Source organism: Nucisporomicrobium flavum (assembly GCF_016464385.1).
Classification (GTDB): domain Bacteria; phylum Actinomycetota; class Actinomycetes; order Mycobacteriales; family Micromonosporaceae; genus Actinoplanes; species Actinoplanes flavus_A.
Map to the genome: position 1 here is coordinate 1 of NZ_JADMLH010000003.1, position 57,268 is coordinate 57,268.

General features: G+C 70.1%; 52 protein-coding genes and 3 pseudogenes (1 of these 55 cut by a window edge). 27 read left to right on the forward strand and 28 right to left on the reverse strand.

Annotated elements, in window-relative coordinates; all coding sequences use genetic code 11:
- From IT780_RS08105 to IT780_RS41690, 5 genes and pseudogenes are all read right to left on the reverse strand, one after another.
- Positions 1–231: pseudogene (locus tag IT780_RS08105) on the reverse strand (hypothetical protein); the annotation flags it as partial.
- 369 nt (positions 232–600) lie between these two features.
- Positions 601–1,590, reverse strand: coding sequence for a diacylglycerol/lipid kinase family protein (locus IT780_RS08110; RefSeq protein WP_199510833.1), 990 nt, complete (start codon positions 1,588–1,590; stop codon positions 601–603).
- 82 nt (positions 1,591–1,672) lie between these two features.
- Positions 1,673–1,975, reverse strand: coding sequence for a hypothetical protein (locus tag IT780_RS08115; protein WP_233412494.1), 303 nt, complete (start codon positions 1,973–1,975; stop codon positions 1,673–1,675).
- A 165-nt stretch (positions 1,976–2,140) separates the two neighbouring features.
- Positions 2,141–2,476 (reverse strand): STAS domain-containing protein, encoded by a 336-nt coding sequence (locus IT780_RS08120; RefSeq protein ID WP_199510835.1) that lies wholly within the window; start codon positions 2,474–2,476, stop codon positions 2,141–2,143.
- A 37-nt stretch (positions 2,477–2,513) separates the two neighbouring features.
- Positions 2,514–2,894: a sigma-70 family RNA polymerase sigma factor gene (locus IT780_RS41690; RefSeq protein ID WP_307831144.1), complete on the reverse strand. Its 381-nt coding sequence runs from the start codon at positions 2,892–2,894 to the stop codon at positions 2,514–2,516.
- Here IT780_RS41690 and IT780_RS08130 point away from each other — a divergent pair.
- Positions 2,799–3,404, forward strand: a pseudogene (locus IT780_RS08130) (fatty acid desaturase family protein); the annotation flags it as partial. The gene IT780_RS41690 and the pseudogene IT780_RS08130 sit on opposite strands and share 96 nt — an antisense overlap.
- A 368-nt stretch (positions 3,405–3,772) precedes the next feature.
- Here the strand turns inward: IT780_RS08130 and IT780_RS08135 are convergent.
- The 4 genes from IT780_RS08135 to IT780_RS08150 all read right to left on the reverse strand — a co-directional run bounded on the left by IT780_RS08135 (position 3,773) and on the right by IT780_RS08150 (position 7,865).
- Positions 3,773–4,498, reverse strand: a complete 726-nt coding sequence (locus IT780_RS08135) for a GAF and ANTAR domain-containing protein (protein WP_199510837.1) — start codon at positions 4,496–4,498, stop codon at positions 3,773–3,775.
- Positions 4,499–4,541: 43 nt separating this feature from the next.
- Positions 4,542–5,279 (reverse strand): GAF and ANTAR domain-containing protein, encoded by a 738-nt coding sequence (locus IT780_RS08140; RefSeq protein ID WP_307831088.1) that lies wholly within the window; start codon positions 5,277–5,279, stop codon positions 4,542–4,544.
- Positions 5,280–5,444: 165 nt separating this feature from the next.
- Entirely contained in the window at positions 5,445–7,655 is a 2,211-nt protein-coding gene (gene tkt / locus IT780_RS08145) for a transketolase (RefSeq protein ID WP_199510838.1), read from the reverse strand.
- Positions 7,656–7,700: 45 nt separating this feature from the next.
- Complete coding sequence (locus IT780_RS08150) at positions 7,701–7,865, reverse strand: hypothetical protein (RefSeq protein WP_199510839.1); 165 nt, start codon at positions 7,863–7,865, stop codon at positions 7,701–7,703.
- A gap of 74 nt (positions 7,866–7,939) precedes the next feature.
- On the opposite strand from IT780_RS08150, the gene IT780_RS08155 reads away from it, so the two are divergent.
- Positions 7,940–8,185 carry a PP2C family serine/threonine-protein phosphatase gene (locus IT780_RS08155; protein WP_199510840.1) on the forward strand — a complete coding sequence of 82 codons (246 nt, stop codon included), beginning with the start codon at positions 7,940–7,942 and terminating at the stop codon, positions 8,183–8,185.
- A gap of 25 nt (positions 8,186–8,210) precedes the next feature.
- Here the strand turns inward: IT780_RS08155 and IT780_RS08160 are convergent, their stop codons facing one another.
- Positions 8,211–8,471, reverse strand: coding sequence for an ATP-binding protein (locus tag IT780_RS08160; protein WP_199510841.1), 261 nt, complete (start codon positions 8,469–8,471; stop codon positions 8,211–8,213).
- Between the two features lie 114 nt (positions 8,472–8,585).
- On the opposite strand from IT780_RS08160, the gene IT780_RS08165 reads away from it, so the two are divergent.
- The 4 genes from IT780_RS08165 (at position 8,586) to IT780_RS43420 (ending at position 10,940) form a co-directional block, all read left to right on the forward strand.
- Entirely contained in the window at positions 8,586–8,777 is a 192-nt protein-coding gene (locus IT780_RS08165) for a hypothetical protein (RefSeq protein WP_199510842.1), read from the forward strand.
- 382 nt (positions 8,778–9,159) lie between these two features.
- Positions 9,160–9,855, forward strand: coding sequence for a DUF4389 domain-containing protein (locus IT780_RS08170; protein ID WP_199510843.1), 696 nt, complete (start codon positions 9,160–9,162; stop codon positions 9,853–9,855).
- 74 nt (positions 9,856–9,929) lie between these two features.
- A complete protein-coding gene (locus tag IT780_RS08175; protein ID WP_199510844.1) occupies positions 9,930–10,346 on the forward strand; it encodes a hypothetical protein in 417 nt (138 codons plus the stop codon).
- 135 nt (positions 10,347–10,481) lie between these two features.
- Positions 10,482–10,940 (forward strand): DUF5994 family protein, encoded by a 459-nt coding sequence (locus IT780_RS43420; protein WP_372443671.1) that lies wholly within the window; start codon positions 10,482–10,484, stop codon positions 10,938–10,940.
- Between the two features lie 239 nt (positions 10,941–11,179).
- Here the strand turns inward: IT780_RS43420 and IT780_RS08180 are convergent, their stop codons facing one another.
- Positions 11,180–11,911 carry a GAF and ANTAR domain-containing protein gene (locus IT780_RS08180; protein WP_199510845.1) on the reverse strand — a complete coding sequence of 244 codons (732 nt, stop codon included), beginning with the start codon at positions 11,909–11,911 and terminating at the stop codon, positions 11,180–11,182.
- A gap of 36 nt (positions 11,912–11,947) precedes the next feature.
- The gene (locus tag IT780_RS08185) at positions 11,948–12,679 is read right to left on the reverse strand and encodes a GAF and ANTAR domain-containing protein (protein WP_199510846.1); all 732 of its coding nucleotides are present in this window, start codon (positions 12,677–12,679) and stop codon (positions 11,948–11,950) included.
- Between the two features lie 517 nt (positions 12,680–13,196).
- On the opposite strand from IT780_RS08185, the gene IT780_RS08190 reads away from it, so the two are divergent.
- From IT780_RS08190 to amaP, 7 genes are read left to right on the forward strand one after another with little or no spacing between them, the layout of a single operon-like run.
- Positions 13,197–13,364 carry a hypothetical protein gene (locus tag IT780_RS08190; protein WP_199510847.1) on the forward strand — a complete coding sequence of 56 codons (168 nt, stop codon included), beginning with the start codon at positions 13,197–13,199 and terminating at the stop codon, positions 13,362–13,364.
- Positions 13,361–13,846 (forward strand): Asp23/Gls24 family envelope stress response protein, encoded by a 486-nt coding sequence (locus tag IT780_RS08195; RefSeq protein ID WP_199510848.1) that lies wholly within the window; start codon positions 13,361–13,363, stop codon positions 13,844–13,846. Before IT780_RS08190 ends, IT780_RS08195 begins: the two co-directional genes overlap by 4 nt.
- Positions 13,843–14,175 carry a hypothetical protein gene (locus tag IT780_RS08200; RefSeq protein WP_199510849.1) on the forward strand — a complete coding sequence of 111 codons (333 nt, stop codon included), beginning with the start codon at positions 13,843–13,845 and terminating at the stop codon, positions 14,173–14,175. Before IT780_RS08195 ends, IT780_RS08200 begins: the two co-directional genes overlap by 4 nt.
- On the forward strand, positions 14,172–14,384 hold the full coding sequence (locus tag IT780_RS08205) for a hypothetical protein (protein ID WP_199510850.1): 213 nt from the start codon (positions 14,172–14,174) through the stop codon (positions 14,382–14,384). Before IT780_RS08200 ends, IT780_RS08205 begins: the two co-directional genes overlap by 4 nt.
- Positions 14,381–14,815 carry an Asp23/Gls24 family envelope stress response protein gene (locus IT780_RS08210; protein ID WP_199510851.1) on the forward strand — a complete coding sequence of 145 codons (435 nt, stop codon included), beginning with the start codon at positions 14,381–14,383 and terminating at the stop codon, positions 14,813–14,815. Before IT780_RS08205 ends, IT780_RS08210 begins: the two co-directional genes overlap by 4 nt.
- Positions 14,812–15,348, forward strand: a complete 537-nt coding sequence (locus IT780_RS08215; protein WP_199510852.1) for a DUF6286 domain-containing protein — start codon at positions 14,812–14,814, stop codon at positions 15,346–15,348. The genes IT780_RS08210 and IT780_RS08215 overlap by 4 nt, the downstream gene beginning before the upstream one ends.
- Positions 15,348–15,923 (forward strand): alkaline shock response membrane anchor protein AmaP, encoded by a 576-nt coding sequence (amaP, locus tag IT780_RS08220; protein WP_267909965.1) that lies wholly within the window; start codon positions 15,348–15,350, stop codon positions 15,921–15,923. The genes IT780_RS08215 and amaP overlap by 1 nt, the downstream gene beginning before the upstream one ends.
- Positions 15,924–16,242: 319 nt before the next feature.
- On the opposite strand, the gene IT780_RS08225 is transcribed toward amaP, so the two are convergent.
- Positions 16,243–17,172, reverse strand: a complete 930-nt coding sequence (locus IT780_RS08225) for an ATP-binding protein (protein WP_199510854.1) — start codon at positions 17,170–17,172, stop codon at positions 16,243–16,245.
- A 329-nt stretch (positions 17,173–17,501) separates the two neighbouring features.
- Between IT780_RS08225 and IT780_RS08230 the strand changes: the two genes are divergently transcribed.
- The gene (locus IT780_RS08230) at positions 17,502–17,789 is read left to right on the forward strand and encodes a hypothetical protein (RefSeq protein WP_199510855.1); all 288 of its coding nucleotides are present in this window, start codon (positions 17,502–17,504) and stop codon (positions 17,787–17,789) included.
- Between the two features lie 84 nt (positions 17,790–17,873).
- Here the strand turns inward: IT780_RS08230 and IT780_RS42585 are convergent, their stop codons facing one another.
- Positions 17,874–18,002, reverse strand: coding sequence for a hypothetical protein (locus IT780_RS42585; protein WP_267909966.1), 129 nt, complete (start codon positions 18,000–18,002; stop codon positions 17,874–17,876).
- A 292-nt stretch (positions 18,003–18,294) separates the two neighbouring features.
- On the opposite strand from IT780_RS42585, the gene IT780_RS08235 reads away from it, so the two are divergent.
- The gene (locus tag IT780_RS08235; RefSeq protein ID WP_233412495.1) at positions 18,295–18,774 is read left to right on the forward strand and encodes a hypothetical protein; all 480 of its coding nucleotides are present in this window, start codon (positions 18,295–18,297) and stop codon (positions 18,772–18,774) included.
- 367 nt (positions 18,775–19,141) lie between these two features.
- On the opposite strand, the gene IT780_RS08240 is transcribed toward IT780_RS08235, so the two are convergent.
- From IT780_RS08240 to IT780_RS08270, 8 genes are all read right to left on the reverse strand, one after another.
- Positions 19,142–20,221 (reverse strand): glycosyltransferase, encoded by a 1,080-nt coding sequence (locus IT780_RS08240; protein ID WP_199510857.1) that lies wholly within the window; start codon positions 20,219–20,221, stop codon positions 19,142–19,144.
- Positions 20,218–21,357: a glycosyltransferase gene (locus IT780_RS08245; RefSeq protein ID WP_199510858.1), complete on the reverse strand. Its 1,140-nt coding sequence runs from the start codon at positions 21,355–21,357 to the stop codon at positions 20,218–20,220. Before IT780_RS08245 ends, IT780_RS08240 begins: the two co-directional genes overlap by 4 nt.
- Before the next feature lie 69 nt (positions 21,358–21,426).
- Complete coding sequence (locus IT780_RS42590; protein ID WP_267909967.1) at positions 21,427–21,555, reverse strand: hypothetical protein; 129 nt, start codon at positions 21,553–21,555, stop codon at positions 21,427–21,429.
- Between the two features lie 368 nt (positions 21,556–21,923).
- Positions 21,924–22,106: a hypothetical protein gene (locus IT780_RS08250; RefSeq protein ID WP_199510859.1), complete on the reverse strand. Its 183-nt coding sequence runs from the start codon at positions 22,104–22,106 to the stop codon at positions 21,924–21,926.
- A 407-nt stretch (positions 22,107–22,513) separates the two neighbouring features.
- Positions 22,514–22,738: a hypothetical protein gene (locus tag IT780_RS08255; protein ID WP_199510860.1), complete on the reverse strand. Its 225-nt coding sequence runs from the start codon at positions 22,736–22,738 to the stop codon at positions 22,514–22,516.
- Between the two features lie 162 nt (positions 22,739–22,900).
- The gene (locus IT780_RS08260; RefSeq protein ID WP_199510861.1) at positions 22,901–23,305 is read right to left on the reverse strand and encodes a PRC-barrel domain-containing protein; all 405 of its coding nucleotides are present in this window, start codon (positions 23,303–23,305) and stop codon (positions 22,901–22,903) included.
- Positions 23,306–23,338: 33 nt separating this feature from the next.
- The gene (locus IT780_RS08265; protein WP_199510862.1) at positions 23,339–24,349 is read right to left on the reverse strand and encodes a diacylglycerol/lipid kinase family protein; all 1,011 of its coding nucleotides are present in this window, start codon (positions 24,347–24,349) and stop codon (positions 23,339–23,341) included.
- Positions 24,350–24,667: 318 nt separating this feature from the next.
- Positions 24,668–25,120: a DUF5994 family protein gene (locus IT780_RS08270; protein WP_199510863.1), complete on the reverse strand. Its 453-nt coding sequence runs from the start codon at positions 25,118–25,120 to the stop codon at positions 24,668–24,670.
- A 117-nt stretch (positions 25,121–25,237) separates the two neighbouring features.
- On the opposite strand from IT780_RS08270, the gene IT780_RS42595 reads away from it, so the two are divergent.
- From IT780_RS42595 to IT780_RS08295, 5 genes and pseudogenes are all read left to right on the forward strand, one after another.
- Entirely contained in the window at positions 25,238–25,807 is a 570-nt protein-coding gene (locus tag IT780_RS42595) for a DUF5994 family protein (RefSeq protein WP_267909968.1), read from the forward strand.
- Between the two features lie 136 nt (positions 25,808–25,943).
- A pseudogene (locus tag IT780_RS08280) lies at positions 25,944–27,010 on the forward strand (fatty acid desaturase family protein).
- Between the two features lie 316 nt (positions 27,011–27,326).
- Positions 27,327–27,704: a hypothetical protein gene (locus tag IT780_RS08285; protein WP_199510865.1), complete on the forward strand. Its 378-nt coding sequence runs from the start codon at positions 27,327–27,329 to the stop codon at positions 27,702–27,704.
- A 1,510-nt stretch (positions 27,705–29,214) separates the two neighbouring features.
- Positions 29,215–30,120, forward strand: coding sequence for a hypothetical protein (locus tag IT780_RS08290; protein ID WP_233412496.1), 906 nt, complete (start codon positions 29,215–29,217; stop codon positions 30,118–30,120).
- 158 nt (positions 30,121–30,278) lie between these two features.
- A complete protein-coding gene (locus IT780_RS08295; RefSeq protein WP_199510867.1) occupies positions 30,279–30,539 on the forward strand; it encodes a hypothetical protein in 261 nt (86 codons plus the stop codon).
- On the opposite strand, the gene IT780_RS08300 is transcribed toward IT780_RS08295, so the two are convergent.
- Complete coding sequence (locus IT780_RS08300; protein ID WP_233412497.1) at positions 30,522–31,967, reverse strand: ricin-type beta-trefoil lectin domain protein; 1,446 nt, start codon at positions 31,965–31,967, stop codon at positions 30,522–30,524. The two genes, IT780_RS08295 and IT780_RS08300, sit on opposite strands and share 18 nt — an antisense overlap.
- A gap of 245 nt (positions 31,968–32,212) precedes the next feature.
- On the opposite strand from IT780_RS08300, the gene IT780_RS08305 reads away from it, so the two are divergent.
- The 5 genes from IT780_RS08305 to ligA all read left to right on the forward strand — a co-directional run bounded on the left by IT780_RS08305 (position 32,213) and on the right by ligA (position 41,497).
- A complete protein-coding gene (locus tag IT780_RS08305) occupies positions 32,213–35,044 on the forward strand; it encodes a PQQ-dependent sugar dehydrogenase (RefSeq protein WP_199510868.1) in 2,832 nt (943 codons plus the stop codon).
- A 14-nt stretch (positions 35,045–35,058) separates the two neighbouring features.
- Positions 35,059–36,756, forward strand: a complete 1,698-nt coding sequence (locus IT780_RS08310; protein ID WP_199510869.1) for a ThuA domain-containing protein — start codon at positions 35,059–35,061, stop codon at positions 36,754–36,756.
- Positions 36,757–37,013: 257 nt separating this feature from the next.
- Positions 37,014–37,253, forward strand: coding sequence for a CGNR zinc finger domain-containing protein (locus IT780_RS43425; protein WP_372443637.1), 240 nt, complete (start codon positions 37,014–37,016; stop codon positions 37,251–37,253).
- 660 nt (positions 37,254–37,913) lie between these two features.
- A complete protein-coding gene (locus IT780_RS08320) occupies positions 37,914–39,389 on the forward strand; it encodes a glycosyltransferase family 39 protein (RefSeq protein WP_199510871.1) in 1,476 nt (491 codons plus the stop codon).
- Positions 39,390–39,517: 128 nt separating this feature from the next.
- Positions 39,518–41,497: an NAD-dependent DNA ligase LigA gene (ligA, locus tag IT780_RS08325; protein ID WP_199510872.1), complete on the forward strand. Its 1,980-nt coding sequence runs from the start codon at positions 39,518–39,520 to the stop codon at positions 41,495–41,497.
- 285 nt (positions 41,498–41,782) lie between these two features.
- Here the strand turns inward: ligA and IT780_RS08330 are convergent, their stop codons facing one another.
- The 5 genes from IT780_RS08330 to IT780_RS08350 form a co-directional block, all read right to left on the reverse strand.
- Complete coding sequence (locus IT780_RS08330; protein WP_199510873.1) at positions 41,783–42,490, reverse strand: hypothetical protein; 708 nt, start codon at positions 42,488–42,490, stop codon at positions 41,783–41,785.
- Positions 42,491–42,601: 111 nt separating this feature from the next.
- On the reverse strand, positions 42,602–43,369 hold the full coding sequence (locus IT780_RS08335; protein WP_199510874.1) for an alpha/beta fold hydrolase: 768 nt from the start codon (positions 43,367–43,369) through the stop codon (positions 42,602–42,604).
- 152 nt (positions 43,370–43,521) lie between these two features.
- On the reverse strand, positions 43,522–44,754 hold the full coding sequence (locus IT780_RS08340; protein ID WP_199510875.1) for a hypothetical protein: 1,233 nt from the start codon (positions 44,752–44,754) through the stop codon (positions 43,522–43,524).
- Complete coding sequence (locus tag IT780_RS08345) at positions 44,751–45,881, reverse strand: caspase family protein (RefSeq protein ID WP_199510876.1); 1,131 nt, start codon at positions 45,879–45,881, stop codon at positions 44,751–44,753. Before IT780_RS08345 ends, IT780_RS08340 begins: the two co-directional genes overlap by 4 nt.
- Positions 45,878–47,683, reverse strand: a complete 1,806-nt coding sequence (locus IT780_RS08350) for a DUF4402 domain-containing protein (protein WP_199510877.1) — start codon at positions 47,681–47,683, stop codon at positions 45,878–45,880. The genes IT780_RS08345 and IT780_RS08350 overlap by 4 nt, the downstream gene beginning before the upstream one ends.
- A 214-nt stretch (positions 47,684–47,897) precedes the next feature.
- Here IT780_RS08350 and IT780_RS08355 point away from each other — a divergent pair, with 214 nt between their 5' ends.
- Together IT780_RS08355 and IT780_RS08360 are read left to right on the forward strand one after the other, a co-directional pair.
- Positions 47,898–53,489 carry an NIDO-like domain-containing protein gene (locus tag IT780_RS08355; protein WP_199510878.1) on the forward strand — a complete coding sequence of 1,864 codons (5,592 nt, stop codon included), beginning with the start codon at positions 47,898–47,900 and terminating at the stop codon, positions 53,487–53,489.
- A gap of 29 nt (positions 53,490–53,518) precedes the next feature.
- A protein-coding gene (locus tag IT780_RS08360; protein WP_199510879.1) for an RHS repeat domain-containing protein crosses the window boundary here: on the forward strand, positions 53,519–57,268 show its 5' portion. It continues 2,544 nt past the right edge of the window; only the first 3,750 of its 6,294 coding nucleotides appear in the window; the start codon lies at positions 53,519–53,521; its stop codon lies off the right edge, out of view.

The following is a 57,268-nucleotide window of genomic DNA, read 5'->3' on the forward strand; positions in this document are numbered from 1 at the left end:
CCGGTTGACGATGAGCAGACCCAGCCCTCCGGCCAGGTGCGCGGCGATCGCCGCGGCGGACACCGGGGCCCACCGGGCCCAGCCGCTGGAAGCGATCAGCGTACGTTCGCCGGCGTCGGCGACGTCCTGCGAGGCGCCGTTGAGGCCGACCGCACCCATGAGCGAACCGCCCATCCAGACTGCGGCGCCGACGTCGTGCAGAGTGCGGATCGTGGTGTGACGGTCGTTCATCTGATGCTCCTTCGTTTGTGGATCGTCGGTGAAGCGGGAGACGATCAGCGCCGTTGCCCGGGGGCGGAGTCGCCGTCGAAGTCGATGTGCTCCTTGCGGACGGCGCCGATGGGGTGCAGCCCGGTGGTGGCCGGTCCGTGTGACGTACAGGTGTGACTGCGCGGGTCAGCCGGCGACCAAAGCGCGCCCGGCGAAGCCGGGTCGAGGCGGGGAAGACCGCGGATCCGGCTGGAACGACCGCTCGTGGGTGCGGCGCTCATGCTGGGCCGCTGAGATCGGACGGTCGCCTCCGTTGCTGCCGGATGGCGGAAAGCTCTGACATTTCTGGGGTCCCCCCAGCCGGCCTGCGCGAACCCGGTGTCGCCGCTGCTACCGGGTGCGAACCTTGTCCGCTTCGCGGCGGACGGCGTCGGCGTCGTGGGCGAGGTCGGGGTCGATCGCCGGTTGCGGCACGCAGAGCAGGAGCGCTTTCGGCCGTACGGTGACGAGAAGGTGCGTGCCGGGGTCGATGAGGTCGCCGTCGAGCTGGCGGGGCTGAGCCCGGTTGCTGCGGATCTCCACGCGACCAGCGGTGAAGGTCTCCATCCGGGCGACGGTGTCCTTGCGGCGCAGGACGCCCCAGGCGAGGGCGGCCCAGTGCCGTAGCGTGCGGGGGCTCAGCACGGCGACGTCGAGGAGCCCGTCGTCGGGCTGGGCATCGTTGAGCAGTCGCATGCCACCCTGCAGGCGGCCGACGTTGCCGACGATGACGGTGCGGGGGCGGCGGGTGAACGCCGTGTGGTCGTCGAGTTTGATGCTGATCCGCATGGGCCTGTCGCGTAGGTGTCTGGCGGCTCCGGCGGCGTAGGCGAGCCAGCCGATGTGCTTTTTCGCGGTGGCGTTGGTCGCGTCGAGCATGTGGGCGTCGAAGCCCATGCCGGCCATCACGGCGAAGCTCTGCTCGCCGACGGCGCCGACGTCGATGCGCCGGCGGCCGCCCTGCAGGACGACCTCGACGGCCGTGGCAACGTCGTCGGTCAGTCCCAGATTGGCGGCCAGCGGGTTGCCGGTGCCGGCCGGCAGGACGGCCAGCGCGACGTCGGTTCCGGCGAGAGCGGTTACGCAGGCCATCACCGTGCCGTCGCCGCCGCAGGCGAACACGAGCTGGGCGCCGTCCCGGACCGCACGCTCGCATCGGCCGGCGCCAGGGTCGTCGGCGGTGGTCTCCAGCCACATCGGTTCGGGCCAGCCGGCGGCCGTCAGCGCCCGGGTGATGGTCCGGCGCAGCTCGCCGATGTCGGGCACTTTGGTCGGGTTGACGATGACGGCCGTCCGCAGCGCGCCGGGTTGCGCCGGCCGGGACGAGATCGGTGCACGCATGGCGGGATGTCCTCGCGGTCGGTGGAAGTGGCGGGAAACAGCGAACGCCGCCGCCCCGTAACTGGGGCGGCGGCCGGTGCGATCAGGAGTGATCGGTGCTGCGGGTGCCCGCCTTGGCCAGTCCGCGGCTGATCATGTAGCCGATGGTCAGCAGCGTGATGTACAGCCAGGCGCGGTCGGCGCGGAAGTAGTCGGCGCTGCTGCCGTTGTCGCCGTTGCCGTTGCCGTCGGCGACCAGCGAGGCGATGAGGATCGCGACCGTGATGACGACGTACGCGATGAACTCGGTGGTCTTGAAGGCGGCCTTTGTCTCGGCCGGTCGGCGTGCGGCCGAATTGACCGAGGCGACGTCGTGCCGGGAAGTTTCCACGTTGGAACTGGTCAAGAAGATCTCCAAAAGCCATGAAACCGCGTCCGGCACGTCGCTTTTCGACGGCATGCGGCTGGCGGAAGCAATGGGCGGACAATAGCCCGGGTGAACGGCAATTATTTGCCGTTGTCGATAGAGGAATGCCCGGTACGGCCCGGCCCAAACGGTTCAGGACGCTTTCTATGGGAGTGGTTCGTCACCGTGGACGACGAGGTCGTCGGTCCCGGTCACCGCCATCACATACCGCGCTTGCGGCGAGGTGTGCTGCATGAGGACGGACGCGCCGGGAGCGATCAAGTGCAGCCGGACGAGGAGGTGGCACAGCGCGGAGCCCGCGAAGGTGACCCCAGCGAAGTCCAGGACCACCCGGCGCGGCGCCAGCTCACCCAGGCGGGTGACCGCTGCGGTGAGGACCGGCTCGGCGTCGATGTCGAGCGCGCCGAGAAGACGCATCCAGACGGTACGGTCGTCGCGCGCGACGATGGTGACGACACACGCGCTGTTCTGTGGCACCACGGTGTCACCTCGGTGAGATTCGATCCCTGCGGTCGGTTCAGCGGTTGTCCGGTTCCATCGCGAGGCGGAGCTGTCGCAGCGCTCGGGTGATCAACCGGGATACGTGCATCTGCGAGATCCCGAGTTGGTCGGCGATCTCGGCCTGGGTGTGGTTGCCGTAGAAGCGCAGGATCAGGATCGCCCGGTCCCGCTGGCCGAGGAGGGGCATCGCACGCCCGAGCGCGGCCCGGCTCTCGACCATCTCGTATTCCTGGTCGTCAGCGCCCAGGGTGTCGCCCAGCTCGACCTGGCCGTCCTGGCCGACCGGCGTGGACAACGACGTCGCGGCGTCAGCCGGCATCAGGCGGGGCTCTTCTTCCCCCTGCTGACCCTGCTCAGCATCGACCTGCGGATCTCCAGTTTCAAGGCGCTGCGTCATCCGGGCATGAAACGCCGGGGCCTGGAAGCGGGCCTGATGGCCGGCCATCTGATCGCCTACGCGGCCGCGTTGCTGCTGGTCCTCTCCCCGTTGCAGGCCTTGGTGTTCTTCGCCGTGCATCACGCGGTGTTCGGGGTATACCTGGGGATGACGTTCGCACCGAACCACAAGGGCATGCCCCACCCGGCAGGCGGCGAGGACTACCTACGCAAGCAGGTGCTGACTTCCCGCAACGTCACCGGTGGCCGGTTGACCGACGTGGCCCTCGGCGGGCTCAACTATCAGATCGAGCATCACCTGTTCCCGGCGATGCCCACCCCCAACCTGCCCAAAGCGCAGCCCATAGTCCGGGCGTACTGCGAGCAGGCCGGCATCGCCTATGTGGAGACGAGTCTGCTCACCTCGTACCGGCAGGCCCTGTGTCATCTGCATGCGGTCGGAGCCCCGCTGCGGGCGGCTCGACGCGACCGGCGACTTGCCGTCGACAGTTTCACGCCGACGTCCCGCTGACGCCCATTTCCGCAGACAGCCGGAAGTCTCACACTTCACTCGGCAGTGGGGGTCCTGCGGGCCGCCGTCAAAGGGGACACTGGTCGGCCCGCAGGACTGAACCTGTCCGGGAGACAAATGGAGGCGGCTATCGCTTCGACCCGGCCCTCGGGCCTGTGTGCGGTCGCCCGGATCGCCGCGTGGCCCTGGCCGCGTCCGGCGAAGCCGTTCTTGCACCGCAACCCTGGCTCGAGTGCGTGGCCGGGCGCCTGGCCCGGGTGTCGGCGGTGACCATCGACGGCGCCGCTCACACCGTCGTCACGACGGCCGGTGTCGCATCCCATGGCGACACGGCATGGCCGTCAACGCGCCGACCGCCTGAAACGCCGTTACCGGCGGCCCAGGTCCGGCAGGCTCGGCAGCCCGGTGACGATGGTGTCAGCCACCTCGCTGAGGCGGCGGTTGTTCCGGCGGGCGAAGTCACGGATCAGCATGAACGCCTCGTCAGGATTCACACCGTGGGCCTGGGCGACGATGCCTTTCGCCTGCTCGATGACGATGCGGCTGTTCAGAGCCCCCTGCAACTGGCCGGTGAGCACCTCGCCGCGGCGGATGGCGCGTTCCTGCAGCAGGCCGATCACGGCGACGTCGGCCAGGGACTGCACGATGTGGGCGTCCGCCTCGTCCAGCTCGGTGGTGCTGCCGAACACGCCCATCGCGCCGATCACCTGCTTGCGCAGGCGCAGTGGGAAGGCGTGCACCGACTCGAAGCCGGCCTGAGCGGCTCGTGGCGCGAACGCGGGCCACTTCTCCGTCGCCGCAGCCAGATTCACATTGGTCACCGGCTTGGCTGTGCGGAAGGCGTCGAGGCACGGACCGTCGCCGTACTGCAGCTGGAACAACTCCATGAGCCGGGCGCTCTCGTCGGAGGCGGCCATGAAAGTCAACCGATCGCGGTGATCGGCGAGCATCAAACCGGCCTCACCGGTGTCGAACAGGCCGGCCACCCGTCGGGTGAGCATCTGCAGGAACTCCACCACGTCGAACTCGTCGACGAGCGTGTCGGCGACGTCAACGAACAGCGTCGCCAGCCGCTCGGAGGAAACGGTGGTCACAGCGGCGTACCGCCCCTTCTGGCGAATACCGGGTCGACGGCGGTCACGACTGGCCGCTGTCGAACGAAACCCTACGCGCGACCACGTCGCGCGCGACGTCTCCCAATGGCTTGTCCTCGGCGTATGCGTAAGCGCGCAATCGCGCCAGCGCATCCGCCAAGGAAATACCCAACTGCACCGCCACCATCCCTTGCGCCTGGAACAGCTCCGCCCGGTGCCCCACCACCTCGTCGTCCAGGCCGTCGGCGGCTGTTCCGGGTGCCGCCCGCGCCTGACCGTCGAGCAGCGCCGTCACCGCCACGTCGGCGAAGGTCAACGCGTCGCGGAACTCCCCGGCCGTCAAGGCGCCCACCTCGTTGCGGAAGACATCGAGTGCTCCGAGCCGGGCCGCGCCGATCTGCAACGGGAACGCGAACACCGCCCGTACACCGTTGTCGTGCAGTGCCGGCGCGTACCCCGGCCATCGCCCCATCGCCCCCTCCGAGAGATCAGGTACGAGCACCGGCTGACGACTGGCGAACGCGTCCAGGCACGGACCCTCACCCAGCGAGAACTGCAGCTCCTCGAGTGGTTCGAAGGCCGGCTCGGATACCGCGGCCACGCCCCGCATCCCATCCCCGGCCAGCACACTGACCCCGGCGCCGGAGGCGGACAGCGTCCGTCCGGCGGCGCTGCACAACCGGCGCAGCTCTCCGGCGACGCCGGGGCCGTCGCCGGGACGTGCCGGCTCGTCCGCGACCATGCGATTCACGTGGACGAGGCGCTCATCCACGACGGTCACCGGGTGATCGGTCGCGCCGCACCCATACGGCTGGAGGACGTGACTGGTTTGTCATGGCTGCGCCTCTCCCTGATTCGGGGAACCGCCGAGGGCTAGGGCAGCAGCATGTCCGATGGTGAACTAGTAGGGGTCACCCTACGCCGACGGCGCGGCCACGTCGCGAGCTCAGGCGGGACGGTCGCCGGTGCCGCCGGTCGTGGGCCCGGCGGTCGGCTGGTTGCCACCGGGGCGTACGGTACCGCCGGTGTCGCGGATGCTGTCGCGGGCGGCCGCGCCGACGGCCTGGGCGGTGATGCCGAACTCCTGGTAGAGCCGTTGGTGATCGGCGGAGGCGCCGAAGTGCTCCAGGCTGACGATGCGGCCGGCGTCTCCGACGATCTCGCGCCAGCTCTGACCGATGCCGGCCTCGACGCTGACCCGGGCCCGCAGCGTGGGCGGCAGGACCTCGTCCCGGTAGGCGGGCGGCTGCTGGGCGAACCACTCCCGGCACGGCATGGAGACCACGCGGGCGGTGACGCCGTCGGCGGCGAGCAGTTCGCGGGCATCGAGGGCGATCTGCACTTCCGAACCGGTGCCGACGAGGACGACGTCCGCGTCGGTGTCCGCTCCGGCCAGGACGTAGCCGCCGCGGGCGGCGCCGGCGGCGGGAGCGTACGCGTGCGGGCCACGCTCGAGGACGGGCAGGTTCTGCCGGGTGAGGACCAGGCCGGCGGGCCGGTCGGTGTGCTCGAGGATCGTGCGCCAGCAGACCGCGGTCTCGTTGGCGTCTCCCGGCCGTACGACGTCGAGGCCGGGAATGGCGCGCAGCGCGGCGAGGTGCTCGACGGGCTGGTGGGTGGGGCCGTCCTCGCCCAGGCCGATCGAGTCGTGGGTCCAGACGAAGGTCGCCGGCAGCTGCATGAGCGCGGCCAGCCGGACGGCGGGGCGCATGTAGTCGCTGAAGACCAGGAAAGTGCCGCCGTACGGTCGGGTCAGGCTCTGCAGGGCGATGCCGTTGAGGATCGCACCCATCGCGTGCTCGCGGATGCCGAAGTGCAGTGTCCGGCCGTACGGGCCGCCGGTCCACTCGCGGGTCTGCCGGTCGGCCGGGATGAAGGACGCTTGGCCGGTCATCGTGGTGTTGTTGCTCTCGGCCAGATCAGCCGATCCGCCCCACAGCTCGGGGAGGACCGGCGCGAGGGCGGAGAGCACTTCACCGGAGGCCTTGCGAGTGGCCATGCCCTTGGCATCCGGCTCGAAGGTGGGCAGCGCCGCCGTCCAGCCGTCCGGCAACTCCCGCTTGAGCAGCCGGTCGAGCAGTGCCGCCCGGTCCGGGTGCCTGCCGCGCCAGGCCTCGAAGCCCGGCAACCATTCCTTGTGTACGCGGGCCCCGCGCGCGACGACCCCGCGGGTGTGCGCCAGCACCTCCTCGTCGACGGCGAACGTGGCGCCCGGGTCGAACCCGAGCACCCGCTTCGTCGCGGCGACCTCGTCGGCGCCGAGGGCGGCGCCGTGGGCCTTACCGGTGTTGCGCTTCGTCGGGGCGGGCCAGCCGATGACCGTACGCAGCTGGATCAGCGACGGCCGGCCGGTCTCCGCCTTGGCCGCGTCGATGGCGGCCAGCATCGCGTCGACGTCCTCCACGTACGCTCCCGTCCGGGTCCAGTCGACGGTCTGCACGTGCCAGCCGTAGGCGGCGTAGCGGGCGGGGACGTCCTCGCTGAACGAGATGCCGGTGTCGTCCTCGATGGAGATGTGGTTGGCGTCGTAGAACACGACGAGGTTGCCCAGCTGCTGGTGGCCGGCCAGCGAGCTCGCCTCGGCGGTGAGGCCCTCCATGAGGTCGCCGTCGGAGGCGATCACGTACACGTGGTGGTCGAACGGGCTCTGTCCCGGCGCGGCGTCCGGGTCGAGCAGGCCGCGCTCGCGGCGGGCGGCCATGGCCATGCCGACGGCACTGGCGAGGCCCTGGCCGAGCGGTCCGGTAGTGATCTCGATGCCGCGGGTGTGGCGGTACTCGGGGTGTCCCGGGGTCGCGGAGTTCCAAGTGCGCAGCGCACGCAGGTCGTCAAGTTCAAGGCCGTACCCGCTGAGATACAGCTGGGTGTACAGGGTGAGGCTGGTATGCCCGGCGGACAGTACGAAGCGGTCCCGGCCGAGCCACTGGTCGTCGTTCGGATCGTGGCACATCACGTCGTGGAACAGCAGATAGGCCAGCGGAGCGAGGCTCATCGCGGTGCCCGGATGACCGTTGCCGGTCTTCTGTACGGCATCGGCGGCCAGCAGCCGGGCGGTGTCCACGGCACGGACGTCGACGGCGGTCCAGCCCACGGCGTCCGCGACCGGTGCCGGCACCTGCCGCGGGAGGGCGATCGTGGAGGGTCGGAGCTGGGTCATATCGGTCTCCTCAGTCGTGCGGTGAGGGCGTGAGCCGGACACCGATCACGCCACGACGAGCTCCTGGCGTTTGCCGGCGGTGCCGCCGACGAAATGCTCGAAGGCGGCCACGAACGCGAAGAAGATGCGGCTCTCGCGGTCGGACGAGATGACCACCGCGATCGGAGAAGGAGCGCGGAACGTGCCGGACGTGGCATGAACCGATGGCACCTGATGGGTGCGTGCCCGGCGTGCGGGCCGGTAAACGCAAAGGCGGAGGCGTGAATCCGCGAGCGCGAGACCGTGTGATCGATGACCCGGACCGCTGCGGGACCGTGCGCACCGGCTTCTTCCTCGGCGACGGTGGCCATCCGCCGGCCCTCGTCGTGCGCGCCGACGGCTCCGCCGCCTACCACGCCACGGACGGAGGCGCTCTGGTCGGCATCCTGGTCGAGCCGCGCCTGGTCGACCTCGGCACATTCGCCGAGGTCGACGACGGCGTCGCGGTGATCGTGCTGTCTGTGGACGGGGCCGCCTCGCGGTCGCAGTGAACCGGCGACCTCGAACCCCGGCGTTTCAGGAGCTTCCGGAGCGGCCCAGCGCCGACCACACCACCTTGCCGGTATCCAGGGCCGTCGAGCCCTCGGCTGCGGAGACGGCGTCGACCGGCAGCAGGCCACGGCCGCCGACACCGTCTGATCCGGCCTGCCGGGCCACGGCGTGGGCGGCTGAGCCGTCGAAGACAGCGATACGCAGGTGACCCGACCGCAACCCGATCTGCAACGTCATCATCGTGTTCGCGTGCATCGACGCATTGCTCACCAGCTCACTGACCACCAGTGCCGCGGTGCCGACCAGGCTGGGTTCGTCCCACCGCAGGCGGCCTGTTCGTCCTGCGACATCCGGACGTTAAACCTTGATCGGAGCCGGTCACCGGCATGGCCATTCACCATGACCGCCCGCAGCGACCCTGACGCGTCCGCCGGTACCCTCATCGGCTCGATGCTGATGACGGCGCTGCTGGCGGCGGTCACCGGCTACCTCTACCGGCCGCTGTTCCGGCGGTACCCGGCACGCTTCGGCGCGCCCCGTCCAGACGCCTCGCCCGCCGACCCGGAGACGAGCACCGCCGGCAACCTGTAGCGTTCGACCACCTCTGCGAGTCGGATAGCGCGGTTACGCGGAGTCCGGGAATAGCCGACAGGGCAACGACGAACCATGCATACGGATAGCGCGTACCGTCAAGGCTGGATTGGTTCGTCAGCTGACGTGACGACCGGCGCCCATCGGGCGCGCTACCCCAGACCTCGGTAGCCAGACGCGGCACCGCCGAGTCTGAGGCCGAGCGGTGGCAAACCACCCTCACCCGTATGTCGTCTCGACGGCGAGGTGCGGCGGGTCGTGGGCATCAGCCCTCGCCACACGGGCTCCGGACGGAGTCGGCACATCAGTCGTTTGATCCGGTCGGGTGCTTCCGTGCCCGAAGGACCAGGGCGCTGACCGATCCGTTGGAGGCCCGACGATCATGACCGCAGCGACCGCCTATCCGGTACGTGTGGACGCGCGCCTGGACTCGCACCTGTCCCGCTGGCTGTGGCTGGTGAAGTGGGTTCTCGCGATTCCGCACTTCATCGTCCTGCTCGCCCTGTGGATCGCCTTCTGCGTGGTGTCCGTGATCGCGTTCTTCGCGATCCTGTTCACCGGCCGGTACCCCCGAACGATGTTCGACTTCAACGTCGGTGTGATGCGCTGGAGCTGGCGGGTCAATTACTACGCCTACAGCGCGCTCGGTACCGACCGGTATCCCCCGTTCACCCTTGCCGAGGTCGCCGAGTACCCGGCGCACCTGGAAGTCTCCTACCCGGAGCACTTGTCGCGCGGGCTCGTACTGGTGAAGTGGTGGCTGCTCGCCTTGCCGCATCTGCTGATCGTCGGCATCCTGGCCGGCGGAGGCGCTTGGTTCGCGGTCAACTCCGACACCGACGGCTACAGCTGGACAGGTGGCGGCCTGATCGGGCTGCTGGTGCTGGTCGCCGCGATCGTTCTGGCCGTCACCGGCCGGTACCCGCCTGGCCTGTACGACTTCATCCTGGGCCTGAACCGGTGGGTGCTGCGGGTTGCCGCGTACACCGCGTTGATGACCGACGCTTACCCGCCGTTCCGGTTGGATGCCGGCGGCCAAGATCCGGCGACCACCGTCATCGCGCCCCCGGCGGGGTGAGGATCGCCCGACCTACCGACCGGCTGACCCACCGTCCAGCCGTGTTTCCCCATCATGGAATGGAGAGCTCGACCATGAGACGCCTGAGCTACTTACTGGCCATTTCGGCCATGATCCTCTCCACCGCTTTGATACCCGCCTCCGCCTCGGCCTCCCGCGGGCACCGCGCGTGTGTGTCGGTTCAGCCCGAAGCCGGCTTCTACGAGGGCGGACGCGTCGGCAGCGAAGTCCTCACCGTGCCGGACTCCCGGTGCCGGACCATCAGCGTGTCCCACATCAAGGATCCGGCCAATCCGTCCGATCGGTGCCAGACCTTCCTGCTGGGCTTCTACCCGTTGGTCGACGGCAGCCTCACTTACACCGAACCGGTCACCGCATGCGGCCGGCGCCAAACTGTCCTGGCCCGCAACGTTCCCGACGGCACCGAGTACATCGTCCTGTACAACGTCGACTACCTCGAGCAGCGAATCCAGTTCCGAGTGCACCACTGACGCACGCCGTCACCGCGGGGAGCGCCGAGGCCGGGGTGCCGACGGCTCCACGCCTGTCGGCTCCACGCCTGTCGGGCGGCCGGCGGCGACGCTGACCGGCCTACCGCCGGCACCGTGCCCGACGAGGAGGTCCTCATGACGTCGCCGAACGTACAACCTTCGTCCAGACCGCCGCTGGTACGGTTCGAGCCGTTCCGGCTTCATCGGACGCTCTTCGACGGCAGGTGGGGGCCGCGATCCGCGGACCCCACCGTGGAGCTGCCAGCCTTGATCCCACTTCTCGACCGGATCAACGGTCCGGTCTGCCGGCTGAGGCTGAGTGTCGCCGGCTGGGCGACGCGACCGCAGCACATCGTCGTGGCCGACCGCACCATCGGCATCGGCTACTTTCCTGATCAGCCGCCGGCTACGCTCACCGCGCTCTGCGCCGACGGCACGTCTGCTGTCCTACTCATCAGTCCCGCATGGCCGCCTGGCCAACCCCGGCCCGAATCCGAAACGACTACTGACGAGCGAAGCCTTGCCAACGGCGAGGACCGCTGGGAAAGCGAAGGTGGACAGCCCGCTGGGCACCGTGGGAACTCGCTCCGGTGACACCAGGAAGCTCGGCAAGAAACGGGCAATCGGGTAGCGGCGCAAGGTGGGCGCTGGCGCCTGCGTGCCACCACCATCCAGAGGGCCTCGACACCGACCGTGCGGGACGACCTGGCACTGTCGGTGACCAGCGCGTCGGCCGGTTGGCCGCCCCCTTCGACTCCGACCGGCCCGGCCGATGGCGGGAAGACCTCGGCCGGGTCGGGCCGGTCGCCTGCCTGCACCGGGGCGAGGGATGATCAGTGGGGGAGGATCCGGACGGCAAGGCCGGGTTCGGTGGTGACGGCATGCGCGACGTCAGTGAGTTTCTTGTTGTGGTTGCGGGCGTACCGGCGGATTGCGGTGAACGCCTCGTCGACGGAGACCCCGCACGCCTGCGCGACCGCACCCTTGGCCTGTTCGATGGCGACCCGGCTGTTGAGTGCGCCCTGCAACTGCTCGGTGAGAATCTCGCTCTGGCGGATCGTGCGTTCCTGCAGGAGACCGATCGCGGCGATGTCGGTGAGGGCTTGCATGATCGGTACGTCGGTGTCGACGAAGTCGCCGCCCTTGGTGTCGCCGAAGACATTCAGCGCGCCGATCACCTGCTGGCGGACCCGCATCGGGAAGGCGTGCACCGACTGAAAGCCCGCCGAGGTCGCGCGGGGGGCGAAGCGAGGCCAGCGGTCGGCGGCCGCCGCCAAGTCGACGTTGATGACCGGTTGTCCGCTGGTGAATGCCTCCAGGCAGGGTCCTTCCTCGTTCTGCAGCTGGAAGAGCTCGAGCAGCTTGGCGCTCTCGTCGGAGGCGGCCATGAACTCCAGCCGCCCGCGCGGGTCGGCCATGACCAGTCCGGTGGCAGCGGCGTCGACCAGGCTGGTGGCTCGTTCGGTGAGCATCTGCAAGAAATCGATGAGGTCGAAGTCGTCGACGAGAGTGTCGGCCACCTCGACGAGGATTGCCGCGAGTCGCTCCGCGGAAACGGTGGTCATGCCTGCCTCCCGGCTAGCCGTGCAGATTCGGGTCGATCATTGATGGTCCTGGTCGAAGCGCAGACGGCGAGCGACGATGTCGCGCGCCACGTCGTCGAGACGGCGTTCCTGGGCGTACGCATATGCGCGTATCCGGGCCAGCGCCTCACCGATGCTGACACCGAGCTGGACCATGACCATCCCCTGGGCCTGGAACAGCTCCGCGCGATGTCCGACGTCGGCGGCCACACCGCCGGGCGGCACCGTGCCGTCCTCGGCGCCGACCCCGGCATCGCGCTGCCGGTCGAGCAGCGCCTCCACGGTCACGTCGGCGAAAGTCAGCGCCAACGGCAACTCCGTGTCAGCAAGCGGGCCGGCCCGTTGCCGGAACACGTCCAGGATGCCGAGGCGGGCGGCGCCGACCTGCAACGGGAACGCGAACACCGCCCGTACCCCGTCCTGCAGGGCGGCCGCCGCGTACCCGGGCCACCGGTGGTGTGTCGCGCTGCCGCCCAGGTCGGCGACCAGGACCGGCCGGCGGGTGGCGAACGCGTCGATGCAGGGTCCCTCGCCCATGACGAACTGCAGCTCCTCGACCCGTTCACTCAGCGGGTCGGACGCGGCGCAGACCCCGCGGGTGCCGTCGTCGGTCATCACGCTGATACCGACGCCCGAGGCCGACAACGCGCGCGCGGCAGTCCGGCACACGTAGTGCAGGAAGACGGCGGTCGACATACCCCGCGTGGAGTCGGCGACCAGACGACGGATGATCTGCGCCTGATCATCCATCGGTTCCACCGTCGCGGTCCGCCCCGCTCACCCTCCGGAACGATTGCCTGCTCGTCGGCGTGCGTCGCATGGCCGCACCTTTCGCTCAGGTGCCGCCGAGGGCCTGGGCAGCAGATTCGCAAGGATCGTACCGTGGCGCCGGTGTTTCGCGGCCGAGGCGGCGTGGCGGACAGATGGACAGTCACCCGGGGCCGCTGTGCCAGCGGACCGAACAGGATTTGGGCCCGATTGCCACCATCTGGCATCTGGCCGGTGGCGGGGAGCTCAATGTGGCGTACGCTGGGCTTATCACTCCGGTCCCCGGTGATCCGGTCCCAGCATTCCCTCGAACCGTTGAGGCGCTGCTGGATGTTCCGAACCGGGTGACGGACCGTCAATCAGATGCCGCACCCGGTTGAGGGTTGTCGCCGATGGCGGTCGGAACACCGACCACGGATGCACCCTCGAAGCGACCTGTTAGCGACCGTCTGACGGCGCGATACCTGCTCGATGGCGCACGTGAAGGAACGTGAGTGCGATGGTCGACATCGCCGATCAACATCGGCTCGGCCCCACCCACGGGTCACGTTCGGTGGATCGCGCTTCCACCCGCGAGCAGACCCACATCCGGACGGCCGTGTCGTTCACCGATGCCGCCGCCGGCGCTCAATCGCGCCGGATTCCCAAGGAGCACACATTCCGATGACAACGGCACTGACCAACAACGAGCAAGCCACACCGACGACGCCGGTCCGCAGCACGGCCGAGGCTCTCCCAGTGCCGCGCCAGAGCCGGCTCAACACGGCCGAGGGCAGGATCACCGTCGCGGAGAACGTCGTGCAGAAGATCGCCGGAATCGCCTGCCACGAGATGGCGGGGGTCCACGCCATGGGCAGCGGCGGCACCCGCGCGTTCGGCGCCCTGCGGGAGCGCATCCCGGGCAGCAACGGCCCCAACGTCGCCCAGGGTGTCGGCGTCGAGGTCGGCGAGACCGAAGCCGCGATCGACCTGGACATCGTCGTCGAGTACGGCATCAGCATCGCCGACCTGGGTCGCGGCATCCAGCGCAACGTCAAGGCCGCGATCGAGCGGATGACCGGCCTCAACGTTGTCGAGGTCAACATCAACGTCGACGACGTACACATGCCCGAAGCGCCCGAGGACCGTACCGAGTCCCGCGTCTCATGATCGTCACCGTCGTGGCCGGGCCGGACGAAGCGGTCGTCGACGGGGTCGACGTCGACCTGGTCGCCGCGGCGGTGCGCGGGTGCCCGGCCGTGGCGGATCTGGTGGCCGGCTCGCCGTCCGGCGCGGCCACCTATCTCCCCAGCCGGCGGGTCGACGGCGTCACCGTCACCGCCGGCACGGTCCTGATCCAGGTCCGCAGCCGCTGGGCGCCGGTGACCGAACTCGTCGCGCAGATCCGTTCCGCGGTGGGCGCGGTGGCACCGCTGCACCGCGTCGATGTGATCGTCGCCGACATCGAAGACCCGCCGCCCATGCGGATATCCCCATGACGGACCAGTTCGAGAAAGAGAACGCCATGAACCGTGCAACCTTGGGAACCGTCGTCGGGCTGGCGCTGGGCTTCGCCCTGGCCTTCGGCGGTCTCGGCCCCATGCTCATCGTCGCCCTGTTCGGCGGCCTCGGCTTCGCGGTCGCCCGGGCCGTTGCCGGCGACCTCGACCTCAGCGGCCTCCTGCAGGGCCGGCGGAACCCCCGATGACCGTCACCACCGAACCAGCCCGTCCCGGCATCGCGCCCCCGGCCGGTGACGCCGAGTTCGGGCAGATCACCATCGCCGACCGGGTGGTCGAGAAAATCATCGCACGTGCCGTCCTCGAGATCCCCGATGCCGGCGGTGCCGCACCGCGGGTCTTCGGGCACGCGATTCCCGGCGCCGGACACCTCGGCATCCGCCGCACCGGCCTGCGTCAGGCGCCGAAGGCCGCCGTGGACATCGACGGCCGGACCGTCTATCTGGACCTGACCATCAGCACCCGCTGGCCCGCCTCCATCGCAGACACCAGCACGCGGGTCCGCGACCACGTCCGCACCCGGGTCCACGACCTGACCGGGCTGACCGTCGCCGAGATCCGGATCACCGTCGCCGGCCTGATCGCCGGCCCCGCTCCCACGAGCCGGGCGGAATCATGAGGGTCTTCAACCGACTGCTGGCTCTGCTCCTTGCTGTCGGCGTGATCTTCGCCGCCGCCGTGGCGGTGACCGAGGTGATCGCGCAGCGTGCCGGCCACCGCCCCGTACTCCTCGACTGGCCCGGCGTCTACCGCTGGGCAGCGCACACCACCTGGGGGGCGGCACCCGTCGTGCTGCTGAGCATCGGTCTCGGGGCTGCCGGGCTGCTGCTGCTCACCGCGCAACTCAAACCGCGACGCCCGACCCGTCTCCCGATCGCCACCGACGACCCGGCCACCGACGCCGCCATCACCCGCGCGGGGCTCGCGCACACCCTGCGCCGAGCCGTCACCGGCATAGACGGCGTCAGCCGGGCCCACGTCACCGTCCGACGACATCGCGCCCGCATCAGCGTCACCAGCCGCGCCGCCGGCAACAACGGCGAGAGCGCCTTGCGTACGAGCCTGACCGAGACCGCCCGTCGGCAGCTCGACGCCCTGCACCTGATGCACCCTCCGGTGCTGTCCGTCCGGATCACCACGCGGGAACGCTGATGTACGCCGACCGCACCACCCGCGCCCTGCTCACGCTCCTCGGCGTGGCGCTGCTCGCCGCCGGCACCGCCGGGATTCTCGCCGGCACCGGCGTCTTCGGCCCCGAGCTCGGCGGCCGGTATCTGACCGACAACCCGATCGCCCGGTACCTCGGCGACAACGGCGTCTGGTTCTGGCCCGTTGCCGCTCTCGTCTGCGCGATCGTGGCCTTGCTCGCGTTGCGCTGGCTCACCGCCGTCCTGACTCCCCGCCCGCGCGTCGGTGACATCGCCATCGGCGCCGAACGGGCAGCCGGACCGACAGCGCTGAACGCCGACGCCCTCGCCGACGCCGTCACCGCCGAGATCAACTCCTACCGGGGAGTCGACACGAGCCAAGCCAAGGTCTACGGCACCCGCGCCGATCCCCGGCTCACGATCACCGTGCGCAGCGACGACGACGCGGACGTTGTCGCTCTGCGACACCGGGTCCAACAACAGGCTTTCGTCCATGTCCGCCAGGCCCTCGACCGGCCAGACCTGCCCATCGTCCTCAACCTCACCATAGGTAACCGGCAATCTGGCCGTGTCCTCTGAACCGTCAGCCACCCTGCGCGTCCAGGGGCGTGACATCAGGCGGCCGGCTCGGACCACCGTCGGCAGCACATGAGCCAGCACGCCCTTGTGCACCTCACCCCACCGTATCCACCAGCCAACCGGCTGAGCCGCGACGCGGCCGGTCGAGTCCTGCACGGCGACGAGGCGCCGGCTTGTCCGGCATCCGCGAGGGCGCCATCCAGCGGTTCCGGACCGGTGAGACCGCTCATCTGCGCTGAGGCCTGGTTGCCCGTGTTTCCGTCCCGCGAACGACACCGCCGACGTCGGCCAGAACGGCCGGTGAATGTCGCGGCTCGGGTCATGCGGCGGTGGAGTGATCCACCGATGCCCACACCACCTTGCCGCCGCGGGCCGGTATGGTGCCCCACCCGGCGGCGATCGCGTGCACCAGCTGCAACCCTCGCCCACGTTCGGAGTACGAGGGTTGCGGGCCGTGGATTTTCAGGTCGCTCGGCTGCGGGAAACGGGCGGCGCTGTCACGCACGGCGATGTGCAGGCCGGTGCCGCCGTGGGTCACGGTGACGATGAAATCCGTGCCGGCGTGCTCGACCGCGTTGGCGGCGAGCTCCGACATGATCAGCGCGCTGTCGGCCTTCAGGTGCGCGAGGTTCCAGGTCTGGCACGCCTGGACGGCGAGGTCTCGGGCGGCTCCCGCCGAGGCCGGAAGCGGCGCCAGGCGGGCGTGGAGCCGGTCGGCCCGGGCAGCCCGTTCGGTGATCGCGATCCGCGCGTCCATCAGGGTGGCGCACACGCGTGGCTGAGGTCCCTGCCGGCTGCGGAACCGCCCGCTCAACGCCGTCTCGGCGGGCAGGCAGAACACCACATGCGCCGGAGCGGGCGCGAGCCGGGCCTGTCGCCAGGCCGCCAGCCAGAAGGGCAGGCTGACCGCGTGCGGATCCTCCAGGTGCCGCAGATCGACGATGATCACGGTGGACGGTCCGGCCAGGCACAGCCGCAACTGGATGCTGACATGCTCGCCGAGCAGTGCCGTCCACGGGCCCCGGGCACGGAGCTCGACCACCGCGGTGCTGGCGTCACCGGTGATGGTGACCCCTACCCGATCGTCGCCGATCGCTGCTGTCAGCAGGTATGGAGCTCTCAGCGGTGTGGCCTGCTCGATCCGGTCCAGGCCGGAGGCCCCGGAGCCGTCGTCGAGGCGCTGGGAGTCACCGGCGGGATCGGGAGAAAGGTCTCTTGAGGGCGGGTGTGTCGGTTTTTCGACGACCATGAACGCTCCCGGCACCTAGTCAGATGGGTGCGCTACCGGGGGCTGGGGTAGCCGGAGGGGGCGATGAGTCGTCCCGCCCACCATGACGATATCCCGCCCGGCTCCAGGTTCAGCTCACCCGGAGGACGGACCCGCACGGCTGATGTCGCCGATATGCAGCCCGGCCGGGCGACCGCTCACGTGGCGGGTCGCCTGGTTCTGGTGGACCGTTGTTCCCGCTGAGTCCAATCTTCAGAGGAACGTCGAACGCCCGCGATCGCGGTTGTGAGGGCTGATACCCGCAATGTTCGTCCAGCCGACCGGAGCAATCGGGGATATCCTTACGGGATATGGCTACTTACCGCACGGCCGCGACGCTTCTTTCCTCGGACGGCACCCGGACCCAGGGCACCGTCGCGCTCTTCAGCGAGCCCGGGCGCAAGGGTGGGAATCCGCCCTGGGCCGGTGATTTCCGCCCCGCGAACGACGCGGTCGAGATCGGCAAGAATGCCGTCGGAAAGAGCTTCGCGCTGGAGCTGCCCGGCGGCAGCACGGGCAAAGTCGTCGTGCAGAGTCTCAAGAGCGGTAAGGGCGGCGCCACACTGGCGCTGATGGGCGAGGACGCGCCGCCGTTCTGATCCACGGCACCGGCGGGAAACGCTCGCGGCCCGGCTGACAAGGCGGGCACGCGAGCCGATGGGACTCCTCGGGAAAGCCTGCGGTCAGCGGTTCGTGGGCGGAACGTGCGAGGGCGACTTCGCCGCGACCTTGGCCTTCTTGGCCGCTCGCTTCTCCTTGATGGTGCTGCCCTGCTTCTTTCGATCTTCCTTGTGCGCGGATTTGTCAGCCATCTGAGCTCCTCGTGTCTCGCGCGTGCCCCGGCCGCCACCGTTGCGCCGGTCAGGGACGTGCGTTTCGGCGGCGAAGTATTTCCTCAGGCCTTGGCGGTCGGCGCCGTCGGGATGGCAGACGCACCGGCAAAGCGGATGAGTTCAACCTACTCCGAAAAACCTCCCCGGGGCGGGCCAACTGACGACCGATGAACGGCGGTACATTTGTCGATGCGGCGACTGTTCGTCGGTCCACGATGCTTCGAGCCGCAGGGTCGGACGACCTCGAGAGCGGGCGTTAGTGAGCATTCACTTGTCCAGGGGCGGCACGCTGCGGCGGGTCGTGCTCAGCTGCGATGTGGCGGGGTGCCCCGTCCAGGTCGAGCCCCCGGCGACCGAGGCCTGGCGCAACGACACGGACGCCCGGTTGTGGGCGCGGGAGCACGCTGCCGGCTGGACGTCGGACCCCGGCCGCCAGACCGACTACTGTCCCGGCCACGCCACCTTCAGCGCGGTGCCGGCGTCCGGCGACACCCCGCCCCGGCCGACCGCAACCGTGCGGGATCCGTCGGGCAACCCGCTCAACCGGGACGAGTACACCCAGCGGCTGCGGGAGCTGCTCGTCGCCGACGACATGGCGGTGGAGCAGGCCCCGTTGCTGACGGCGGCCCAGGCCACCGTGGCGGCCCGGCTGCTGGACGAGCTGGCCGGTGTGTACCGGGGCGAAAGCCTGGGCGCCCTCGCCCGCGAACTCTCCGCACTGCTCGACAGCCGGCGCCGCGACGGGGTCTGAGCCCGGCCGGAGCGAACATCGGCCGCCGGGGCCGGAGCGGATCGATCCGCCTCAGCCGAGGGCGAGGATCCGTGCGTCCTGCATGGCGCTGGCCATCATGTGCCGGCACGTGCCGGCGGAGCAGCGGGAACTCGTCCCTCTCCTGGTCCGCGAAGTGGTCGCGCAGGGCGTCGGACAAGGCCGCGAACCGGTCGTCGACGTCGGCGTGCCCGACGCCGGGCCGGTCCAGCTCGGCGATCGAGCGGTCGAGCTGTTCACCCCTGGTCTGAAGGCCGAGGGCGACGGCGTCGCCCTCCGGGCCGCTGTTACGGACGGCCGGGTGAGCGATCGCGCTCTCGCCGAACTGGTGTCGGTGCACGCGGGCGCTTCACGGGACCATCCTGGCGGGGGAGACGACAACGCCCGCGCCGGCGGCGCTCCGGTGCTGAAGGGTGGAGATGAGAGCCAGGGTCGATTCGGCGCCCTGGTTCAGGTTGGGTCCGTGCAGGGTCAGCCCGTCGTAGCCCCCGCCGGTTGCCGGATCCCACATCACCTCGCCGATGTCGTTGGCGCCGAGGAACCAGTCGACGCATTGGCGTACGCCGGTGTGCCAGACATGGTCACCGGTGAGGGCCGCAGCGGTGGCGCAGGCGTCGGCCAGCGCCGCCACTTCGATCGGTTGCTGGTCGTGGCGCAGCCGAGGGCCGCCCGACTGCCAGCCTGACGACGGAAGCACCGAGAGGTGGTTGTCGCGGGTCTGGATGCGCAGCAGCCAGGTCAGCATCCGCAGGCCCGCGGTCAAGTCCGGGGGGTCGTCGAGGAGGTCGCCGGAGATGATGAGGGCTTCGGCGAGGGCGGCGTTGGCGTAGGTGAGCCGTTGCTCCGGCCACGGCCAGCCCGGGTCGGAACCCGGATGACCGATGACGGCGCCGGCATCGGCGAGAAGCCCGGCCGCCGGCTCGTTGCCCGGGTCGGCGCGGAGCACCTCGGCGGCGCCGAGCGCGGCGAAGGCCATGGACCGCGGTGCGGTGGCCCGGCACCAGGCCCCGCGGTTGAAGGCGAGGAGGGCCTCGTGGCGGATCCACGGGACCGGGCAGCGGGCGGCGGCGGTGCCGAGGCCCCACAGCGCGCGGCCCCACCAGTCCCCGAGGCCGGGCTGGTCCGTCCACTGGCGGTGGAACGCAAGTCGATTGTGGAAGGCGCCATTGGCGTCCTGCGCGTGAGTGAGGAAGGTCAGGTAGCACTCGGCGAGGCGCAGCACCTCGGCCGTGGGGGCGGCCTCGCGGCTGGTGACCACGAGGCCACGGGCGACGTCATCGGTGCAGTAGCCGTGCTCGCGCCGGGCCGTGGCATGCCGGGCGTGTTCGAAGAGGCCGGTGTCGTCGGTGAGCCGGACCAGATGCTCGAAGGTGGGGACCGGAACGGTCCGGCCGGTTCCCGGTGCGGCAACCGCTGTCCTGACCGTCACGGGCCGGCCACAGCGACCGGGCTGGCGCCGGCGATGAGCAGCGTCGCGGCCAGTTCGTGGTACCGCTGGGCAACGGCCGGCCAGCGGAGCGCCGGTCCTCCGTGACCGTTGCGGTCGAGCAGCGTGGCGGCCAGCGCGGGCCTGGTGACGATCCGGCGGATCGCAGCCGCCAGAGCGACCGGCTTCCTGTGCGGTACGAGCAGGCCGGGCCCGTCGGTGAGCAGCTCCACCGCGTGCGGGAACGCGGTCGCGACGACCGGGATCCGAGCCGCGACCGCCTCGACGAGGACCCCCGAGGTGACCTGTTCGGTGGAGTCGTACGGCAGCACCACGACATCGGCCGAGCGGACGAGGGCCCGCAGTTCCGCATCGTCGAGGTAAGCCGACTCGTACCGCACCTGGTGGGCGACGCCGAGGGATGCGCCGAGCTGGTGCAGGCCCGCCCGGTACGCCTCGCCGTGCAGTTCGACCACCTTGGGATGGGTCCGGCCGGCCACGGTGTAGACGGGTGCCGGCTCGAGATCCCGCAGCAGCGCCAGGCTGCGCAGCGCCCACTCGATGCCCTTGCCCGGGCCCAGCAGTCCCCAGGTCAGCAGATGAGGCTGGGCGTACCGCCGTTGCTCGGCGCCGGCGTAGTCGGAGGCACCGTGCGGGATCACAGAGACTTTGGTGGCGTCGACGGTGTAGCCGGCGAGGAGCCGGTCGTACGCGGTCTTGGTGATGGCCACGACCGCGCCGGCGGCCGCCACGATCTCTTCGAGCAGCGATCTCTGGCTCGGGGTGGGGCGGGTCAGCACGGTGTGCAGGACGACGATGCTCGGCACGGTGAGCCGGTGCAGTACAGAAAGGACTTCGCCGCCGTCGCGACCGGGGTAGATGCCGTACTCGTGCTGAATGACGGCGATGTCGAAGGTGTTGAGCACGTCGGCCGTCGCACGCCAGCCGGCCGGTGTCGTCGCTGTCCAGGTGTGCACCACGCCGGGCGCGGGCGCCGGGTCGGTGCCGTGCGCGGCGACGCGTACGACGCCGCCCGGGATGCCGGTCTCGTCCAGCTGGGCGGCCAGCGCGGAGTTGAAGGTCGCCAGGCCGCAGTGGGTGGGCGGGTGAGTGCTGAGGAATCCGTACCGGATCGTCATGTGCCGTGCCTTTCGGTCGTCGGCCCGCAGCGGTTGCTCACCGGCCGGGTCGAGAGAGCGGAGCGGGCTTCAGCGCCCGTCCTCGACGAGCAGCCGTTCGTAGACGGCCAGGTAGCCGGCGGCCATCCGGCCGGCGCTGACGCGTTCGCGGGCCCGCGTGCGGCAGCCGGCCCGATCGGCCATGTGGATGGGGGCCACAGCCGCGACCGCTTGGTCGACAACTCGGACGAGATGACCGGTGACGCCCTCGTCGAGGAGCTCGGGCAGTGCTGCGCAAAGGCAAGGAGGAGCCAGCCGAGGTGACTGTGCACGAAGTCGAACTCGCGCGACTGCGCCAAGGCGTGCATCGCCTCGGCTGTCCGGCCGCCCGTTGACGGATCGTCCCCGTACCCTCGCGGGCACACGCCGTCCAGCCGGGCCGCGGTGACCGAACCCAAGGTTGCGAAGAGCGTCACGTCGACACCCCGCGGCCACCAGGCCATCCGCGAGCCGGCCGGTCACCTGTTCCCAGGGCCCGTACGCCCGCGGCGGGGTCCGCCATGCGACCGGCCCTAGCGGGCCGACCCTCATGCGGGTCCGGATCCGGCCAACTCGGCCAACTGGGCCGGATCGAGACGGAGGGTGGCCAACAGGCCGCCGTGCCGGGCGGGGTCGATACGATCGGGTAGCTCCCGGTCGACGAAGTCGGCCCGGTGGTGCTGACCACGCTCACGAAGAATGGCGAGGACGTCTACCTTGGCTATGGTCATTGTCTGCTTCCTGGATCTACCTGCGGCGTGAAGTGAGGCCGCCGGAGTCTGGAGCGACAGTTCTCATGCTACGCCTGTCGCCGGGGCCGGGCCGCGGTCGGTGACTTTCGACGACCGCCGGCGGTGACCACCGATACCGGGGCCGACGGCGCCGAAACGCCGTCCGGAGCGTCATCGGCCGCCGCGGTCGAAGTGCGCGCGCCGGCTCGGCGACGCGCCGGGGCAGGGACCGTCTCGGGCGTTCACCGTGGCTATACGCCGCCGGGTGCGCACGGACGAAGATGCCGAGGCATGGGCGACGATGACGAACGAGAAGATCGTCGATGCTCGGCGTCCTTGTTCGTCGCCACCGAACCGACGGGTCGGGTGACTGCTCACGCCTGCAGCACCGCTGCGGATTTCGGCTCTCAGGTCACAGCGCCGCGCGGCGCGACCTCAATCGCAGCGACGCCTCGGCTGTACAGGACGACGAGGCGATCGCCGTGCTTGGTACGCAATGCTCCGGAATCCTGGGCCAGGGTCGAGATAACGTGTTCCACCAGCTCCTCCTCGTCGGAGATGCCGGGTTCGTTGCACGTTATGTCCATGCGGTCGCCGCCGACGAGCCGTACGCGGAGCACTGTAGTCGCCATGTTGTGAAGCTACCCGTGTCGCGCCGCCGGCGACCATCGCCGCCGTCCTCCGCCGAATGCGGTGTCTCCGTCCGGGTGTTGAGGCCGACCGCGCCCATGAGCGAACCGCCCATGCCGACTGCGGCGCCGAGGCCGTGCAGAGTGCGGATCGTGGTGTGACGGTCATTCAACTGGTGCGCCTGGGTTGACCGGTACGTGTGGGAAAGCAGCCGGCTGCTGCTCGGTGACTGCGTACTCGCGAAGTCGGGCCGGGCCGGAGCCGAGGCCGTAATAGGCGGAGAGTTTCTCCTCGTCGGCCGGGTTGAGGTCGCCGCCGGCGTCGATCCGCGGAGCGTCCGTGATCCGGGCCTGATCGAACGGAACCTCGAGCCCGTCGTCGGCCAGGGTCGCTCCCTCCAGCGGCACGAAGGATTCCGTGGCGCCGGTAGGGCCGGTCCGGACGCTGATCCACTCCGGTGCGCCGGTCCGGTCGTCGAGATACACCCGGCCGGCGGAGCCGATCTTTGCGCCGTCGCCGGCGTAGACGTCGGCCCCGTTCAGATATTGCAGGTCAGCCTGAGTGATCACGTGGTGTCCTCTCCGAGGATGGTGCTGGTGCTGTCACGGCGACTTCTGCGCCGCGAGGGCTTCTCGGATATCGCCCGCTTCGCGTCGGGCCGCATCGGCGTCGTGGGCCAGGTCAGGGTCGGTGTCAGGCTGCGGCACGCAGAGCAGGAGCGCCTTCGGCCGTACGGTGACCAGCAGTTCCCGGGCTGGGGCGATGAGGTCGCCGTCGAGCTGGCGGGGCTGGACCCGGTTGCTGCGGATCTGCACGCGGGTGGCGGTGAAGGTCTCCATCCGGGCGACGGTTCCCCGGCGGCGCAGCAGGCCCCAGCCGAGCGACACCCAGTGTCGCAGGGTCCGAGGGCTCAGGACGGCGACGTCGAGCAGTCCGTCGTCGGGCTGGGCGTCGTTGAGCAGTCGCATGCCACCCTGCAGGCGGCCGACGTTGCCGACGATCACGGTGCGGGGGCGGCGGGTGAACGAGGGCCGGTCGTCGAGGGTGATGCGGATCCGCATGGGACGGTCGCGCAGGTGCTTGGCCGCTCCGGCAGCGTAGGCGAGCCAGCCGAGGTGCTTCTTCGCCGTGCTGTTGGTCGCGTCGAGCATGTGGGCGTCGAAGCCCATGCCGGCCATCACGGCGAAGCTCTGCTCGCCGACGACGCCGACGTCGATGCGGCGACGCCCGCCCTGCAGCACGACCTCGACGGCGGCCGCCACGTCGCCGGTGAGGCCCAGATTGGCGGCCAGCAGGTTGCCGGTGCCGGCGGGCAGGACGGCGAGGGCGACGTCGGTCCCGGCGAGGGCCGTTACGCAGGCCATCACGGTGCCGTCGCCGCCGCAGGCGAAGACGAGCTGGACGCCGTCTCGCACGGCCTGACCGGACTGTCCGGCGCCGGGGTCGTCGGCCGTGGTCTCCAGCCACATCGGTTCGGGCCACCCGGCGGCGCTCAGGGCGCCGGTGATGGTGCGGCGCAGGTCGTCGCGGTCGGCCACTTTGGTCGGGTTGACGACGACGGCTGTCCGCAGAGCGCTGGGTGGTGGCGGCCGGGAGGTGGTCGGTGTACGCATGGCTGGATGTCCTCGCGGTCGGTGGAACTGGCGGAAGACAGCGAGCGCCGCGTCCCCTGGATAGTGGTGGCGGCGCCGGCCGGTGCGACCGGAAGCTGTCGGCGGCGCGGGCTCCGGCCTGGGCCAGTCCGTGATCAGAACATCGGTGCCCGACGGCAGGCGGCTGGCGAACGCAGGGGGCCGGTGACCGGCCACATCAACGATGGTGACTCGTCGCTGTCGGACAGTGACTACCCGCGCGGGCGGGGCTCAAACGGTGCACGGCAACCGTGCCCGGGTCCGGGCTCCCGGGTCCGGGGGAGCGTGGACGAGCGGCGGTCAGCCGATGGGTCCGACCGCGGCCAGCAGTTCGGGCGTACGGCGGTTGTCAGCCCCGTCGGCCGCGGCGGCCAGCACGGTTTCGGCTCCCGCAGGGCTCGCGTCCGGCGGCACCACCAGCAGGTCGAAACGGTCACGCCCGAAGTCGGTCATGACGGTGATCAGCCCGGCCGGCTGAGAGGTGAACCAGCCGAGCCGCACCCCCCGGCCGCCCACGGTGATCCGCCGGGGGTGCGGCTCGTCCCACTCGGCGGAGCTCAACAGCACATGTGTGATCTCACCGCGCAGGCTCGCCAGAGCCGTCACCAGAGCAGGGAGTTCCACCACCGCGTCGGTCGTCCGGGGCCACCAGGCTCCGTCGAGAGCAGTGGCCCGGGAGGAAACCGGGTCCATCCGCAGGCGTACGGCGTCGTCCGGTGTTCGTGGCGTGCGGGTCTTCGTGGCTCTGGTCATCGGAGTCCCCTCCTGTTGGCGACGTCCGCGCCATCGAAGGGCGGGCACGGTGCGCTCGTCGGAAGAGACGTCGAGAAGCCGGTATTCCTTCACAGTACGCTTCCGCCTCCCGCGGCGATGCATACTGTGGACGCTGTCCGGTGGCACTGTCATCGGTATCGGTATCGGTATCGGCTTCGGCCGGCGCGCGCGGCCGATGACCGTGTGCCTCACGGCCTCCGTGAGCCTCGTCCTCGACTGTTCAGCGGGTCGGACCCGCGCCCACGGCGGTCCCCGACGAGGGGAACAACAGTGACACCTCCGGAACAGCGAACCGATCCGGTTCCCGCTCCCCACCCGCGAGCTGGGCTCCAGCCGGCCGACGACAACGACCTGTTGCTCGATGACGGCTGGTGGCCTCGTTGCGACAACCTCGACGCGCAGTTGCGTGTTCTGCTGCCCGCGCTCGACCAGGTCTGCGGCACGGTGGCACGTCTGCTGCTCGGCGCCGCGGGCTGGACGACCCGGCCGCATCAGGTGCTGCTGGCCGACCGTACCGTCAGCCTCGGCTATCTGGCCGGTCAGCCGCGGTCGATGATCACCGTTCGCTGCCTCGACGGTGGCACCTTCACCGTGCGTGTCGCGCCGTCGGAGCCCGTCACCGCTCGGCGCCTCCACTCCCGGACGGCCTGTTTGCCGCCCTGCTGAGCGGGTATCCTTCGCGTACTGCACTCACCGTCTCGGACGGAGATGTGTCGGCCGTCCAGACTCCGCGGCCTCCTCGTCAGCTTGATGCTCGCCGGTCCCTCCACGCGCCGGCCAGCAGGTATTTAGGAGTCGCGCGATGAGCGCATCAGTGAGACAAGGGCCGAAGACCACCGGTAGTGACTTCTCCACGCTGAACCGGCAGATCGCCGAGGCCGGGCTGCTCGAACGCCGGCCGGCCTACTACGCCGTACGAGCGTCTGTCGTGTTCGCTCTGTTCGCCGGCACCTGTTTCCTCTTCTCCCTGCTCGGCTCGTCCTGGTGGAACATCGGGGTGGCCGCGCTGCTGGGGCTGATCTTCGCGCAGGCGGCCCTGCTGGCGCACGACGTGGCCCACCGCCAGGTGTTCCGCACGAAACGGCCCAGTGAGATCGCAGGCCGGATCGTGGCCAACGTCGCCGTCGGCATGAGTTACGGCTGGTGGACGGAGAAGCACACCCGCCACCACAACAATCCGAACCATGACGATCTCGACCCGGACGTGCAACCCGAGCTGCTGATCTGGACCACCGAGTCGGCGTGGGGGCGCCGAGGGATGAAGGGCTTCGTCAACCGCCACCAGGCCGGGCTGTTCTTCCCCTTGCTGATGCTCCTCGGTATCGATCTGCGCATCTCCAGCGTCAAAGCGCTGCGGCGGCCGGGCATGAAACGCCGAGGACTGGAAGCGGGCCTGATGGCACTGCACCTGATCGCCTATACGGCCGCGCTGCTGCTGGTGCTGTCGCCCCTGCAAGCATTGGTGTTCTTCCTCGTGCACCACGCCGTGTTCGGGGTCTATCTGGGGATGACCTTCGCCCCCAACCACAAGGGCATGCCACACCCGGACGGCACCGAGGACTACCTGCGCAAGCAGGTGCTGACCGCGCGCAATGTCAAGGGCGGCCGGCTGACCGACGTGGCCCTCGGCGGATTGAACTATCAGATCGAGCACCACCTGTTCCCGGCGATGCCCACCCCGAACCTGCCCAAGGCGCAGCCCCTCGTGCGGGCGTATTGCGAACGGGCTGGGGTCTCGTACGAGGAACCAGCCTGATCGAGTCATATCGGCAGGCGCTGCGTCATCTCCACGCCGTCGGAGCCCCGCTGCGGGCTGCGAGCCGCGACCGGCGCGCCCGGGGCGGCACCGTCACACCGACGTTCCGCTGACGTCCGCGTCCGGTCCGCGAACGAGCATTCACAGCTTGTCTCGAAAGTTGGTCGATCCTGCGGGCCGCCGTCAGAGGGGGGACCCGGTCGGCCCGCAGGATCGCCGTTTCGTCGTCCACGCCGACGCACCGGCCCACGAACGGACGACCGGGTGGCTTCGCCCGTCACGACGCCGTAGCGTTGGCGCCACGGCTCCCAGCCCCTGAGCCGGTCGCTCCAGCCCCTGGCGGCATCTGATGGCCGCAGCTCTGGAGCGTCAATGATCGGAAATCGTCGTCACCGCCAACCAACGGTGCGCGCCGGAGCGGATCCCGGGATGGACAGTCTCGCCCAGGCCAGCGATTCCACTCTGATCGAGCTGATCTCGCGGGGGCATGAGGCCGCGTTCGTCGCGCTGTTCGACCGGACCTTGCCGAGGTCCCGAGCCGAGCTGGCGACTCTGCCCGACGCCCGACACGGCCAGATCCTCGCGGCCAGCTACGTCGAGGTGTGGTGGCTGGCCGGTTGCCATCGCGCGCCGGAGGTCGACGCCACGACCTGGATCACCGGGATCGTCCGGCGGCGCGTCGACGAGGCACTGCGATGGACGCAGCCGGACGTGGACCCGCCCTTGACGGACCCGAGGCCCAGTTACAGCGAACTGGAGATCGCAGCCCTGCTCCGACGGCCGCTCGGCGACCTGCCGGGGGCATGACCGCGCCGGGAGGACACACCACGACGGGGAAGTGGTTGCCATAACCGGTATCCGATCCGTGAACGCCAGCGCGAACCGACCGGGCCCGGTTCGGCCCTCGGTACCGTCGCGCTGCCCTGGCCGTACCCGGCGGTGCCGACGATTCCGTCAGCGGCTGCAACACGCCGGTGGCCGGAGGCTGCCCGTACGCTGCCGGTCCGGCGACGCTTCGTCCGCGGCGTGTTGGCCATGACCACGATGGGGCGGCTGCTGATCCGCTCGGACGCCGACCTGCTCGCCGCATCCTGGCCGGCTGGCTACGCTCTCGGGCCCGACCCGCGGCCCGGCCCGCCGACCACGGTGTCGGCAGGTCATCGCCGTCGACGGCAAGACCGTCCGCGGTGCTCGCCCGCGCCGACGGCAGCCCGGTTCCCCTGTTGACCGCGCTGGGTACTTGCAGGTGGCGAACTGATTGGCATTGACAAGCGGCATGGTCCTGCGCAGGTGGCCGTGGCGGCGAAGTCGACCGGATATCCACCGTCGAGGCGGTACTGGAAGCTTGTAGCCGTTTGTCCCCGCGAAGAAGTCCCTTCCAGATCAAAGGCGATGCTCGAGGATTTGTTCGCTTCGCAGTGACTGAACGGCTCGTTCTGACAGCGTTGGACCCCTTTACTCGGCCGAGTATACTTTCAAACGACCTGGTAAACGGTTGTTAGCGCGGCGCTGGGCTCTCTAAGTGCTGGGGGTCAAGGGCTCGCAGGTTCAAATCCTGTCAGCACGACCGAAGGTTTTCGCAGTTCAGAAGGCTGGTCTAGATCTTGGTCCAGCCTTCTTCGCGTTCGTGGGGACCACAAGAGTCAAGTGGCGCCGGTCGTAGCGCACTTTGACTGCTGGTCCAGAAATCCGCAGCAAGCAAGTGTTACTGCCGACTTGGTCATTCTGTGTGTCAAGGCGCCGCTGACGCGGCGCGACCGTGCCCGCTCGCGCCCGGCCTGCTGGCGGCCTCCGGCTGGCATCGGCCGGCGCGCGGGCCGCACCATGGCATTCCATCCTCGCTCCTGGAGCTCGACTTCGGCCGGCGGCAGTCCTGCGGACCCCGGAAGGCGCGAGCGACAACTCGGTCGGCCTTCCCTCTCGCCTCAATGGTCCAGCACCCGTGCCAGGCGTCAAGGACGCCCCGCGTCGCTTCGCGATGGCCTGCGACCACCCTTGACCCTGGCATCGGTGCTGGTGGAGGGCTCTTGAGAGGGGCCGGAGAAGAAGCGTTGGCACTGCACTACCAATCCGGCCGTTCTTGGTGGTGATGAACAGGCCGTCCCAGGGGTCGTGCAGATCGCCGCCCTGTTGTGGGGGTTCGGCGCTGCGGCGTAGCTGGGCCGCGCGGACGTGGCGCGACGATGCCGGCGGCTGCACGCCCCGGGAGTCACGCTAAAGAAACTTTAAGGAACGCTTGCTCAGCGTCATGAACTGCTGCCACCTCATTGCTCGTATATCTCGGCACAAGCAGTACCGAGACGAAGAGGAGCCGTGCATGTATCGACGCGGAGTCAGCAGCCGGACGCGCAAGCTGGTGATTGGAGGTGCCGTCGCAGCGCTGCTCGGCTCGGCGCTCGCGGTCGGCACGGGGATGAGCCAGGCCGCCGAACAGGGCAACGCCGGAGTCGGCTCCCGTGACATCAACGCTTTGGTGCCGGCGCTGGGTTTCAGCCCGGGCGATCCGAACGCGACGGCCGATCGCGTGGGCCCTACCGGGGTGAAAGTTCCCGGTCGCTGCCCGCCCACTCAAGCCCAAGTGAACGCGCAGGTAGCGCTCAAGAATGGGAATCTTCCGAGTGGAACGGACCTTGAGAGCCGCATCCAACGTTTCGAAAAGACCTTGTCGGCGATTCAGGACTTGAAATGTCCCGCATCTTCCACGACGTTGCTGGGCCGCTTGAAGTCCTTGACCGCGCTGCGCGGAGACGCGAACCGCGATAACGCCCTGCGTGGTCTGGGGTTGAACGAAACGCCAGCGGATAAAGCCGCCGCCCCAGGATCCGGTGACGCGGCCGCGGGTGGAGCGACGGGGAACGCCGGACCCGGCTCCGGTGACATCAACGCTTTGGTGCCGGCGCTGGGTTTCAGCCCGGGCGATCCGAACGCGACGGCCGACCGCGTCGGCCCTACCGGGGTGAAAGTTCCCGGTCGCTGCCCGCCCACTCAAGCCCAAGTGAACGCGCAGGTAGCGCTCAAGAATGGGAATCTTCCGAGTGGAACGGACCTTGAGAGCCGCATCCAACGTTTCGAAAAGACCTTGTCGGCGATTCAAGACTTGAAATGCCCCGCATCTTCCACGACGTTGCTGGGCCGCTTGAATTCTTTGACCGCGCTGCGCGGAAACGCGAACCGCGACAACGTCCTGCGTGGTTTGGGTTTGAACGAAACGCCGGCCGGATAAAGCCGCAAGACGCGCCAGCGAAATGAGCGGCTCGCAGAGCGGCGCCGCTGACAACGACAACCTGATCCTCCGCGGATCCTGATCCACCAAACGGAACCGCCTCGCCGGAGGCCCTCGCACCACGGGGGTCTCCGGCGCGTCCGTGTGTCATGCGCGCGGTGATCTTCAAGCACGTCCAGGTCAGTGGCACCGACCGCGGTTACCGGGGCGCGGACCACTTCGACTGGCCCCGCTTCGCCGTACTGGACGCGACCGGCTACGACGGAGCAGCGCGCGCCGAGTCCCTCACGGCCAAGACGGAGACGAGCGCGATCGCCGCCTCCGTCTGGCGCCTGCTCGTGCCGTCGCAGACCGCCCGGCCCTCGACGGACCGGGCTGCCTGCGGTGATCCGGCGAGGGTGTCACGAGCTCGACCATGACTGGTTGGATCCGCCCGTACAGTCCCACAGCTGCACGCGGGCCCCGTTCTCGGTGCCGTTCTGCGCGATGTCGAGGCAGCGTCCGGAGGCGACGCCGACGACGGTTGCGCCGGTGACGGTCCACTGCTGGTTGGTGCCGCCGTTGCAGTCGTAGATGACGACCGGTGTGCCGTTGGTGGTGCCCCGGCCGCGGGCGTCGAGGCACTTGGTGCCGTAGACCCGCAGTTCCCGCGCGGAGGTGGCGCTCCACTGCTGGTTGGTGCCGCCGTTGCAGTCGTAGATGGCGACCTGGGTGTTGTTGACGGTGGTGGCGCCGGGAACGTCGAGACAGCGTCCGGAGCCGCCGTTGCGCAGCCGGTTGCCGGGCGCCGGTTCGGTGCCGGTGAGGCCCCAGGCGTACCGGAGCCGTCCGGCGCCCGTGACGTTGGGGGTGGTCAGGATCAGGTTGGTGCCGCTGCCCTGGAGCTTCTGCATGGCGTACCAGTCGTCGTTCTGCCCGGCGGTGAGCTTGCCGCCGATGCCGGGCCAATAGACGGACCCCATGCTGAGGTCGCGGAGCACCTGGGTGGTGGCGCGGAAGTAGCGGACGAAGTTGTCGGTGCTGCCCGCGTCGTCGTAGTTGAGGCCGGTGTCCATGGGAGCGCCGAACTCGTCGATGACGGTCCGGTCGGCGCAGCCGCCGATGGCGTCGCGCAGGAAGTTCACCCAGCCGTCGTACGTCTTCGCGCCGCTGAAGAACGTGTAGTGGTGCAGGGACAGGTACGTCCCGTCGAAGCGGCTGTCCGAACACATCGTCCTGATGTCCTGGTTCAGGCCGGAACCGCTGATGAACACGCGGTTGCGGGGCACGGACGGCCGGGCGGCGAGCCACGCGGCGGCCACGTTCTTCCACTCGGCCGCGCTGTAGCCGCCCGGCTCGTTCATCGGCTCGAAGGAGACCAGCGGGTCGGCGCCGTACCTGGCCACGACGGTGTTCCACATCGTGTTGAAGGCGGCGGTGTCGGTGATCCGGCCACCGGCGGCCGCCCGTCCGTCCTCCCAGAACGACAGGATGACCTTCATCCCGCGGGCGCTCGCCGAATCCATGACGCCGGTGTAGGAGTTCCACCAGGCGGTGCCGACGGACGCGGTGTTGATCGGCAGCCGGACGGTGTTCGCGCCGAGATTGCGTTCGAAGCCGGCGAGGACGGCATCCGCCTTGGCGCGGACGGTGGTGTAGCTGTCGCCGCTGCTGAGCCCGTACAGCACCAGCGGTTCTCCGGTGAAGTTGTCACCGGCGCGGGCCCAGTTCACACCCCGGAACTGGTTCGTCGCGGCCGACGCGCCGGACGCGGTGAGCACGAGGGCGAGCGGGATCGCGACGAGCGCTACCACGGCGCCGGTCAGGGCCTTGAAGGCCATGCGGGATGCGATCTCTCGTCGGATCATGACGCTCCCTGTCGGGTGGTGGGACCGGACATCGAGATGGATCGAAGGATTGTTTCTGCAGGGTGAACGCTGCGTCAAGTATTGACTACCCTCGATGAACTACCTAGCGTATGACGTCATACGAATCGCTGAGCGATCGTTCGGACCCGAAATTGTGACCGTTCACAAGATCACCGGTGTGGCCCGTCCGCGGCCCGAGGCGCTAGGGGGTCCGATCCCGTGGCCGACGACAAGGTGACCATTCCATGAGAAGACGCGCGATGGCGGCGGCAGCGACCGCCGTGCTCACGGCCGCCGGCACGGTGGCGACCATCCTCGGTCCCGGTTCCCCCGCCACCGCCCACCCGGTCAACGCGGCCGACTTCCAGCAGGTCGAGCTGGCCCGGGGCGTCGGCGAACTGGGGGAGCCGATGTCGATGGCGGTCCTGCCGGACCGCTCGGTGCTGCACACGGCCCGCAACGGCGTCCTCCGGCGGACCACCGCCTCCGGCGTCACCTCCGTGATCGGCACGCTGCCGGTCTACACGCACGACGAGGAGGGACTGCAGGGCGTGGGGGTGGATCCCGGCTTCACCACCAACCGGTTCATCTACCTGTACTACGCGCCGCCGCTGTCCACACCCGGCGGCGACGCACCGGCGAACGGTACGGACTTCTCGGCGTGGAACGGCGTGAACCGGCTGTCCAGGTTCACCCTCAACGCCGACTACACCCTCAACACCGGCAGCCAGGTGACCGTCCTCGAGGTCGCCACGAACCGCGGGATGTGCTGCCATGTCGGCGGCGACATCGATTTCGACGCCGCCGGCAACCTCTACCTGTCCACCGGCGACGACTCGAACCCGTTCGACTCGGGTGGCTACACGCCCATCGACGAGCGCAGCGACCGCAACCCGGTCTACGACGCGCAGCGCAGCGCGGGCAACACGAACGACCTCCGTGGCAAGGTCCTGCGGATCAAGGTGAACGCGGACGGGTCGTACTCGATTCCCGCGGGCAATCTCTTCCCGCCGGGCACCGCGCGGACCCGGCCCGAGATTTACGCGATGGGCTTGCGGAACCCGTTCCGGCTCAGCGTCGACAAGCCGACCGGCGCGCTGTACGTGGCCGACTACGGGCCCGACGCCGGCACGACCACCTCGACGCGCGGACCGGCGGGCCAGGTCGAGTTCAACCGGATCACGTCCGCGGGCAACTACGGCTGGCCCTACTGCACCGGCTCCAACACGACCTCGGAGACGTACGTGGACTACGTGTTCCCGTCCGGACCGTCGAGGAACCGGTTCAACTGCGCCGCTCCGGTCAACGACTCGCCGCGCAACACGGGGCTGACCAACCTGCCGCCTGCGCGCGCGGCGTGGATCAAGTACGACGACTGCTCGCTGCCCGCGTTCGGCTGCGGTTCGGAGTCGCCGATGGGCGGTGCGGTGTACCGCTACGACGCGGCCAACCCGTCCGGGGCCAAGTTCCCGGCCGCCCTCGACGGCCACTACTTCGCGATGGAGTTCGGCCGGCGCTGGATCAAGAGCATCGACGTCAACGCCGACGGGTCGGCCGGGCAGATCAGCGACTTCCCCTGGCGCGGCACGCAGATCATGGACAGCGCCTTCGGCCCCGACGGCGCCCTGTACGTCCTGGACTACGGCACCGGCTGGGGGAGCGGCGACGCCAGTTCCGCGCTGTACCGCATCGAGTACAACCAGGCCGGCAACAACCAGGCCCCGATCGCCCGCGCCTCCGCCAGCCCCACCTCCGGGGCCGCGCCCCTGACCGTCGGCTTCAGCTCCAGCGGCTCGTCGGATCCGGAGGGCGGCGCGTTGACGTACGCCTGGAACTTCGGGGACGGCAGCACCTCGACCGCGGCCAACCCCAGCCACACGTACTCCAGCAACGGCGAGCGCACGGTGACGCTCACCGTGACCGATCCGGCCGGCCTCACCGCCTCCGCCTCGGTGACCATCACGGTCGGCAACACCGCACCCACCGTCACCCTGACCACCCCGGCCGACGGAGCGCTCTTCACCTTCGGGGACGCCGTGCCGTACACGATCTCGGTGTCGGATCCCGAGGACGGCACCATCGACTGCAGCCGGGTCAAGCTGACCTACCTCCTCGGCCACGACGACCATGCCCACGCCATCAGCTCGAGCACCGGATGCTCGGGGACGCTGCAGATCCCGGTGGACGGTGAGCACGACACGGCGGCCAACCTGTACGCGGTGTTCGACGCCGAGTACACCGACGGCGGCGCCGACGGCCAGCCCGCGCTGACCACGCACAAACAGCAGATCCTGCAGCTGCGGCACCGGCAGGCCGAGCACCGCAGCACCCAATCCGGCACCGCGCTCTACAGCAAGACGACGGCCGAGGGCGGGCAGACCGTCGGCGACATCCAGAACGGCGACTGGATCGCGTTCCAGCGGTACTCGCTCGCGGGCGAGAGCCGGTTCACCGCCCGGGTGTCCTCCGGCGGCGCCGGCGGCACGATCTCGGTCCGGGCCGGATCGGCCACCGGCACCGTGCTCGGCTCCGTCACCGTGCCGGTCACCGGAAGTTATGAGACCTTCACCGATGTCTCCACGACGCTGACCAACGCCCCGACCGGCACCACCACCCTGTACCTGACCTTCCAGGGTGGCTCGGGAACGCTGTTCGATGTCGACGCCTTCACATTCGGCGCCGCACCGCCGAGCGGCGGCCCCACCGGGCGGATCGTCGGTGCGAGCGGATCGTGCGTCGACGTCAACGGCGGCGCCACCGCCGACGGCACCAAGATCCAGCTCTGGACCTGCAACGCCGGAGCCAACCAGCAGTGGACCCGTACCGGCAGCACCTGGCAGTCGCTGGGCAAGTGCATGGGCGTGGCCGGCGGCGCGACGGCCGACGGCAGCGCGGTGCAGCTGTCGACCTGCACCGGTTCCGGCACGCAGAACTGGACGGCCGGCGCCAACGGATCGCTGGTCAACGGCCAGTCGGGCAAGTGCCTGGACGCCAACGGCGGCAGCTCGGCCAACGGCACCCAGCTGATCATCTGGACCTGCCACGGCGGCACCAACCAACGCTGGACCCTGCCATGAGAGGAATCCCGGCCATGAAACCCCTCACCCGCACCCTCCTCGGCGCGGCGGCAGCAACGCTGCTGACCCTCGCGGGCACGGGCACACCGGCGAGCGCCGCGGACGCGCCGTACGACGTGCTGGTGTTCTCCAAGACCGCCGGCTTCCGGCACGACGCGATCCCGGCGGGGATCCAGTTGATCCGTGACCTCGGCGCGGCCAACAACTTCACGGTGACCGCGACCGAGGACTCCAACCGGTTCACCGCCGCCGACCTGTCCCAGTTCGAGGCGGTCGTCTTCCTCAACACCACCGGCGACGTGCTCAACGCCGCTCAGCAGACCGCCTTCGAGAACTACATCCGCTCCGGCGGCGGCTACGTGGGTGTGCACTCGGCGTCGGACACCGAGTACGACTGGCCGTTCTACGGCGAGCTGGTCGGCGCCTACTTCGCCTCGCATCCGGCGATCCAGCAGGCGACCGTGCGTACGGAGAACCGGGCGCACGCGGCCACCGCCGGGCTCACCCCGGCGGCGACCCGCACCGACGAGTGGTACAACTTCCGCACCAACCCCCGATCCTCGGCCCGGGTGCTGTCGACGCTGGACGAGTCGAGCTATTCCGGCGGCACGATGGGCGGCGACCACCCGCACACCTGGTGCAAGACCTATCAGGGTGGGCGCTCGTTCTACACCGGCGCCGGCCACACCCAGGCCAGCTACACCGAGGCCGGCTTCCGGGCGCTGATCCTCGGTGGCATCCGGTACGCGGCCAACCGCGCCAAGGCCGACTGCCGGCCGGAGACCGGCTACACCACTCTCTACAACGGCTCCACCACCGGCTGGTCCCAGGCCGGGCCGGGCTCGTTCGCCGACAACGACGCCACGCTGACGTCGTCCGGCGGGCTCGGCATGCTGTGGTACAGCGCCGCGGAGTTCCGCTCGTACTCGTTGAAGCTCGACTGGATGATGCCGGGCGACGACACCTCCGGTGTGCTGATCGGATTCCCGGCCGGCAGCGACCAGGACTCGGCCCAGACGAGCGGGTACGAGGTGCCGATCGATGCCACCGACACGGCGGACCGGACCACCGGCGCGGTGTACGGGGTCAAGGCGGCCGACCTCGCCGCCCGCGACGCGGCGCTGAACCCGCCGGGCGAGTGGAACACCTTCGAGCTGCTCGTCGAGGGGGAGCGGCTGCAGGTCTTCCTCAACGGCGTCAAGGTCAACGACTTCACCAACACGGACCCGGCGCGGTCGCTGACCTCCGGTCACATCGGCATCCAGAACCACGGCACCGGGGACGACGTGTCGTTCCGCAACATCCGGATCAAGGAGCTGGGCGGCACGGCGCCCCGGACCGGCCCGATCACCAGCGCCGCGGGCAAGTGCGTCGACGTCAGCGGCGCGAGCTCGGCCGACGGCACGAAGATCCAGCTGTGGCGCTGCACGGGCGGCACCAACCAGCAGTGGACGGTGGCCGGGAACACCCTGCGCTCGCTCGGCAAGTGCATGGGCGTCGCCGGCGGCGGCACTGCGAACGGTGCCCTGGTCCAGCTGTCGTCCTGCACCGGCTCCGGCGGCCAGAGCTGGACCGCGGGAGCCAACGGCTCCCTGGTGAACCCGCAGTCGGGCAAGTGCCTGGACGCCAACGGCGCGAGCACGGCGGACGGAACCCAACTGATCATCTGGAGCTGCCACGGCGGCACCAACCAGCGATGGGCCCTGCCATGACCGACCTGACCCGAAGGAAACTGCCCGCTTTGTCAATGTCCTCACCTATGGGATGGGCGCGCGGACCGGGATGAGCGGCGGCCCGTTCGCTCGGGGGTGACCGCGCCGTCCTTGTTGCGCCACGGCGGGATGAGGCGTTCGCTGTTCCGCCCACTGGCCACCGGCGGAGACCCGGACCTGCCCGCGCTGACCCGGCTACGCGACGACGAAGCGGACGCCCTTGCCCACGCGCAGCTCACGCGCGAAAGCACATTCGCATGGTCCTGGCGGGACGACCACACGCTCGCCCGGGGCCCCTACGGCCAGTGGTCCATGCCGCGGTTCAGCTTCTCACCACGGGCGCGCTGGACCGGATCAAGCGATGCGGAGGTTGCCGCTTCCTGTTCAGCGACGAGAGCAAGAACCGCAGCCGTCGTTGGTGCAGCATGGACGACTGCGGAACCGCAGAGAAGAGCCGCCGCTACGTCGCGGTACGACGCGCGCGCACGACACGGTAAGCAGTGGTCGCGCGGAGGTGGAACGCCGGCCACCGCGATCAGATGCACGGATCTGCTGCCGATAACGAGCGTTCGCCCGAGGGCATCGACCTCCCTGGCCTGATCGTGCAAGCGTCGCAGAGCCTTACATTTCTGCGCGACCACGGGTCAACACGGCCTCGACAGCGGCGGGCCACCGAGGCATCGGGTCGACGGCCCGCATCGGGCGATCGAAGGGCCATCCGGATCTGGCACCCCTCTGTGTCAACTAGGCTGGGGTTCGGCGGGTCCGGGAAGTGACTTCTCCGAAGTGTCGATCATGGGGTTCAGGTCGGCCGCGCTGGATTGCAGAGTCGCCCCCACGTGTCCTCCCGGGCCCGTCCTGAGCCGCTTTGCCTCGGCGACCATCCGTCGGCGGATGACGTCGGACAGCCGGCGTTTGAGGGCAGCAGCACTCCTTTGGGTCGGAAGCGCCGCCGTCAATAGGGGGTGGCAGCCGTCGGCGTACACCGGCAGTCACTCGGCTGGTACTTCGGAATCGGCAATCATGGCTGGCCGGTTCGCCAGGTCGAGGTGGACGACGTGCCTCCGGTGCTGGCGGCACTTCTCGGCCGTGAATAGGTTGGATGCATGGACGCAACCGATGCGTGGTCGCGCGTCTGAGCTGAGAGGTGAGGGTGGATGGCCGAGCCCGCCCGCGACGACCGGCTTCCGGCGCTGGTCTGGGTCATCGCCGCCGCGTTCGTGGCCGTCGAGTTGGCGTTCAGCGCCGGCTACGGATTCCAGCAGGACGAGCTCTACTTCATCCAGGCCGGCCGCCACCTCGCATTCGGCTACGTCGATCAGCCGCCGATCGCCCCGCTTCTGGCCTGGCTGGCCACCGCGCTCGGCGGGTTGCACCCGACGGCGGTGCGGGCGCTGCCGGCCCTGGAGGGCGGCGCGATCGTCGTGCTGGCCGCCCGGCAGGCCGTGATCTTCGGCGCGGGCCGCATCGGCCGGGTCCTGGCGGCGCTCTGCATGGCGTGCGCGCCGGTGCTCATCGGCGCCGTCCACATCGCCAACACCACGCCCCCGTCGCTTCTCGCCTGGACGCTGGTCGTGCTGTGCGTGAGTACCGCGATCGCGCGGGACCGGCCACGGTGGTGGCTCGGTGCCGGCGTCGCGGCCGGCCTCGGCCTGCAGACCAACAATCTGCTCACGCTGTTGCTGCTGGCGCTCGCCGCCGGCCTGCTGCTCACCCGGCGCTTCGACGTCCTCCGCACCCGCTGGCCGTGGCTGGCCGCCGGGATCGCCGCGGTCATCTGGGCGCCGAACGTCGTGTGGCAGGCGACGCACGGTTGGCCCGCGTTCGCCATGTCCGCGTCCCTGCATCGGGAGAACACGTCCGCGGGCGACTACGTCGGCGGTCTGCCGGCGCAGATCCTCTACGGCGGCCTGTTCACCGCCCCGGTGCTGATCGCCGGCGTGGTGCGGCTGTGGCGCACCCCCGAGCTGCGCTACCTCGCGGTCACGGTCATGCTGACAGCGGTGTACGTGCTGGCCTGGGTTCCGGGAAAGCCGTACTACACCTCGGGTCTGCTGCCGGCGGTGCTCGCGGCCGGCTCAGTCGCGACCGAGCGCTGGTTCGCCTGGGGCCGGCGGCCCCTCGTACGGCGGACTCTGGTCGTCGGCGCCGTCCTCGTCGCGACCTTGGCGGCGTTGCCCACCGTGCTGCCGGTCTGGCCGGTGCGCGACGTGCACGCCCGCACGACCGGCGCCGACCTGCGCAACATGATCGGCTGGCCGCAGCTGGCGAGCCGGGTCGCGGCCGAGACCTCCGCGTTGACCGCCGCTGGCACACCGCCGACGTCGATCTTCACCGGCAACTACGCCGAGGCGTCCACCCTCGACGTGCTGGGCGGGCCCGGCCTGCCGCCGGTGCTGTCCGGCCACAACGCCTACGGCATGTGGGGACCGGGCGGGGCCTCCGACGCCCGCGTGCTCGCCGTGGACGCGAGCGACCGGCTCCGGCCCTACTTCGGCCGATGCCGGACGCTGGGCACGTTCATCACGCCCTACCGCGTCGACAACGACTTCAACCACCTCGACCTGAGCCTCTGCACCGGCCCGGCCGGTGACTGGCCCGCCCTGTGGCCACACCTCACCCACGACGACTGACCGCAATGCCGGGGCGAGAAATCCAGATCAACGACTCTTCCCGGTACGCGACGAGCAAGCCGCCCACCCAGCGACTATGGTCATCCGAGCTCCGCCGTTTTGTCGTACCCGGGCCGTAGGTTGTCGGCATGACGGGGACCGCCTTCACTCACGCTGAATTCCTTGCCGCTGTCGGCGAGGTGCAGGCCGCCGCGAGGTCGTATTACGACACCGGCGAGGTGCTGATGACCGACGCGGACTACGACGCGTTGCTCGACCGCATCGCCGCGGCGAAGGCGGCCCATCCCGAGTGGGACGACCACGGCGTCACCACGCGGGTCGCGGCGGGGGTGTCCGGTGGCGGGGATGTGCGGCATCCGGTGCCGATGATGTCGCTGAGCAAAGTCACCGGCGAAGACGAGGTCCGCGCGTTCGTCGCGGGTCTCGGCGGCGATCCCTGCCTCGTCGAGGTCAAACTCGACGGGCTCGCGATCCGCGTCGAGTACGACGCGGGCCGGCTCGCCTTGGCGGCGCTGCGCGGCGACGGCAGCACGGGGGAGAACGTCACCGCCCAGGTGCTGCGCGGCGTCACCGGTCTACCCGCCCGGTTGGCCGCCGCGTGGACCGGTGAAGTACGCGGCGAGATCTACATGACCGTCGAGGACTTCGAGACCGCCGGCGCCAACCGGGTCGCAGCCGGCGGCAAGGCGTTCATCAACTCCCGCGGCGCGGTCGCCGGGTCCATCCGCAGCGCCGACCGGACGTACGAGACGCCGATGACCTTCGCCGCGTACGACCTGTCGGGCGAGTTCGCCTCCCACCGCGAGCGGATGGCCTGCGCGGCCGGGCTCGGCTTCCCGGTGGCCGGGCGGCTGGCCACCGGCGAGGTCCAGGTCGCAGCCGACGCGGACGCGGCGCTTGCCGCCATCACGCGCATCGGTGAGCTGCGCCGCGACCTGGATTTCCCGATCGACGGCGCGGTCCTCACCGCCGACCTGGAGGCGACGCGCCGGCGGCTCGGTTCGGGCAGCCGCACACCGTACTGGGCGGCCGCGTTCAAATACCCGGCGGACACGGGCTCGACCGTGCTGCGCGACATCGAGGTGCGCGTCGGGCGTACCGGACGCATCGCGCTGCGCGCCGTGCTCGACCCGGTCTTCGTCGACGGCACCACGATCACCTACGCGACGCTGCACAACCCGAAGTTCGTCGAGGACCAGGGGCTGGCCATCGGCCAGACCGTCGCCGTGTGGCGCGCCGGTGACGTCATCCCGCGCGTCACCGCACCCATCGGTGAACAGCCGCACGGGCTCACTCCGTGGACGCCGCCCGAAACCTGCCCGCAGTGCGGCGAGCCGTGGGACAAGTCCAGCCTGCTGTGGCGCTGCCACACCGCGTCATGTGCCGCCACCAACGCCCTCGAATATTGGTGCAGCCGCGAGGCCATGGACGTCGAAGGCGCCGGTGAGGCGCTGTGCGTCGCTTTGGTCAACGCCGGTCTCGCCACTGACGTCGCCGACCTGTACACCCTCACCGAGGCGCAGCTGGCCGAGCTGCCCGTGGGCACCACCAAGACCGGCGGTGTCGTCCTGCTCGGCAAGCTCAACGCGGCCAAAGTCGTAGCATCGCTCGAGCGCAGCAAGTCGCAGCCGTTCAACCGGGTCATCACCGGCCTGGGCGTCCGGATGACCGGCCGCAGCGTCGGACGATGGCTCGCCGCCCGCTTCAAAACCATGGACGCGCTGCGTGCGGCCACCGTCGAACAGATCGCCGAAATCGACAAGATGGGCCTGATCAAGGCGCAGCACGTCGTCGACGGCCTCGCCGCCATGACCGATGTCATCGACCGGCTCGCCGCGGCCGGGGTCACGATGAGCGTCCCCGACACCGAGGGCGACAAGCCCTTGGACGGCAAGACGTACGTGGTCAGCGGTAGCGTCCCCGGCTACACCCGCACCACCGTCAGCGAACGCATCGAGCAGCTCGGCGGCCGGGCCAGCGGCAGCGTCTCGACGAACACCACGGCCCTGGTCACCGCCGAGACGACAACGGCCAAAGCGAAGAAGGCCGCGCAGCTCGGCATCCCGATCATCGACCCTGCCGCGTTCGCCGACATGCTCGCCGGCTGACGGCCCTCGGCTTCTTCGCGGCCGCGATGCGCGGCGATTGCCGTCACCGACTTGCCGCCGGGCCCGGACGAAGTCGAGCCGGCCGGGGGAGATGGCCGAGGGCCGGCCGCCACGGCGCGTAGCCCGTCCAGGGTGCGCTCGCGGATCAGCTCGCGTTCCATCTCGGCGGCCAGGGCGGCGACGGCGAACAGCAGCCGCTCGGCTGGCCCGGCGCTGCCCCGGCGGGGCAACGCCGGCATCCCTCGGCGCCGGACGTCCTCGGCGGTCGCGTGCTGCGGTGGGCCCTCAGCCCAGTCCGGAGTAGAAGCTGTCTGGCATCTCCTTGCTGCCCACGGGCCGCCGGACCTCGGCCGCGACGTCGTAACCGGTGATGTCCAGCGTCCACTGCGCGGCCGGCTCGGACTTCGGCGCGGGGGTGGGTGGGAGCTGCACTTCCAGGTGGGTGAGGCGGCCGTGGTCGTCGAGGGCGGCGACGAACGGCAGGGGCTTGACGAGCCTCGACTCGATGGAGTCCAGCGTCAGGCCGGCGATGCGTACGCTGGTGCCCTCGATCGTGCCGCGGATTGTCTGGCCTTCCTGTGTCGCCTCGGTGACGGCTTCCACGATCTGGTTCGCGCTGGTGCGATCAGGGTGGGTGAAGGTGAGCCCCTGCCGCTCCGCCATCTTGGGGGTGCGGGTCTGATCGAAGTGCTGCCACCGGGCGGCGCCGGTACGGGTGTACTCGTCGGTGTCGATCAGCCGGATCTCGATCACCTTCGGGTCGGCGCCGTGGAACGTCGTCGTCCACATCGCCCGGCGGCGCGCCACGTCGGTGATCCCGGAGATCGACACCGCGGGTACGGCGACCCGGTAGCGGTAGGTCCCCGTGGCGAGCCCGGCCGTGGATGCGGCGAGGACCGCCTTGGCGTCCGGCGCCGGCCGGGGTGCGGGCTCGTCCGTGCAGGCGGTGAGACCAGCGGTGGCTACGACCAGTACCAGAAGGCGAGTGATCATGGACGCCACCCTAGGAAGTGAGGGACGTGGACCGCTGCCCCGGTCGATAACGATCCAGGCCGGATTCCGCCTGCTGCCCGCAGTCGGGCCCGGTGATGAAAGCTCGCTGGCTCACGCGCGCGCGAGGAATTCCGTGATGAGCGTGAGCCACTCGCCGGGCCGGTCGAGGTGCGCGTCGTGTGTGGACAGTGGGATCGTGGCGACCTCGATGTCCGGGCGCAGGGACACCATCCGCTGCACCTCCGCGTCGGGCAGGCGGCTGTGCTCTGCCCGTACGAGCAGGGTCGGGGTCTTGATCTGCGCCCATTCGTCCCAGCGTGCGTGCTCGGCGACCGGGCGGATCGCGCCTTCCATGATGTCGGCGTCGAAGCGGGGCCGGTAGCCGTCCGGCCCCTCCGCCAGGTCGTCGGCCAGTGCCCGGGCGAACGGCGTTCCGCCCAGGAATTCGGCCGCGGCCGTACGGGTGGGGAACGGGACCGGCCACGACGCGAACCAGGTGCCCAGCCGGGTGGGGTAGTCGTCCTCGCTTCCGCCGACCCCGCCCTCCAGCATGATGAGGCGGCTGACCAGGCCGGGATGCCACGCCGCGGTGAGCATCGCGGTGTGCGCGCCCATCGACTGCCCGGCCAGGGCCACCGGCCCGCCGCCGGCCAGCGTCTCGATCACGGTCACCACGTCCCGCACGTACGCCGCCCGCGACAGGTCCCCCGGCCGGCGTTCGCTGCGCCCGTGCCCGCGCTGGTCGGGTGCGATGACGCGGTGGCCGGGCAGGCCGAAGGGGGCCTCCCCGGCGCTGCCGGCCAGGCCGTGCAGGAACACGAGCGGCGGCCCGTCGCCGGAGACGAGGCAGGAGAGGGTGCCCACGGTGATGCGACGCATCCCTCCATCGTCGCCGATCCGTCGCTGGGTATGCAGGCCGGTGCAGCAGACGACGGCGCGTGTCCGCTCCACCAGGCGGCGGTCGAATGCGTTCACGGGTGCTGAGCACGGCGGTCGCCCGCATCCTCGCCGCCGGCTCCTGACCGGCGTCCTCACCGGCGGTCGAAGAGGCGTCTGAGCAGCTCGCTCAGCGCCCGCACGGCCCCGGCGGCGAGCTCCGCCGCCAGACTGACAAGAATCTCCGTCCGTCGCGTCCGGGCCATGGTTCGGCGCAGGACGGCCGGACCGGCCATCGGTCGTACCTCGGCGATCAGCCAGCGGGCCAGGAGGTTCTGCCGACCCGGCAGCGGCACCGGGCGCGGGCCGGTCAGCCCCCACGCGTCGGCCAGGAGCCGGAGCAGAGTGTCCCGGGGCAGGCCCGGGATCGTGAGGTGCAGGCGGCTCAGGTCCGCGTGGCGTACGAGACGGGTCAGCGCTGCCAGGCGGCGCGGTTCCACCTCCGGGCGCTCGGTGTTGTCCCGCATGACCTCGAAGAGGGCTGCCGCCGCCCACGACAGGCATGGTGGCCCTTTCAGCACCGAGGCGGTGAACGCGGCCGCGGCGCGGGCCGGCTCGTCCTGCCGCAGGTACAGGGCCGCAGCGAGGGCGAGGCCGTCGCTGTCCCAGGCCGCGAACGGGCTCGAGGGATCGGCCCCCGGCAGGTGGAGCATCACGGTGAGGTCGTCGATGCCCAGGGCCCGGAAGGGGCGCTGCTGATGCAGGGCCAGGAATCCTCTCAGGACGAGCGATGTGTCGTCGCCGGCGTCCAGCGCGGCGAGCAGGTGGCCGGCTTCCTCCAGCCGGCCCTGCTCGATCAGCTGGGTGGCGGCCCGGGCCGGGTCGTCGCGTCCGGGTCGGCCGGGGAGCACCCGCCGCCCGTCGCGGCTCAGGACCGCCCATTCGCTTCCGTGCGGCAGAGCGACGGCGACCGACTCGGTGGGGCGGCCCCATCGGTGGTGCGTCACGATGAGGAAGCTGGGACGGCCCCGGACGTCGAGCAGCAGGTCGTCGTCGCCCGTTGGGTGAACGTGCAGGGTGCCAGGGCCGGGTGAGATGACCTCCAGCGTCCAGGTGCGTCGCCGGAACGGTCGCTTCGCGGGGCCGGTCACCGGTGCAGGCTCAGGCAGATCGATCTCGGTGGTGCCCTCGGAGGTCGCGGTCACGACGGTGCGGAACGGTTGGCGGCCCGGAAGTGGCACTTCGAGCGCGTACAGGCCCGGTCGCAGCCGCGCCGGCCGGCCCACGGTCGCGGTCATGACGTACCGGAGGCGGTCGTCGCGGACGTCCACCGGCAGGGGCAGTGCGGTGCCACGCACCAGGAGGGTCGCGTCCGGTGCGTCGGTCATGACAGGTCCACCGGTTCCTCGCACATGGGCGGGCGGATCTGCAACGCCACCGAGCGCAGGTCGCGGTACGACGGGTGCGGTGGATCGAAGGTCACGTCGAGCGTCCAGAGCCCGCCTGGCACCGGCACCCGGTGGATGGGCAGCCCGCTCCGGGGCAGGACCCGCACGTTCGTCCTGCCGTCGAAGATCTCCGCGCCGCCCGACCCGACGGTCTCGGCCTCCGCGGGTGTGACGACGAGGCTCACGGGCACCTGGGGTGGCTCGTCGCTGTGGACGAGGATCTCGCGGGGCAGGAAGGTGCCGCCGATCGTCACTCGCTGCCGGACGCCGTGCTTCTTCGCGAGCCGTTCCACCTCGGTCGTGAGCGCCGTCAGCAGCGAGTTCGTCGTGACGGCCCATCGGCTGTCCGGTCCGGCCGGTGGCTCCAGGGCGTTCAGGCGCAGGCTCTGCAGCAGCGCCCGCAGGAAGATGCTGCCCTGGCCGGACTGGTAGGCGCTGCGGCTCGGCGGCGCGGCGAAGAAGATCGGCCGGTGCGAGGCGTGCGGGCCGCGGCGGGCCGGCAGGCTGATGCCCCCGCGCAGCACCTCGGCGAAGTCGTCGAGTTCCGCCGACCGTTCCCGGCAGGCGTCTGCGAAGTACCACTGACGGTCCGGGCTGCCGGGACCGGCCATCCCCGCGCGGACACCGGCGATGTCGAGCGCCGCATCGAGCCGCTGGGTGCGTAGACGGCCGGCATCGGACATGAACACGACGCCACCGTCGGTGCTTTCGAGCAGGCCGTGTCCGCAGACGTACAGGATCGCGACGTTCGCCGCCGAGGTGAAGCAGTCCGCGTGCCACGCATCGAGGGCTTCCATGACGTTGTCGCGCGTGGGCCGCGGCGTTCCCGCCGCATCGAGCTTCTCCCGGGCGGAGGGCGCCACCAGCAGCCGGACGGAGCCCAGGGGAGCATCGGGGGACCGGTACTCCTCGCTCAGCCACTCCGCGAACAGGCGCGCCGAGGTCGCGGCGCCGGGAAGATCACCGAGGCCGAACGGCCGGTACGGGTAGTCGGACACCCCGATGACGAGGGCATGGGTCGCGCCGCCACCGGAGGGCCTGCGGAGCCAGACGGCGTCGTCCGTCATCCCGGCAGCTCCCGGCGACGTTCGAGCAGCGGATCGAGGGCGGCGGCCAGAGCGGTCAGGGCGGCCTGGGCGGTGAAGCCCCACAGCACCAGGGTCGCGTACTGGGAGAAGGTGCCGAACGGCTTGTCCTCGTACCAGACGGCGAGCCCGGAGACGACCGTGACCGCCAGGGTCACCAGAAAGACGAGCAGGTTGCCGACCCAGCGGACGGTGGACACGCGGCGCAGCTTGCGCAGCGGGGCGTCCAGGGTGTGGCTCAGGTCCGAAGCGGGAGCCGTCCGGCGGCGGAAGACGCGGCCGATGCCGAAGCCCGCCGGCACCAGGTCACCGTCGTCGTGCAGGTAGAAGCTCAGGCCGTCGAGCAGGGCGTCGGCGGCCTTGAGGCCTGCCGCCACCTGGTAGTCCTTTGGCGTGCGGGCCTCCCACATCGTGTGGCGGGCCTGGCTGGTCAGCTGACGGGCCTCGCTCAGCTTTCCCAGGTCGGGCCGGGCGTCGGGGCCGGCGTCGTGGATGGCCGCCTCGATGACGTCGGCGCGCTCCTCGAGTTGCCGGACGGTGGCGGCGTCCTCGGGCCAGCGCCGGGCGAGCGCCGCCGTCGCCTCGACCTCCGCCACCCGATCGAGGATCGCGTCGAACGCCAAGGGCTCTCCGGTGAGCAGCGCGCGCGCCGGAGCCAGGAAGGCGGGTTCGGACTGCCCGCTGCGCGGTGGCGCGTTGCCCGATGCCAGCGTCGTCACCGCGGCCAGGGCCGGCTCCAGGTCGGCCAGGCGATCGGCGAAAGCCGGCCACGCCTCGGCCACGCGGCGCATCGTCGCGATGTCCGTCACCACGGCCTGATACGTCGCGTCCTTCTCGTCGAGGGCGCCGAAGCGGCGCCGGAGGCCCTTCAGCGAGTCGGTCACCTCGCGCGCCTTCGTGGCCCATGCCGGATCGAGAGCGTACGCGGACCAGGCAGCGGTTCCTGCCCGGGCCTTGAACCGCTCGACGGCCCTGGCAGCTGTCGCCTCGACGAGCAGCAGCTCCTCCTCGGCCTTGGCAAGGGTGTTCAGGCGCCCGGACTGGCGCGTGGCCAGCAGGGCGAGCAGGACGCCGGCGATCAGAGCGAGCAGCGGGGGCCACCAGGTGTCGGTCCGCCGGACGGTGAGGGTGACCGCGCCCTTCTTGTCGTCGTCGGGAGCCAGGTCCAGGGTGCCGGTGTAGTCGCCGATCGCCGACAGGTCGGAGAAGGACAACCGGACGCCGGCCGCGGTGCACTGCGCGGTGACGGTGGTCCCGCCTCCGCCGTCACGGACCAGCCCGCCGACCACCGTCGACGCCGGCTCACCGGGGCACTTCTGGCCCGGCTTCAGAGGCAGCACGTCGTCGCGGGTGCTCCCGGACATGCGGTAGGAGGTAGCTCGCCACTTGTCGACCAGGGGTTCGAGAGCGAGGGCCTGCCGGATGACGAACTTCTGCCGGGCCACCGGGCCGGTCGCGCCGGTGGTTGCCAGGACGTAGCCGGTGAACTCGCCGTCCGTGCGCGCGGCTGTGAGGCGTACGGTCGCGACACCGCCCGCCGGCAGCGTGACCGACCGGGGAACCTGGACGTTCGTGGTGGGCCGGCCGTCGGAGTCCACCACGCCGAGTGTCACCTCGCGGGCGGTCGCGGTGTCGTTGGTGAGCGCGACCGAGGCGCTCCCACCGGGTGCCACCGTCACCTGGGCGCCACCGTCGAAGGCGATCTCTGCGGCCGCGTACGCGCCGCCCGGAGCCGCCACCCCGACCAGGACCACCGCCGCCACCAGGGCGATCGTGCGCTTCACCGGTCCACCTTGGCACGCGCGGCGCGTTCCCCCGAGCACCGTCACACGGACTGGGACGTGTCGGCGCGCAATTTCCCGCGTCAGGGCAATCAGCCTTACCGGATCTCCCGGCCATCCCGAGCCGTCAGCTGTGCCCGGGCTGATCAACTTTTGATTGCTAATCGTGAATGTCTTCCCTACGCTGGCGCCATCGCACGACCACGGGGGAAACATCATGGTGCGTTCCAGTGTGCTCAGTCGTGTCCGCACGACGTACGCCACAGTCCTTCTTCTCGGTGTCTCGGCCGCGGTCCTCGCGCCCGGCGCACCGGCCGTTGCCGAACCATCCGCACCGCCGTCGGAGTCCGCCGCGGCCTCTGACGCCGCGCGCAAGGGCGCTCACCGCGTCGAGGTGGTCGGGGAGCGCACCGAGACCGCCACGCTCTGGGCCAACCCGAACGGCTCCTTCACCCTCGAGTCGAGCCTGATGCCGATCCGCGTCAAGCGGGGCAAAGGCTGGGTGGCGACCGATCCGACGCTGAAGCGCAACGCCGACGGGTCGCTGTCGCCCACGGCCGCCGTCGCGCCGATGCGGTTCTCCGGTGGCGGTGACACGGCGTTCGCCTCGATGGGCGCGGACGACAAGCAGATCCGGCTGGGCTGGGGCAAGAAGCTGCCCACGCCGGAGGTGCACGGCTCCGCGGCGGTCTACCGCGAGGTGCTGCCCGGCGTGGACCTGCGGGTCGAGGCGGGCGTCGACGGGTTCACGCACATGCTGGTGGTCAAGAACCGCCGGGCGGCCGCGAACCCCGCCCTCGAGCGGGTACGGATGGCCCTGTCGTCCAGCGGGCTGCGTACGCGGAAGGCGGCCAAGGGGCCCGGTGTGATCGCCGCGGTCGACGGCCGGGGCGAGGTACGCATGCAGGGCACCGCCACCATGTGGGACTCGCGGACCCGCGACGGGAAGCGCGGGGAGATCGAGCCGCGGCAGGCGCCGGTCAAGGTCGAGCTCGGCTCCGGGGCGATGACCATCGTGCCCGACCTGAAGCTGTTGCGCGGCAGGGACACCAAGTTCCCCGTGATGATCGACCCGGTCTGGCAGATCACCGGCGTCGGCCTGAACCACTGGTCCACGGTGGCCAGCCACACCTCCAGCGCCTTCTACAACCAGGGCCTCCCGTCGAGCTCCAACTCGTACGCCGGTGAGATCAAGGTCGGCAAGTCGCCGGAGGACGGTGGCTTCCTGGTGCGGACGTTCTTCGAGTTCAACACCACCAAGGTGAAGAACAAGAACGTCAGCAAGGCCACCTTCAGCATCAAGCAGACCTGGTCGTCGAGCCACTGCGGGGACAGCACGGCACGCGTCACGCAGCTGTGGGGCACGAACAACACCGACCAGAACACCACCTGGAACACGGGCTGGAACAAGGACCGGTCGGGCTGGCTGAGCGCGCAGGGCACGTCGAAGTCGCTGAAGTTCTTCAACAGCGGCAAATGCCCGGTGGGGCCAGCCGACTTCGACGCCACCGGCTTCGTGCAGAAGAAGGCGCGGGACGGGGCCTCGGTGGCGACGCTCGGGCTGCGTGCCAAGGACGAGTCGGACACGAAGTCGTGGAAGCGCTACGACAAGAACACCGCTCAGCTGTCGATCACGTACAACTCGTACCCGAACAAGCCCGACCAGATGGCGGTCGACGGCAAGACCTGCAACAACGGATCCAAGCTCTGGGTACGCACGCGCACGCCGCTGCTGAAGGCCCGCGTCACCGACCCGGACACCGGGCAGCCGATGACCGGCCGCCTCTACTGGTCGCCGTCGAGCGCCGGCGTCAGCAGCAGCCGGCTGGTGACCCGCTCCGACCTCGGCAACCCCGGCATCGCCCAGGGCAACGCCACGGCGAGCCTGGCCGACGGTGACTACTACCTCCAGTCGCGCTCGAACGACCAGATCGACAACTCGCTGTGGTCGGCGAAGTGCCCGTTCACCGTCGACGCCACCGCGCCGCCGAAACCGACCGGCGTCTCCGCGACCATGTACAAGGACGCGAACCCGGCCGGCGGGCTCGGTCAGCCGGACCTGTTCACGTTCAACCCACCGAGCGTGCGGACCGACTTCGACCACTTCTGCTACACCGTCGCGGACACCACCGACTCGACATCGTGCAAGAAGGTGTCGCCGGACGCGAACGGCGTCGGGCAGGCCACGATCTACCCGGCCAAGCAGGGCGTCAACACGCTGCGGGTGTGGAGCGTCGACAAGGCCGGCAACCTCAGCAAGGGCACCGGCGGCACGGATGCGGACTTCTTCCAGTACGAGTTCGGCGTCGGGCCCGGTTCCCTGCCGGCCGCGCATTTCAAGCTCGACGAGGGCACCGGAACCTCCACCGCCGACGCCTACACGGCGCACCCGGACACCGCGACGATCACCGGCGCCACCTGGGTCGCCGGCCGGGGGAGCGCGGGCAAGGCGCTCAGCTTCAACGGCACCAACCAGTTCGCCGCCACCGCCGGCCCGCTGACCGGCCGCAACACCACGGACACCGGCAACACCCCCGTACGCACCGACCAGAGCCTGACCGTCGGCGCCTGGGTCAAGCTCACCACGAAGACCACGAACCGTACGGTGGTCAGCCAGGACGGCAGCAAGTCCAGCGCGTTCAGCCTGGAGTACAACCTCTCCTGCGACTGCTGGCGGTTCTCGCTCAACCAGACCGACGTCGCCGCCCCGGCCGTGACCACCGCCGCCGGTCCGGCCGGCGCCGCCCTCAACGTGTGGACCCATCTGCAGGGCGCCTACGACTCGGCGAACCGCACCCTGGCGCTCTACGTCAACGGCAGGCTGGCCAAGTCGGTCGCCGTGCCGGTGGCCATGTGGAACGCCGGGGGCGGGGTGGCGATCGGCCGCGCCAAGCTCAACGGCGCCAACACCGCCTTCTTCGCCGGCCAGATCGACGACGTCAAGGTGTGGAACCGGCTCACCGCCGTGAGCGACGCCAAGGCCCAGTTCTACCCGGTCGCGCCGATCGTCACGACGGCCAGCCCGGACGTCACCGTCGGGACGGCGTTCACGCTGACGCTCAGCTCGGGTGGCGACACCAACGTCAAGAAGTTCAAGTACTACACCAGCATCGCGGACGTCCGGACCGTCAACGCCAACGCGAACGGCACCCCGGTCACGGTCCAGGTCACGCTCACCGACAGCGATGTGGCGTACGTGGGCGCGTTCGCCTACTACGACGACGGCACCACCGCCGGGGCGCAGAGCGACGCCGGACGCTGGGACCTGCGGCCGCACCTGGCGACCAGCGTCTCCGGCACGGTCGTCGACGAGGCGACGCTCAAGCCGGTCGCCGGGGCCACGGTCACCCTCCAGCCGACGGGTACGGTCGCGACCACCGACAGCGCGGGCAAGTACGCGTTCACCGGGCTCACGCCGGGCTCGTACCAGATCTCGGCGGTCCTGGGCACCAACCGCTGCGCGCTGTTCGCCGGCTCGGACCTGGAGCTGCCGGAAGGCCCGGCCGGGGTGGACCTCGCGCTGAAGCCGCAGGGTGACGCGTTCGGCTACACCTGCACCGTCGCGGCCGCCACGTTCATCCCCGGCACCACCGCGGTCCCGATGGAGGACTGGCAGAGCCCGGAGATCGAGCTGCCGTTCACCTTCAACTACTACGGCCGCGACCTCACGGCGATCCGGGTCGACAAGGCCGGCGCCGCCCAGTTCAACCAGCCGAACGAGTACAACGGCGGGTCGCTCGCGGGGCCGAACTCGATCCCGGACCCGCACGACGTCAATGCCATCGTCGCGCCGCTGTGGGGCTACTTCGAGGCCGAGGACTACAACGACCTCATCCACACCGCCGTGGTGGGCGAGGCGCCCAACCGCAAGGTCGTCGTGGAGTGGCGCAACCTCTACCGCAGCCTCGACGACGCCCACACGACGTTCTCGGTCGAGATGATCATCGGCGAGGACCAGTCCATCACGTTCAACTACCAGAACCTGCCGGTCGACAAGCTCGCCGCGTCCGAGGCCGTGGTGGGCATCGAGAGTCCCGGCGGCCGCAACGGCGTGCAGTTCCAGGACAACCAGCCGGTCGTGGCCAACGGGCAGGCGATCACCTTCCGCTACCCGGAGAACCCGCAGCCGCTCGGCTCGTGGTCGCTGTCCGGCAAGGTCACGGACCGCAACGATGCCCCGTACGCGTTCAACGAGGTCCGCCTGGAGCCGATGGGCGTCTCGTACTGGACGGGCCGCGACGGATCGTTCCAGTACACCGATCTCGAGACCGGCGACTACCACCTGCGCAGCAACGGCGACAACGAATGGCGCTGCGGTGACATGGCGCTGGGTGACGTCTTCCTGGACACCGACGCCGTCGTGGACCTGCACCAGAGCCGGCAGGTCGACGGGGCCGGATACCGCTGCAAGGCCACGCGGGACAGGCCGTTCACCCGGGCGACCACCGCGCTCGCGCTGACCGGCGACAACGCGTACAAGAGCACCGCCCTGCCCTTCGCCTTCCCGTTCTACGGCACCAATTACTCGACCGCCTGGGTGGACACCAACGGCGTGCTGTACTTCGCCGACCCGGGCGCGTCCAAGCCGGTGTCCTCCTCGCTGCCCGACCCGGCCGGCCCGAACAACCTGGTCGCACCCCTCTGGTCCGACCTGCTGGTCGACGCCTCGTCGAGCGTGCGGACCGCCACCATCGGCAAGGCGCCGAACCGGCAGTTCGTGGTCGAGTGGCGGGACGTGCAGCTCTCCTGGAACCCGGGTGAGCGGTTCTCGTTCGAGGTCCTGCTCGGCGAGCACGGCGGGGTCTCGTTCACCTACACCGCCGCGCCCGACGTCTCCCTCGGCAGCTCGGATGCCACGATCGGCATCGAGAACCAGGGCGGGACGGCCGGTTACCAGTACTCGTACCAGGACACCGACGTCCGGTCGGGCGACTCGGTGTTCTTCCACCCGCCGGGCGACGAGGGCTGGACGCTGTCCGGCACGGTGCGCAAGCCGGACGGCACGCCCTCGGCGGGCACGACCGTCAAGCTCGGCACGGAGGTGGGCGGACCGGCGACGGTCACGCAGGCCGACGGACGGTACGAGTTCACCGGGCTGGAGAGCGACGACTACGACATCTACGTCAGCGAGGAGTCCCGCTGCGGCGACATCGCCTCGGCGCTCAACGTGCACGTCGAGTGGTCCGACACCCGTGACTTCACCGTCGCGCGGAAGAAGGACAAGTACGGCTACGCCTGCACGGTGCAGAAGGACACCCCGTTCGTCCGCGGCACCCAGCAGATCACCATGACCGACGACTACTTCCAGAAGCTGGACCTGCCGTTCGCGTTCAACCTGTACGGCACCGACCGCACATCGGTCTGGTACGACCCGTACGGCACGGTCTACGGCGTCCTGCCCTCACTCCGGGACCCGGACGACCCCGACTACTGGTGGTTCCACACGTCGACGCCGATCCCGACCGCCGACCAGATGAACACCCTCATCGTCCCGTTCGGCCGCGACTTCTGGCTCGACGGCGACGCGTCGATGTGGACCAGCGTGCTCGGCGAGCCCGGCCGGCGGCAGTTCGTGATCGAGTGGCGCAACGTGCGCTTCACGCCCAGCGGCCCGCAGCTGTCGGTCGAGGTCATCCTCAACGAGGACGGCTCGATGCTGTTCAACTACGACAACATCACCGCGGCCCTCGTCAACAACGGTGGCGGCGCGGCCGGCGTCGAGAACCCGGACGGTACCGACGGCCTCTCGATCTCCCAGTACGACGACACCCTGCGCGACCACGAAGCCATCCTCATCCGCCGCTCCTGAACCACCTTCACGAACCGGGAGACCCCCTCATGAGGATGGCCCCTGCCCGCAGGACCCTCGTCTGCGTCATGGTCGCGTCGGTCACGCTGGTCCTCGGCGTCCGCGCGCCCGCGTACGCCGACCCCGGCTACGACCACCCGGCGCCGCAGGACGCCAAGCCGGTGCCGATGACGAAGGTGCCGGTCCGCGCCGCCGTCATGCCGAACACGAAGATGCTCACCGGCGCGGTGCCGGACGCGGCGTGGCCGACCGGCGCCGCCGAGGTCGCCGCGACCGGCCGGCCCGCCAAAGCCGGCGCCCTGCCGGTCAAGGTCGCCTCGACCACGGCGGCCACCCTGCGCGTGGAGTTCCTCGACCGGGCCGCCAGCGACCGGGCCGGGGTGCCCGGAGTGCTGCTGCGCGTCGGCGCCGCCCCGGGCGCCACGACCCGGGCCGCCGCGGTGGCCGGGACCCGGGTGCCGCTGAGCATCGACTACCGCGGGTTCCGCAACCTTTACGGCGGGGACTGGGCCTCCCGGCTGCGGGCGGTCGCGCTGCCCGACTGCGCCCTCACCACGCCGTCCGCGGCGGCGTGCGCGGGAAAGCCGCTCGCCGGCTCCAACGACTACCGGCGCGGCGTGCTCACCACGACCGCCTCCCTGGCGGCCTCCGGCACCTCGCTGGTCGCGCTGGTCGGCGGCGAGTCCGGACCGGCCGGCGACTTCGGCGCCACCGACGTCGCGCCGTCCTCCACCTGGCAGGCCGGCGGCAGCACCGGCGACTTCACCTGGAGCTATCCGCTGCGGATGCCGCCCGCGCTGGGTGGCCAGGCGCCCAAGGTGAGCTTCAACTACTCCTCGCAGTCCATCGACGGGCGGACGTCGGCCACCAACAACCAGCCGTCCTGGCTGGGCGAGGGCTTCGAGTACTCGCCGGGTTACGTCGAGCGCAAGTACAAGAGCTGCCTCGACGACATGGGCGGCAACGCCAACAACAGCAAGAAGACCGGCGACTTCTGCCAGTCGGACGGCTCGAGCGTGGTGCTCTCGCTGGGCGGGTCGACGAACGAGCTGATCTACAACGCGACCGACAAGTACTGGCACCCGAAGAAGGACGACGGCACGAAGGTCGAGCTGGCGAAAGACACCAGCTTCGCCAACGGTGACGACGACGGCGAGTACTGGAAGGCCACCACGTCCGACGGTGTGCAGTACTGGTTCGGGCGCAACCGGCTGCCCGGCTGGAGTGCGAACAAGGCCGAGACCAAGTCGGTCTGGACCGTGCCGGTGGCCGGCAACAACACCGACGAGACCTGCCACAAGGACGCCTTCGTCGACTCCTTCTGCGACGAGGGCTGGCGCTGGAACCTCGACTACGTCGTGGACCCGCACCAGAACACGCTCTCGTACTGGTACGCGGCGGAGGACAACTGGTACGGCCGCAACAACGACGCGACCAAGCGCTCGAAGTACACCCGCGGCGGCATGCTGAGCCGGATCGACTACGGCACCCGTACCGATGACATCTTCGGCACGGCGCCGATGCAGGTCCTCTTCGATCCGGACGACCGCTGTTCCAAGACGACCGGCTGCGACATCGACGACAAGGACAACTGGAAGAACTGGCTCGACACCCCGCTGGACAAGCGGTGCAAGGAGAACACCGACTGCAAGGACAACTTCTCGCCGACGTTCTGGTCGACCAAGCGGCTGGCGAAGGTGACCACGCAGGTCTGGGGCGGCTCGGGCTACCGCAAGGTCGATTCGTGGACGCTGCGGGCGTCGTGGACCGAGCCGCTGGACGGCAACCACGCCGGGCTCTGGCTCGCCGGCATCACCCACACCGGCCACGTCGGCGGGACGATCACGCTGCCGGAGACCGTGCTGACCGGCACGAAGATGAACAACCGCGTGGACTCGAATTCCGACGACATCTACGCGTACGCATGGCCTCGCCTGACCGCGATCCGCAGTGAGAGCGGGGGCCAGACGTCGGTCTTCTACACCGACCCGCAGTGCGTCGCGGACACGCTCGAGCCGGACAAGGACCACCTCGACACCAACCAGCTGCTCTGCTACCCGGTCAAGTGGACCCCGGACGGGTTCGAGAACCCGATCGTGGACTACTTCCACAAGTACGTGCTCCGCGCCGTCACCGAGACCGACCTGACCGGCGGCTCGCCCTCGGTGAAGAGCAAGTACGAGTACCTCGGCAAACCGGCCTGGCACTACGACGAGTACAACGGCCTGGTCAAGAAGTCCCGGCTGACCTGGGGCCAGTGGCGCGGCTACGAGGGCGTACGGGTCCTGCGCGGCGAGGCGGGGGAGCAGACCCGCACCGAGACGTCCTACTTCCGGGGCATGGACGGCGACAAGACCACGGGCGGGCGGCGCGACATCAGCCTGCCGGCGATCGACACGTCGCCGGCCGTCGCGGACTCGGACGCCTTCGCGGGCATGGTGCGTGAGGAGCGCACGTACGACAACGACAAGGTCATCTCGGCGAGCGTCTCCACACCGTGGCAGTCGGCGGCCACCGCGACCCGGACCGTCGACAACGTCGCCACCGAGGCGCGCTTCGTCAACGTCGCGGCGACCCGCAGCCGTACCCTGCGCCCGGCGGACGACTCGTGGCGCCGCACGACCAAGACCATGAAGTACGACGACCGCGGCATGCTCGTGCAGACCGACGACGGCGGCGACGACGCGGTGGTCGGCAGCGACACCGTTCCCGGCGACGAGACGTGCGTCAAGACGACGTACGCCCGCAACAGCACCATCTGGATCATGGATCGGCCGTCGAAGGTCGAGACGTACGCGCGCCCCTGCGCGGTCGCGCCGAAGACCGCCGACGACGTCATCGGGATCACCCGCAACTTCTTCGACAACTCGGTGAGCGCGGGCGCCGCGCCGAGCACCTACGGCGACGTGACCCGGGTGGAGTCGCTGGCCACCTGGAGCAGCCCCACGAGCATGACGTTCGTCGCGCAGCAGCGGGCGCACTACGACGACTACGGCCGTACCGATCAGGCGTGGGACCTGGCCGGCGTCAAGCGCACCACCGCGTACGACCGGGTGTCCGGCGGCGGCGTCGTCAAGGTCACGCAGACCACCGTGGCCGACTCGAAGCTGCACACGACGTCGTCGGAGTTCGACCCGGCGTGGGGCGCGCAGACCGCCGCGGTGGACGAGAACGAGAACCGTACCGACATCACGTTCGACGCCCTGGGGCGTACGGCCGCGGTGTGGCAGCCGGGCCGGAGCCGCTCGGCCGGCGCGAACGCCGTGTTCACGTACGAGATGCGCACCGACGGCGTGGTCGCCACCCGCACCCAGACGCTCAACGCGGCCGGCAACTACGTCACCAGCTACACGCTCTTCGACTCGCTGCTGCGCAAGCGTCAGACCCAGGCCGACTCGCCGACCGCGAAGTCGCGCATGGTGACGGAGACCCGCTACGACTCGGCCGGCAGGGCGGTGCTCGAGCTGGGCCCGGTGGTCAACAACAACCCGCCGGGCAAGGACCTGGCCACCGTCGAGGCGGACCTGGTCTACCCGCAGACCCGGACCACCTACGATCAGGCCGGCCGGACGATCGCGCAGATCTTCCAGCCGCGCGGCACCGAGCGCTGGCGCACCACGATGGTCTACGGCGGTGACCGCACCAGCAAGATCCCGCCGCAGGGCGGCACGGCGGTGCAGACCGTCACCAACGCCATCGGCAAGACCGTCGCCCTCAAGCAGTACAAGCCCGGCGCCGGGGTCGACAGCGGCACGGTCACCAGCTACGCCTACAACCGC

Coding starts and splice junctions, on each gene's coding strand:
- IT780_RS08110 (WP_199510833.1), bottom strand. CDS start 1,590: ATGCGTGCACCGATCTCGTCCCGGCCGGCGCAACCCGGCGCGCTGCGG.
- IT780_RS41690 (WP_307831144.1), bottom strand. CDS start 2,894: ATGACGCAGCGCCTTGAAACTGGAGATCCGCAGGTCGATGCTGAGCAG.
- tkt (WP_199510838.1), bottom strand. CDS start 7,655: ATGACCCAGCTCCGACCCTCCACGATCGCCCTCCCGCGGCAGGTGCCG.
- IT780_RS08165 (WP_199510842.1), top strand. CDS start 8,586: ATGACCGCCCGCAGCGACCCTGACGCGTCCGCCGGTACCCTCATCGGC.
- IT780_RS08170 (WP_199510843.1), top strand. CDS start 9,160: ATGACCGCAGCGACCGCCTATCCGGTACGTGTGGACGCGCGCCTGGAC.
- IT780_RS08175 (WP_199510844.1), top strand. CDS start 9,930: ATGAGACGCCTGAGCTACTTACTGGCCATTTCGGCCATGATCCTCTCC.
- IT780_RS43420 (WP_372443671.1), top strand. CDS start 10,482: ATGACGTCGCCGAACGTACAACCTTCGTCCAGACCGCCGCTGGTACGG.
- IT780_RS08180 (WP_199510845.1), bottom strand. CDS start 11,911: ATGACCACCGTTTCCGCGGAGCGACTCGCGGCAATCCTCGTCGAGGTG.
- IT780_RS08185 (WP_199510846.1), bottom strand. CDS start 12,679: ATGGATGATCAGGCGCAGATCATCCGTCGTCTGGTCGCCGACTCCACG.
- IT780_RS08190 (WP_199510847.1), top strand. CDS start 13,197: ATGGTCGACATCGCCGATCAACATCGGCTCGGCCCCACCCACGGGTCA.
- IT780_RS08195 (WP_199510848.1), top strand. CDS start 13,361: ATGACAACGGCACTGACCAACAACGAGCAAGCCACACCGACGACGCCG.
- IT780_RS08200 (WP_199510849.1), top strand. CDS start 13,843: ATGATCGTCACCGTCGTGGCCGGGCCGGACGAAGCGGTCGTCGACGGG.
- IT780_RS08205 (WP_199510850.1), top strand. CDS start 14,172: ATGACGGACCAGTTCGAGAAAGAGAACGCCATGAACCGTGCAACCTTG.
- IT780_RS08210 (WP_199510851.1), top strand. CDS start 14,381: ATGACCGTCACCACCGAACCAGCCCGTCCCGGCATCGCGCCCCCGGCC.
- IT780_RS08215 (WP_199510852.1), top strand. CDS start 14,812: ATGAGGGTCTTCAACCGACTGCTGGCTCTGCTCCTTGCTGTCGGCGTG.
- amaP (WP_267909965.1), top strand. CDS start 15,348: ATGTACGCCGACCGCACCACCCGCGCCCTGCTCACGCTCCTCGGCGTG.
- IT780_RS08225 (WP_199510854.1), bottom strand. CDS start 17,172: ATGGTCGTCGAAAAACCGACACACCCGCCCTCAAGAGACCTTTCTCCC.
- IT780_RS08230 (WP_199510855.1), top strand. CDS start 17,502: ATGGCTACTTACCGCACGGCCGCGACGCTTCTTTCCTCGGACGGCACC.
- IT780_RS42585 (WP_267909966.1), bottom strand. CDS start 18,002: ATGGCTGACAAATCCGCGCACAAGGAAGATCGAAAGAAGCAGGGCAGC.
- IT780_RS08245 (WP_199510858.1), bottom strand. CDS start 21,357: ATGACGATCCGGTACGGATTCCTCAGCACTCACCCGCCCACCCACTGC.
- IT780_RS08250 (WP_199510859.1), bottom strand. CDS start 22,106: ATGACCATAGCCAAGGTAGACGTCCTCGCCATTCTTCGTGAGCGTGGT.
- IT780_RS08255 (WP_199510860.1), bottom strand. CDS start 22,738: ATGGCGACTACAGTGCTCCGCGTACGGCTCGTCGGCGGCGACCGCATG.
- IT780_RS08265 (WP_199510862.1), bottom strand. CDS start 24,349: ATGCGTACACCGACCACCTCCCGGCCGCCACCACCCAGCGCTCTGCGG.
- IT780_RS08270 (WP_199510863.1), bottom strand. CDS start 25,120: ATGACCAGAGCCACGAAGACCCGCACGCCACGAACACCGGACGACGCC.
- IT780_RS42595 (WP_267909968.1), top strand. CDS start 25,238: ATGCATACTGTGGACGCTGTCCGGTGGCACTGTCATCGGTATCGGTAT.
- IT780_RS08285 (WP_199510865.1), top strand. CDS start 27,327: ATGGACAGTCTCGCCCAGGCCAGCGATTCCACTCTGATCGAGCTGATC.
- IT780_RS08290 (WP_233412496.1), top strand. CDS start 29,215: ATGTATCGACGCGGAGTCAGCAGCCGGACGCGCAAGCTGGTGATTGGA.
- IT780_RS08300 (WP_233412497.1), bottom strand. CDS start 31,967: ATGATCCGACGAGAGATCGCATCCCGCATGGCCTTCAAGGCCCTGACC.
- IT780_RS08305 (WP_199510868.1), top strand. CDS start 32,213: ATGAGAAGACGCGCGATGGCGGCGGCAGCGACCGCCGTGCTCACGGCC.
- IT780_RS08310 (WP_199510869.1), top strand. CDS start 35,059: ATGAAACCCCTCACCCGCACCCTCCTCGGCGCGGCGGCAGCAACGCTG.
- IT780_RS43425 (WP_372443637.1), top strand. CDS start 37,014: ATGGTCCTGGCGGGACGACCACACGCTCGCCCGGGGCCCCTACGGCCA.
- IT780_RS08320 (WP_199510871.1), top strand. CDS start 37,914: ATGGCCGAGCCCGCCCGCGACGACCGGCTTCCGGCGCTGGTCTGGGTC.
- ligA (WP_199510872.1), top strand. CDS start 39,518: ATGACGGGGACCGCCTTCACTCACGCTGAATTCCTTGCCGCTGTCGGC.
- IT780_RS08330 (WP_199510873.1), bottom strand. CDS start 42,490: ATGATCACTCGCCTTCTGGTACTGGTCGTAGCCACCGCTGGTCTCACC.
- IT780_RS08335 (WP_199510874.1), bottom strand. CDS start 43,369: ATGCGTCGCATCACCGTGGGCACCCTCTCCTGCCTCGTCTCCGGCGAC.
- IT780_RS08340 (WP_199510875.1), bottom strand. CDS start 44,754: ATGACCGACGCACCGGACGCGACCCTCCTGGTGCGTGGCACCGCACTG.
- IT780_RS08345 (WP_199510876.1), bottom strand. CDS start 45,881: ATGACGGACGACGCCGTCTGGCTCCGCAGGCCCTCCGGTGGCGGCGCG.
- IT780_RS08355 (WP_199510878.1), top strand. CDS start 47,898: ATGGTGCGTTCCAGTGTGCTCAGTCGTGTCCGCACGACGTACGCCACA.